The 57,671-nt window shown below is 26.7% G+C and carries 41 protein-coding genes, 1 tRNA gene, 3 rRNA genes and 1 other RNA gene (2 of these 46 running past the window's edge); 12 read left to right on the top strand and 34 right to left on the bottom strand.

Annotated features, from left to right (window positions below):
- The 5 genes from atpD to UUR8_RS00715 all read left to right on the top strand — a co-directional run.
- Window positions 1-462: the end of a F0F1 ATP synthase subunit beta gene (atpD, locus tag UUR8_RS00735; RefSeq protein WP_004025634.1), read on the top strand. It extends 933 nt beyond the left edge of the window; the window shows 462 of its 1,395 coding nt (coding positions 934-1,395); its start codon lies off the left edge, out of view; its stop codon occupies window positions 460-462.
- The gene (atpC, locus tag UUR8_RS00730) at window positions 462-872 is read left to right on the top strand and encodes an ATP synthase F1 subunit epsilon (protein ID WP_004025580.1); all 411 of its coding nucleotides are present in this window, start codon (window positions 462-464) and stop codon (window positions 870-872) included. Before atpD ends, atpC begins: the two co-directional genes overlap by 1 nt.
- A gap of 142 nt (window positions 873-1,014) precedes the next feature.
- Window positions 1,015-1,320: a hypothetical protein gene (locus tag UUR8_RS00725; protein WP_004025818.1), complete on the top strand. Its 306-nt coding sequence runs from the start codon at window positions 1,015-1,017 to the stop codon at window positions 1,318-1,320.
- A 124-nt stretch (window positions 1,321-1,444) separates the two neighbouring features.
- Window positions 1,445-4,720 carry a hypothetical protein gene (locus UUR8_RS00720; protein WP_004025985.1) on the top strand — a complete coding sequence of 1,092 codons (3,276 nt, stop codon included), beginning with the start codon at window positions 1,445-1,447 and terminating at the stop codon, window positions 4,718-4,720.
- 11 nt (window positions 4,721-4,731) lie between these two features.
- On the top strand, window positions 4,732-5,916 hold the full coding sequence (locus UUR8_RS00715; RefSeq protein WP_004025530.1) for a hypothetical protein: 1,185 nt from the start codon (window positions 4,732-4,734) through the stop codon (window positions 5,914-5,916).
- 7 nt (window positions 5,917-5,923) lie between these two features.
- On the opposite strand, the gene rlmB is transcribed toward UUR8_RS00715, so the two are convergent.
- The 7 genes from rlmB to UUR8_RS00680 form a co-directional block, all read right to left on the bottom strand.
- The gene (rlmB, locus tag UUR8_RS00710; protein WP_004025602.1) at window positions 5,924-6,643 is read right to left on the bottom strand and encodes a 23S rRNA (guanosine(2251)-2'-O)-methyltransferase RlmB; all 720 of its coding nucleotides are present in this window, start codon (window positions 6,641-6,643) and stop codon (window positions 5,924-5,926) included.
- A 1-nt stretch (window position 6,644) separates the two neighbouring features.
- A complete protein-coding gene (gene cysS, locus UUR8_RS00705) occupies window positions 6,645-7,955 on the bottom strand; it encodes a cysteine--tRNA ligase (RefSeq protein WP_004025653.1) in 1,311 nt (436 codons plus the stop codon).
- Between the two features lie 13 nt (window positions 7,956-7,968).
- Entirely contained in the window at window positions 7,969-8,664 is a 696-nt protein-coding gene (locus tag UUR8_RS00700; protein ID WP_004026110.1) for an MPN527 family putative ECF transporter permease subunit, read from the bottom strand.
- 236 nt (window positions 8,665-8,900) lie between these two features.
- Window positions 8,901-10,922, bottom strand: a complete 2,022-nt coding sequence (gene ligA, locus UUR8_RS00695; RefSeq protein WP_004026162.1) for an NAD-dependent DNA ligase LigA — start codon at window positions 10,920-10,922, stop codon at window positions 8,901-8,903.
- Between the two features lie 93 nt (window positions 10,923-11,015).
- Window positions 11,016-13,016 carry an excinuclease ABC subunit UvrB gene (gene uvrB / locus UUR8_RS00690; RefSeq protein WP_004025874.1) on the bottom strand — a complete coding sequence of 667 codons (2,001 nt, stop codon included), beginning with the start codon at window positions 13,014-13,016 and terminating at the stop codon, window positions 11,016-11,018.
- Window positions 13,017-13,018: 2 nt separating this feature from the next.
- Window positions 13,019-15,541, bottom strand: coding sequence for a preprotein translocase subunit SecA (secA, locus tag UUR8_RS00685; protein WP_004025889.1), 2,523 nt, complete (start codon window positions 15,539-15,541; stop codon window positions 13,019-13,021).
- Between the two features lie 16 nt (window positions 15,542-15,557).
- Window positions 15,558-16,460, bottom strand: coding sequence for an ABC transporter ATP-binding protein (locus UUR8_RS00680; protein ID WP_004025746.1), 903 nt, complete (start codon window positions 16,458-16,460; stop codon window positions 15,558-15,560).
- A 131-nt stretch (window positions 16,461-16,591) separates the two neighbouring features.
- Between UUR8_RS00680 and tyrS the strand changes: the two genes are divergently transcribed.
- From tyrS to upp, 3 genes are all read left to right on the top strand, one after another.
- On the top strand, window positions 16,592-17,839 hold the full coding sequence (gene tyrS, locus UUR8_RS00675) for a tyrosine--tRNA ligase (RefSeq protein ID WP_004025679.1): 1,248 nt from the start codon (window positions 16,592-16,594) through the stop codon (window positions 17,837-17,839).
- 23 nt (window positions 17,840-17,862) lie between these two features.
- Window positions 17,863-17,959: signal recognition particle sRNA small type (ffs, locus tag UUR8_RS03510), an RNA gene on the top strand.
- A 126-nt stretch (window positions 17,960-18,085) separates the two neighbouring features.
- Window positions 18,086-18,709, top strand: a complete 624-nt coding sequence (upp, locus tag UUR8_RS00670; RefSeq protein WP_004026150.1) for a uracil phosphoribosyltransferase — start codon at window positions 18,086-18,088, stop codon at window positions 18,707-18,709.
- Between the two features lie 61 nt (window positions 18,710-18,770).
- Here upp and UUR8_RS00665 read toward each other — a convergent pair.
- The 20 genes from UUR8_RS00665 to uvrA all read right to left on the bottom strand — a co-directional run bounded on the left by UUR8_RS00665 (window position 18,771) and on the right by uvrA (window position 44,849).
- A tRNA-Gly gene (locus UUR8_RS00665) sits at window positions 18,771-18,844 on the bottom strand.
- 58 nt (window positions 18,845-18,902) lie between these two features.
- Window positions 18,903-19,580: an HAD family hydrolase gene (locus tag UUR8_RS00660; RefSeq protein WP_004025504.1), complete on the bottom strand. Its 678-nt coding sequence runs from the start codon at window positions 19,578-19,580 to the stop codon at window positions 18,903-18,905.
- Between the two features lie 8 nt (window positions 19,581-19,588).
- Window positions 19,589-20,059 (bottom strand): dihydrofolate reductase, encoded by a 471-nt coding sequence (locus tag UUR8_RS00655; RefSeq protein ID WP_004025610.1) that lies wholly within the window; start codon window positions 20,057-20,059, stop codon window positions 19,589-19,591.
- 144 nt (window positions 20,060-20,203) lie between these two features.
- A 5S ribosomal RNA gene (gene rrf / locus UUR8_RS00650) occupies window positions 20,204-20,307 on the bottom strand.
- Window positions 20,308-20,370: 63 nt separating this feature from the next.
- Window positions 20,371-23,281: ribosomal RNA gene (locus UUR8_RS00645) — 23S ribosomal RNA — on the bottom strand.
- A gap of 292 nt (window positions 23,282-23,573) precedes the next feature.
- A 16S ribosomal RNA gene (locus UUR8_RS00640) occupies window positions 23,574-25,086 on the bottom strand.
- The 16S, 23S and 5S rRNA genes sit together here, the layout of an rRNA operon.
- Before the next feature lie 258 nt (window positions 25,087-25,344).
- Window positions 25,345-26,292, bottom strand: coding sequence for a pseudouridine synthase (locus UUR8_RS00635; RefSeq protein ID WP_004025865.1), 948 nt, complete (start codon window positions 26,290-26,292; stop codon window positions 25,345-25,347).
- 21 nt (window positions 26,293-26,313) lie between these two features.
- On the bottom strand, window positions 26,314-27,444 hold the full coding sequence (locus tag UUR8_RS00630; protein ID WP_004025949.1) for a 3'-5' exonuclease: 1,131 nt from the start codon (window positions 27,442-27,444) through the stop codon (window positions 26,314-26,316).
- Between the two features lie 64 nt (window positions 27,445-27,508).
- On the bottom strand, window positions 27,509-28,111 hold the full coding sequence (locus tag UUR8_RS00625) for a suppressor of fused domain protein (protein WP_004026041.1): 603 nt from the start codon (window positions 28,109-28,111) through the stop codon (window positions 27,509-27,511).
- 118 nt (window positions 28,112-28,229) lie between these two features.
- Window positions 28,230-30,266, bottom strand: coding sequence for a type 2 periplasmic-binding domain-containing protein (locus UUR8_RS00620; RefSeq protein WP_004026152.1), 2,037 nt, complete (start codon window positions 30,264-30,266; stop codon window positions 28,230-28,232).
- Window positions 30,267-30,269: 3 nt separating this feature from the next.
- Window positions 30,270-31,124, bottom strand: a complete 855-nt coding sequence (locus UUR8_RS00615) for an ABC transporter permease (protein WP_004026157.1) — start codon at window positions 31,122-31,124, stop codon at window positions 30,270-30,272.
- A complete protein-coding gene (locus UUR8_RS00610) occupies window positions 31,111-32,118 on the bottom strand; it encodes an ABC transporter permease (RefSeq protein WP_004025596.1) in 1,008 nt (335 codons plus the stop codon). Before UUR8_RS00610 ends, UUR8_RS00615 begins: the two co-directional genes overlap by 14 nt.
- Entirely contained in the window at window positions 32,102-33,661 is a 1,560-nt protein-coding gene (locus UUR8_RS00605) for an ABC transporter ATP-binding protein (RefSeq protein WP_004025708.1), read from the bottom strand. Before UUR8_RS00605 ends, UUR8_RS00610 begins: the two co-directional genes overlap by 17 nt.
- 243 nt (window positions 33,662-33,904) lie before the next feature.
- Complete coding sequence (locus tag UUR8_RS00600) at window positions 33,905-34,696, bottom strand: hypothetical protein (RefSeq protein WP_004025967.1); 792 nt, start codon at window positions 34,694-34,696, stop codon at window positions 33,905-33,907.
- Window positions 34,697-34,772: 76 nt separating this feature from the next.
- On the bottom strand, window positions 34,773-35,927 hold the full coding sequence (locus UUR8_RS00595) for a putative cysteine peptidase (protein WP_004025620.1): 1,155 nt from the start codon (window positions 35,925-35,927) through the stop codon (window positions 34,773-34,775).
- 237 nt (window positions 35,928-36,164) lie between these two features.
- Window positions 36,165-37,421: a serine--tRNA ligase gene (gene serS, locus UUR8_RS00590; RefSeq protein ID WP_004026098.1), complete on the bottom strand. Its 1,257-nt coding sequence runs from the start codon at window positions 37,419-37,421 to the stop codon at window positions 36,165-36,167.
- 110 nt (window positions 37,422-37,531) lie between these two features.
- Complete coding sequence (ftsH, locus tag UUR8_RS00585) at window positions 37,532-39,697, bottom strand: ATP-dependent zinc metalloprotease FtsH (RefSeq protein ID WP_004025813.1); 2,166 nt, start codon at window positions 39,695-39,697, stop codon at window positions 37,532-37,534.
- A 4-nt stretch (window positions 39,698-39,701) separates the two neighbouring features.
- Entirely contained in the window at window positions 39,702-40,283 is a 582-nt protein-coding gene (hpt, locus tag UUR8_RS00580) for a hypoxanthine phosphoribosyltransferase (RefSeq protein ID WP_004025524.1), read from the bottom strand.
- Window positions 40,284-40,348: 65 nt separating this feature from the next.
- The gene (locus UUR8_RS00575) at window positions 40,349-42,013 is read right to left on the bottom strand and encodes a hypothetical protein (protein WP_004025960.1); all 1,665 of its coding nucleotides are present in this window, start codon (window positions 42,011-42,013) and stop codon (window positions 40,349-40,351) included.
- A 4-nt stretch (window positions 42,014-42,017) separates the two neighbouring features.
- Window positions 42,018-44,849 carry an excinuclease ABC subunit UvrA gene (gene uvrA / locus UUR8_RS00570; protein ID WP_004025674.1) on the bottom strand — a complete coding sequence of 944 codons (2,832 nt, stop codon included), beginning with the start codon at window positions 44,847-44,849 and terminating at the stop codon, window positions 42,018-42,020.
- 224 nt (window positions 44,850-45,073) lie between these two features.
- Here uvrA and UUR8_RS00565 point away from each other — a divergent pair, with 224 nt between their 5' ends.
- From UUR8_RS00565 to UUR8_RS00555, 3 genes are all read left to right on the top strand, one after another.
- On the top strand, window positions 45,074-45,541 hold the full coding sequence (locus tag UUR8_RS00565; RefSeq protein ID WP_004025535.1) for a hypothetical protein: 468 nt from the start codon (window positions 45,074-45,076) through the stop codon (window positions 45,539-45,541).
- A gap of 137 nt (window positions 45,542-45,678) precedes the next feature.
- A complete protein-coding gene (locus tag UUR8_RS00560; RefSeq protein WP_004025619.1) occupies window positions 45,679-46,218 on the top strand; it encodes a type I restriction-modification system subunit M N-terminal domain-containing protein in 540 nt (179 codons plus the stop codon).
- On the top strand, window positions 46,202-46,447 hold the full coding sequence (locus UUR8_RS00555; RefSeq protein WP_230438539.1) for a restriction endonuclease subunit S: 246 nt from the start codon (window positions 46,202-46,204) through the stop codon (window positions 46,445-46,447). The genes UUR8_RS00560 and UUR8_RS00555 overlap by 17 nt, the downstream gene beginning before the upstream one ends.
- Window positions 46,448-46,510: 63 nt before the next feature.
- Here UUR8_RS00555 and UUR8_RS00550 read toward each other — a convergent pair whose 3' ends face one another.
- From UUR8_RS00550 to ffh, 4 genes are all read right to left on the bottom strand, one after another.
- On the bottom strand, window positions 46,511-49,675 hold the full coding sequence (locus tag UUR8_RS00550; protein ID WP_004025507.1) for a hypothetical protein: 3,165 nt from the start codon (window positions 49,673-49,675) through the stop codon (window positions 46,511-46,513).
- 118 nt (window positions 49,676-49,793) lie between these two features.
- Window positions 49,794-50,504, bottom strand: coding sequence for an ABC transporter ATP-binding protein (locus tag UUR8_RS00545; RefSeq protein WP_004026026.1), 711 nt, complete (start codon window positions 50,502-50,504; stop codon window positions 49,794-49,796).
- The gene (locus UUR8_RS00540) at window positions 50,504-52,294 is read right to left on the bottom strand and encodes an ABC transporter permease (protein WP_004025772.1); all 1,791 of its coding nucleotides are present in this window, start codon (window positions 52,292-52,294) and stop codon (window positions 50,504-50,506) included. Before UUR8_RS00540 ends, UUR8_RS00545 begins: the two co-directional genes overlap by 1 nt.
- Before the next feature lie 214 nt (window positions 52,295-52,508).
- A complete protein-coding gene (gene ffh / locus UUR8_RS00535; protein WP_004026164.1) occupies window positions 52,509-53,855 on the bottom strand; it encodes a signal recognition particle protein in 1,347 nt (448 codons plus the stop codon).
- 196 nt (window positions 53,856-54,051) lie between these two features.
- Between ffh and UUR8_RS00530 the strand changes: the two genes are divergently transcribed.
- Window positions 54,052-54,750 (top strand): coiled-coil domain-containing protein, encoded by a 699-nt coding sequence (locus tag UUR8_RS00530; RefSeq protein WP_004026045.1) that lies wholly within the window; start codon window positions 54,052-54,054, stop codon window positions 54,748-54,750.
- An 801-nt stretch (window positions 54,751-55,551) separates the two neighbouring features.
- On the opposite strand, the gene recR is transcribed toward UUR8_RS00530, so the two are convergent.
- The 3 genes in view from recR to dnaX are tightly spaced (at most 9 nt apart) and all read right to left on the bottom strand, a layout consistent with a single transcriptional unit that may run on beyond the window.
- Window positions 55,552-56,157: a recombination mediator RecR gene (gene recR, locus UUR8_RS00525; RefSeq protein WP_004025559.1), complete on the bottom strand. Its 606-nt coding sequence runs from the start codon at window positions 56,155-56,157 to the stop codon at window positions 55,552-55,554.
- Window positions 56,158-56,166: 9 nt separating this feature from the next.
- A complete protein-coding gene (locus tag UUR8_RS00520) occupies window positions 56,167-56,466 on the bottom strand; it encodes a YbaB/EbfC family nucleoid-associated protein (protein ID WP_004026195.1) in 300 nt (99 codons plus the stop codon).
- A 7-nt stretch (window positions 56,467-56,473) separates the two neighbouring features.
- Window positions 56,474-57,671: the 3' portion of a DNA polymerase III subunit gamma/tau gene (dnaX, locus tag UUR8_RS00515; protein ID WP_004025922.1), read on the bottom strand. It continues 614 nt past the right edge of the window; 1,198 of the gene's 1,812 nt are visible here — the last part of the coding sequence; the start codon falls outside the window, past its right edge; its stop codon occupies window positions 56,474-56,476.

Below are 57,671 nucleotides of genomic sequence, written 5' to 3'. Positions count from 1 at the left end.
CCTGCAACAACTTTCTCACACTTAGATGCTAAAGTTGTTTTGGATAGAGCTATTGCTTCGCTAGGACTATATCCAGCTATTTCTCCACTCCAATCAACAAGTCGTTTATTAGATCCATTGGTTGTAGGCGTAAAACACTATAGTGTTGCACGTCGTGTAATTGAAATTTTACAAAGATTTATGGAATTACAAGACATTATTGCAATTCTTGGAATGGATGAATTAAGTGAAGAAGATCGTCAATTAGTAATGCGTGCACGTAAAGTACGTAATTACTTGTCACAGCCAAGTCACGTTGCTGAAAAATTCTCTGGTCAACCGGGATTATCAGTTAAACTTGAAGATACTATTGAAGGATTTAGAAAAATTCTTGATGGTGAATGCGATGATATTCACGAACAACACTTCTTATATGTTGGTAAAATTGATGATGTTTTTGAAAAAGTAGCAAAAAGTAAATAATGGCAAATTTAACTAAACTAAAAATCGTTACACCCTATGCACAAAACTTAGAAAAAGACGTGTATAGCGTTGAATTGAAAACATCAGAAGGACGAATTGCGGTTTTACCCGATCATAATCCTTTGATGTCAATAATCGAAAATCACGTTGCTTATATCCGTGAGCTACCAAACGCACCACGCAAACCATTATTATTGTTAGATGGTATTGTTTATGTTGAAGAGCACCAAGTACGTGTTTTTAGTGACTATTTTAAGTTTTTGGATGAAATTAAAATTGATGAAATTAATTCTTTATTGAATAAATTAAAAAACGATTTAGCTAATGAAGAAGATGATAAGAAAAAACTTCAATTAAAATCCAAAATAAAATTAAACGAATCAATTTTAATCGCTTATAAAGATCGATAAAACAATAAAGGCAAGAGGAATTTTCTTCTTGTTTTTTTTATTTTTTTTAAAAAATAAATGGTCCTTTAAATAAATTAATTATGTTTTAAATTTATCTAGTTTAATCTATGTTAAAATAATTAAAAATAAATTAAGGAAAACTATGAAGATTATTGGGTCAGCTTTTTTAGGAATAGTTTTTTGCATTCTTTTGGCTTTTGCAATTATTTTTGGAATTGAAATTGATTATTATCATCAAGGTGATTATTTGAAATATCTTAATTTTTTAGATAAATTACACCAATATAATAAAATTGATAATTTATTTGAATACTCAAATCATTATGAGTCAGCATTAATTGGTGTAATTGTTTTAACAATTATTTGCTTTTTAATATTCATAACACCAATTATAATAATAGCAATAGCAAAAGTTAAAAAAAAGAAAGTAATTAACAAAAATATTTAAAAATAAAACGGTGTTAATTTTAACAAACATCGTTTTATTTTTATTTATTAATTATTTTTGAAAAATTTTATTCTTTTTAATATATAATTAAAATCCTTTAAAAAAATAAAATTATTGATATTATATGCAAAAAAAAATATTAAAAAACTTATCAGTAGGTATTGCATCAACAATAATTCTTGGTTCAATAACTATATCATTATCTAATTGTTCTCATAGCAATAAACAAAAGACATTTTCATCTTCTACAATTACAAATCAAGATACTAAAAATTTAGACATAGTAGCGAAAAATATTAAATTTAAATATGATATTTTTGAAAATGAAGATGAACAAACAATTAAAATTAATAAAATTAAAATTGTGGGTGATTTAGGAGAAACTAAAATAATAATTAAAAAAGTTATTATTGAACAAAAGTCAAATATTTTTCTTGTTCAATACCAGCTTAGTTTACATAACCAAACTAAAGAATATACACAAAAATTAGAAATCAATAAGAAGCAAAGTGTTATTGAAACAAAATACATTAATGATCAATTAAATAGTAAATATCAAGCAAATAATGATTACCGCCCTTTTGCACTAAAAGAATTATTGACTTCACCACAAAACATAAAAAAAACTAGCAATCTTTCTTTAATAACAATACAAAAAAATAATCAAGAATTTAATAATTATTTTAGTTTTATTCAAAATGAGCATAATTTTAAGCAATCACCCTTTAATCAAGTGACGCTCTTAACAAAACAAAATCAACTAACAGATCATTCCACTAACTTTAAATTTGAAAAAATTGAAATAGATAAGGAAAACCAAATTGCAACAGTTAGTTTTAGTCATGATTCTGATTCACAAACAATACAAAAAATACTAAATGCAACAAATAAACTGCTCTTAATTAAAAATTTTGATTGAACCAATCCTTTTAGCAAAATTATTTCGTATGAAAAATTTAATAATAATCAATTACGTTTTTCACTAAAAGATTTTCCTAAATCATTAACAAAATTTATCATTACTCATATTCAATATGATGATGTTGTAGAATCATTAGGACGTGATTTAAAAAACTTATTTTTATATAATCAAATTGAAGAAGAATTAAAATTAAAAAAACTTAACTTCTATCTGCAAGAAAATGAAGTATATGGATCAGCATTTTTTGATTTTAATGAACAAACCTTAGAATTATATAAAAACAAAATTTTTTTATTTGAGTTTACTTTAGACGAAAATTACAGCGAAGCTAGAAAAAATCAAAGTTTAATCGCAAAATATACTCCACCAATTCAGTATGTTCGTGTTCCTTTTAAATCATTATGAAAATTCAAAATTCCTCATTTATATAATGGATATTTATACAAATTAAACAAAATCAGCATTCGTGATAATAATAGTTTAGCACCTTTTGCTTTTGTTAAAATAAAAGAATTAAATACAAGTACTTTTTTTGCAAAAAATATAACATATAATGATCGTAAAATTATTGATTTGTATTACAATAATGATCGGCTTTTTTCAACAAAATATCAAACTTTAAAAAATAAAAACTTAACTTTAAATGATTTATATAAACTTTGAGCATCTGATCAAAATAATTTATATTTAGATTATTCATTGCGGAATTTTATTTCATTAGTTCAATATGAAAATACCTACTTATTTTATAAAAATAAAACAAACGAAGGTTTTTATGATTTTATAACTAAAAAAGCTAATTTTATGCTTGTTAATAATAATGAAATCAAAAATTTACATAAAACTACATTAAAAGATAGTCCAGACTTGATCTTTAAAAAAGATAAAGATAATTATTTTCAATTAACAAAAAAAATAAATAAAATTAAAAATCTAAACCTTATAAATGAAGAAAATTTAGTTTTTAATATTACCTTTGGTTTAGATTCAAATCTTATCAAAGAAACTAACCTATGAAAAAACCTTATGTTAAGATCTCAAATTTCATTAGCAGTTCCTTATAAAATTTTAAAAAATAAAAAAGTTATTGAAGATGCTGAATTTGTTTTAAACTATGGTATTGGAAATCAAGAATACGAATATGAACTTTACAAAAAAATTAAACAAGATTTTCGTTTTCAGATATCTTATATAAATGATGAATTAAAAATTAAAATTATTTCTAAAAATAACGTTAGTGTTTTCAATAATATTTGAGAGCATAATTCTTCAATAGATTCATCTTATTTTTTAACAAAGGCTAATTTTAATATTTATTATTTAAATAATACTACTGTAGATATAATGGAAGATAATGAATCTAATAATCAATATACGACAAGAATTTATAAAAATAATGAACAGAATTTTTTACCTATTAAAAATGCTCGTGATCGTGTAATTTCATTAAGTTTAATTCAAGATGGTACATGAAATGTTTTAGGAAAGGTTAAACCTAATGATGATAATGATTATCGTTATTATCTAATTAGTTGTGCTCATGTTTTAAATAGTACGCAAGCTTTTAAATCAATTAATAAGACAGGTAATAAAGATCTCTTTGAATCAGGTAATAGTTCCAATGGCGATTTTGATCCATTAGTCCCCCAGATTATTCATGAAAATGAAACACTAAATGATAAAAAAAATCCTTATTACAATGCACTTGAAAAAAATGGCAAACTTGAAGCTAATCCAAATCAATTTCAATTTTTAAATTTTCCTGAAAAAATTAGTATCGAATCGATCATTAATTTTGATCATCAAGTAAAAAATAAATTATCCCCTCATGTTAATGCTTTAGGTTTTTTTAATCCTAATGCAAGTTTAGATTTTTCATTAATTACCATTAATTTAAAACCTTTTTTTCAAAAATATGGTCAATTAGAAAATTCAACCGCTTTTAATAATTTAACAAAAGAGCAACAAAGTGTTATTAGACATATTATTAATTTTAAAAATCTAAAACCTTTAAAATTAAGTAATCAAACTAAGTATTTTGATGATAACCAAAATGTCAAATGATACTTGTCAACTTTCCCTAGAACAGAAACAATCAATGAATTTAATGCTGGTAAACTTCCACGCTATCGTGAATATGAAATTAATAAATATGATAAAATCCAAGAAAATATTGTTACTACTAATAATTACTTATCAACAGTAGGGACAACTAAAATTAGTGATCAATATTTTGATGTTGGCTCTGGTTCATCAGGATCAGTAGTTTATGATGAAAATGGTGATTTAGTCGGAATGATTTCTTTTGGTGCCCATGAAAATGCAAAATTTACAGCTGGAGGTATGATTGTTTTTGATTCACTAATTTCTGGATTTTTTGGAGATAAAAACAATTTCGCTAATCGTACATCTTTAATTCAACAAATCAAACAATTAGCTTATTTATATCCAGAAAAATATGAAGATATTTATAAATAGAAAGGTATCTTATGAAAAAAAATAAATATAAACTTCTTATTAAATCACTAGTTATTACATCTTTTTTAGTTACTACTTCAAGTGTTATTGTAGCTTGTACTAATAAAGAAAAAGAACAACATTTGACTAAATTAAAAAACTTATCCCAACATGCAAAACAAATATACAACGAAATTAAAACCAATAAATTATTTAAAAATGAAGCTTTTATTTTAAATGACCAAATTAATAAAGTTTTAAAAATTAATGAACAAAATAATTTAGATGTCATTACTAAAAATTATAATGATTTAAAAAAATTATTAGATGAAATTCAAGAGAAAATTTCTAAAGAAAAAGAAGAAGAAAAGCAACAAAACGCTAATCTTAATAAAGTGATTAACATTAAATTAGAAAATTTAAATCAAATAGTTAATCATAATTTATTAAAAGAAAATAAAGAATCATTTTTTAATCAAATTATTGATTTCACTCCAGTTATAACAGAAATTCAAACTATTATCAATCAAAATCAAAATCTTTTAGATTTGAAAAATGAAGAACTTGAATTAAAATTAAAAAATTTAAATCTTTTTATTAAAGAATTAGATCATAAATTTAAAAATATAATGGATCAATTATTTAATATTGAAGATTCATACATTAATAAGTTTCTAAAATTTATTAATGACCAGAACTTTATTAATGATAAAGAATATCAAAAAAGAAAAAAGTTTAATCCGCAAGAATATTTAGAATTAACAAAATCTATTGAAAGTAGTTTTAATAAATTAAAAAACATCACTGTCAATTCAGATCTAGACCAATACCTAAATTCACTTAATTTAATGTTATTATCTTTAACTAATGAAGCTAAAACTTTTTTCACTAAATTTGAAGATCAAATTAAAGAGTATTTTAAGTGAATTGTATATGGTAAAGATGATACACTAACAAAAACTTTTAATCGAATTGTTGAAGAACAAAAAAGAAATGAATTTATGGAACAAACAGCAAAAGCTCTATTAACTTTTCCCACGGAAATTAATCAAAAATTTAAAATGTTCGTTGATTTTTTTACATTAAAAAATGATAAAGACGAAACCGAATACCAAAAAATCTGAAAGTTAAAACACAACGAAGTTAATAAAGTCTGATTTGGTATTGCGGAGTGCTTCGGATCCGGAAAATGCACAGATAAAAGTAAACAATCATAAAAAATAATTAGGGTTTTATTTTAGTGCGATAATGTGCCAAGATAATGCCTGTTGCTACACCAACATTTAAAGATTGCACATCACCAAACATATCAATTCGTATGCTTTGATCTGCATTTTTTAAAATTAATGGACTCACACCTTTATTTTCATTGCCTACAATAAAAACAGTTTTATTAGCATAATCAACTTTTTCATATGGTTGTGATTTTAATAAACTTGTCGCATAAACTCAAAAACCTTCATCTTGAAGGTTTTTTATTGTATTTGATAAATTATTGACTTCGATCATATAAATATAATTAATTGCACCCATACTTGTTTTAATTACTAAATCATTAATGCTTGCTTGGTGATGCTTTTTATAAATAATAGCATCCACACCAAAAGCATTAGCAGTTCTAATAATTGCTCCAAAATTGCGAGGATCTTCAATTTCATCAAGTATTAAAACTAAAGCATTTTTTTTATCTTTTATTAATTTTAAAAAAGATTCTAAACCCGTTTTTTGAAAGTTTTTTTTGACTAGTTTAAATGCAATATTTTGATGGTTTAAAGAATGATCAAATTGTTTAAATCATGCTTCATTAACAATTTCATAAGTAATTTTATTTTTATTAATTAAATTAATTAACTCATAATTTTTTGATAATAAATACACTTTTGAAATTGATTGTTTGTTACCAATTGCATCTAATAATGCTTTTTTGCCAAAATTATAATTCATTTTATAAAATTCCTATATTAATTAATTGTTTTCTTAATTCATCAGCTTTAACATAATCTTTTTTATCAACGTAATTTTTTCAAGTATTTAATAATGCTAAATTCTCATCATTATGCAAATCAACAAAATTAATACCCAATATATCTAACATATATAATAATTGAGTTAAATTCAGTTTTAATTCATTCATATCTTTATTTTTTTTAATTAAAATATTTATTTTTTTAACACTAATATGAATTAGATCAACAATACCTACAAAATCTAAATCATCATTAATGCGTTCATCAAAAAGCCTAAAATGATCAATTTGTGTTAATGATTTTAGTTGATGGTTGAAGTATAAATAGTTTTTTGCGTTATAAATAGCATTTTTAATTTTAAGAATTTCTTTTTCGTTCTGCTTCATGATTTCATGTGAAAATTTAATTGGTTGTTTATAATCTGCTTGATAAAAAAACCAACGCACAACTTGATAATCATATTCAGCTAATAAATCTTTTACTAAAATAAAATTATTTAAAGATTTTGACATTTTCTCATTATTAATATTTACTAATCCAAAATGCATTCATACTTTTGCTAAATTTTTATTATATAAAACTTGATTTTGAGCATTTTCATTTTCATGGTGGGGAAATTTTAAATCAATTCCACCACCATGAATACTAACTTGTTCACCAATATAAGTGTTGATCAAACATGAGCATTCAGAATGCCAACCTGGGCGACCGATTCCTCAAGGTGTATTTCACATAATACCTTTATTTGTTTTCTTTCATAAAATAAAATCATTAGGATTGTGTTTATTAGCTGCGCTTTCAATACGCATACCAACAATATCATTTTCTAAATCACGTTTCGATAATTGTCCGTAATTTAAAGCTTTTTTTGTATCAAAATAAACATCATCACCAATAAAATAACCTGCTTGTTTATCAATCAATTTTTGGATATAATCAATAATTTTATCCATATGTGTTGATACTTTAGGATTAATCATTTCTAGTGTATTTAAAGCTTTTTTAATTTTTAAATATTCATTAAAATAATATTCACTAACCTCTAATTCTTTTAGGTTATTAGCTAGAGCATAATTAATGATTTTGTCATCAATATCAGTAATATTTAAAACATATTTAGTTTTGATATTATGTTTTTTTAAAAAACGATATAACACGTCCATAGTAATTAAAGGCCGAGCATTGCCAATATGGATATGATTATAAACGGTTGGTCCACAATTATAAATTGAAATTAATTCATCATTAATTTCTACTAATTGATTAGAATAAGAATCATATAATTTCATAAATTATTCCTTGTTAATATGTAATGATCGTTTTTTTATCTGCAAAAATTTTTAATATAGTTAATGATATAAAACTAATAATGATGTTTTTAATTAAATTAAAACTTGTATATAAAGCAATAATTCCTAATCAATATGATTTAATATTTAACAAAAATAAAGTTGGGTGCTTTTCATAAATTTTTTGTACTTCTAAAAAATTCAGTGTTGGGGTAATTTTAAAAGTGTATCAATAAAGTGGAGTATAAAGAATACCGTTCATAATCACATTAAAAACAGTTGTTAAGAATGAACTTAATACTAAGACTCATAAATTAAGATAAAATTTTGGTCTTTTTGGAATAAATAACTTTTTAAAAAGAATAACCATACTAACAAAAAATAAGTTATTTAAACTTAAAACCATTGTTCCGATCCATGAAGGACTTCCGTGTAATAAATTAGCTAAACTTAATAAAATTGTAACTAAATATACAAAGCGATATTTAACTTTATAAATTAAATAAACAAGTGTGAATAAAGAAAAATCAAAAGCCAAAAAATTAAAACGAATAAAGTGACTTAAATATGCAATCAAAATTCCTAGACCTAACATTACTGCACTTAGTGTGTAATCTTTAATAATTTTAGATGTTGAATAATATATACTATGTTTTTTTTTATAATTTCTTTTAAAAATTGTTTTTCCTTTTGTTATATTTATCTTCAATAATTTTTACACCAATACCTTTACTATCTTTAATTAAAGCATTAATTTAACTTTAATATAATGGATTACAATTATTTTAATAGTTTTATCTTTCTTAATTATAAAATATATACATTTTAAATTTTATTTTAAGAGCATATTTATTACAAAATTATTATTTTCTATATCATAGAATACATTACAATAATTTTAATTTAGCAACAAAAACAATTCTAAATTATTAATATTTGATTAATTTAAAAATTATTATCCTTTTTTCAAAATTCATTTTCAATAATTTTGACACCTAATAATTTAGCTTTTTCTAATTTCGTACCCGCTTCAATGCCAGCTAAAACATAATCTGTTTTTTTAGAAACACTGTTTTTAACTTTTGCATGATAATATTTCTCTAAAATAGTTTTAATTTCATCACGACTAATACTAAATGAACCAGTAATAACAAAAGTTTTATTTTTATATTCATCAATTATATTGATGTTATCATCATAAATAAAATCATCAATATATTCCATATTTACACCAACTTGTTGTAATTGATTAACTAAAGAAACATTATGATCATCATTAAACCAATTAATTAATGACAAAGCAGCTTTTTCACCACATGCATCAACATTAGTTAATTCACCAAAATTAGCATGCATTAAAGTGGTCATTGTTTTAAATTGTTTAGCTAATTTTTTAGCTAAATTTGGACCAACATGACGAATACCAAAAGCTGTTAATAAAAATTCTAAAGAACGTGTTTTTGAATTATTAATACTATTAATTAAATTACTAAAACTTTTGTCTTTAATTTTAAAATCACTAGCTAAAATAAATTCTTTGTGTTTTTGTAAATAGTATAAATCTGCAACATTTTTAATTAAATTTGCATCATAAAATTTATTAATGATCGCATCACTCATTCCTTCAATATTCATACAATTACGAGAAACAAAATAAACAATTTTTTCAATGTTTATTTTTTTACATCCATAAATGTTTAAACAACGTTGATCAACTTCATCATTTTCACGCACTAAAACTGATTGGCATGAAGGACAATTTGTAATTGATTCATAAGGAACACTATTTGCTAAACGTTTTGATAAATCAACACCATCAACATAAGGAATTACATCCCCAGCTTTATAAATTTTAATTTCATCATTAATTCGAATATCTTTTTCTTTAATGAAATCAAAATTATGTAAAGTAGCATATTCAACTATACTACCATCTAATAAGATTGGTTTAATTTTAGCAACATATGAAATTTTTCCTGTACGTCCAACATCATTAATAATTTCTAATAATTGTGAACTAACAACATTAGCTGGAAATTTATAAGCAATTGCTCATTTAGGAAATTTAGAAGTATAACCAATTTCATCATAAACTTCTAAATTATTAATTTTAATAACAATACCATCTATCATATATGAAAGATCATTACGCACTTTAGTATAACGATCAATTTGGTTAATAACTTCATCAATTGTATCAACTTTAACAATTAAATCACTAACTTTAAATTTATTATCTTTTAAAAATTGAATACTTTCATAATGCGTTTTTATTCCTAATTCTTGTGCATTGACTAAATAGTACATAAAAGCACTTAGTTTACGTTCTGCAACAATTGAATTATCTAAACTTCTTAGTGTTCCAGCGGCAGCATTTCTTGGATTAGCAAATTTTTTATCACTTTCTTCTAAATTATCATTCATTTCATAAAAATCATGAAATGCCATATAAACTTCACCACGAACTTCAATTTCATAGTCTTTATATTTTTGATCAATATAGTGTGGAATATCTTTAATCGTTAAAATATTAGAAGTGACGTCTTCGCCATTAACACCATCACCTCTTGTGATTGCTTGGTGTAATTTAGCATTTTTATAAATAATCGAAATACTTAAACCATCAATTTTAGGCTCAACTACATATCCCTTTAGATCAACACTAGCATTTTGATTATCTTGATCAAATTTTCTTAAATCATTAGCATCAAAAGCATTTGAAAGCGATAACATTGGTCTTTTATGCTTTACTTTATTAAATTTTTCAGAAACAAAACCACCAACACGAACACTTGGTGAATTGTTGGTTTTAAATTGGGGATAAGCATTTTCTAATTCAATCAACTCACGCATTGCTTGATCATAAACATGATCTGGCACACTTGGATCATCTAAAACATAATATTCATAATTTCATTGATCAAGTTTTTGTTTTAATTCATTAATTTTAGCTTTTATTCTATCCATACGTAAAATTAACCTTTTTTTTAAAATCTTTAGTATAAATTTTAATTAAAAAAACTAATATTTAAATAAACAAAGTTGTTATGAATCTAATTGTTATTTACTTTTTATGCTTTGTTTAATGGCTTCTAATTCGACAATCATATCACGATATTGAGCAGCAATTTCATATTCACGTTTTTTTGCAGCTTCTTCCATTTTCTTTTTTAATTCTTTAATTTTTTGATCATATTCATTTTTCGAGGCTTTTGCAGCATATAACTCTGCATTTTGTTTATAGTCATGACCACTTAAATCTTTGTGAATTGGCTTAATAATTGTTTTAGGAACAATGTTATGTTTTAAATTAAAATCTAATTGAATTTCACGACGTCGTTTTGTTTCATCAATCGCAACCTGCATAGCTTGTGTGATTGTATCAGCATACATAATTACTTTACCATCAGCATTACGAGCTGCTCGTCCAATAATTTGAATTAAAGATTTATCACTTCTAAAAAACCCAGGTTTATCTGCATCAAAAATAAAAACACGAGCTACTTCTGGAACATCTAAACCTTCTCTTAAAAGATTAATACCAACAATGCAATCATAAATTCCTTTTCTTAATTTATTAATAATAGCACTACGTTCTAATGTTTTTAATTCATTATGTAAATAAGCTGCTTTAACTTTTGTATTATTTAAATAATTTGTTAAATCTTCAGCCATTCTAATTGTCATAACAGTAATAAATGCGCGTTGATTATTGTTTTTTAAAAGCATTAATTCATTAATTAAATCATCAATTTGATGTTCTGTTTTTCTAATTTCAACAATAGGGTCTAATAGTCCTGTAGGTCGAACAATTTGGCTAACTATATGGTTATTTGATAATGCGATTTCTTCATCATTTGGTGTAGCTGAAACATAAATCACTTTAGAAATTTTTTCATTAAATTCATCATAATTTAAAGGACGATTATCTAAAGCGCTTGGTAATCGAAATCCATATTCAACTAAAGTTTGTTTACGGCTTCGATCTGTATTATACATACCTTTTACTTGTGGTAGTGAAATATGTGATTCATCAACAATTAATAATCAATCTTGGTTGTTGTATCCAAAAAAATCAAAAATTGTTCAAGGCGTTTGAAAAGGTTCGCGATGTTCAAGATGACGATAATAATTTTCAACACCACTACAAAAACCAAATTCAACAATGCCTTCAATATCTTGTTTAGTTCGTTGTTCAATTCGTTGAGCTTCAATTAATTGATTATTTTTTAAAAAGAATTTTACACGTTCATTAAGTTCTTTTTTAATATTATCAATCGCTATTGACAAACGTGAATCATCAAAAATATATTCACTTGCACTTCGTAAAATAAATCTTTGTTCTTTTGAAATAACATTATTAGTAATGGGATCACAAAGATCTATTGCTTCAACTTCATTACCAAACATCGAAACTCTTATTTTAAATTTATCACTATAACCTGGCATTATTTCTATTAAATCACCACGAATTCGAAATGTCCCAGGTAATAGATCATGATCTTTTCGTTCGTAACCTAATTGCACTAATTTATATTTAATTTGTTCAAAATCAATTGATTCGCCAACGTGTAAATATAAATTTTTTTTAGTAAATTCTACAGGCGAAACAGAAGCATAAATACAAGCGACAGAGGCAACAACAATTACATCGTTTCTCGTAGCTAATGAATTAATCGTTGATAAACGCATCATCTCAATTTCAGCATTTGTTACTGAATCTTTTTCAATGTATGTATCAGTTATTGGCTTATAAGCTTCTGGTTGATAATAATCAAAGTACGAAACAAAATATTCGACTTTATTATGAGGAAACATTTCTTTAAGTTCAGCAAATAGCTGAGCAGCTAAAGTTTTATTATGTGCAAGAACTAAAGTTTTTAATTGTGTTTTTGCAATTACATTAGCAACACTAAATGTTTTTCCAGTTCCTGTTGCTCCTAATAATACTTGTCGATTAATTCCTTGATTAATATTGTTAACCATTTCATCAATTGCTTTTTGTTGATCACCAGCTGGTTTATAACTACTTACTAGTTCAAGTTTTTTAAAATCATCCATCTTTAATCATTATTTTCGTTTTTAGTGTTTTGATCATTTAATTCATCGATATTAACTAATGAATCTTCAATTTCTTGTTCGCTTATTAAAGAGTGATCAGTATTTTCAAAATCAATTACATTATCGTTATCAATAATTTCATTATCATTAATAATAAATTCATTGTTTACTTCATCATATTCTTGATGAACATAATTTATTTTACCGATTGAACAAACTGTTTTTCATGCGACATCATGCTTTAATTTTTCAAATAATTTATCTGAATCTTCAACATAAATATTTAAAGGAGCTTTTTGCTCATAAGCACGTAGATTAACACCTTCACGAATTTTAGAAATAACATCTAAATGTTTAGTTCATTCTTCATCAATATTACTAATCATAATCTCTGATAAAATTTGATTAAAAATTCCTGGTGTCATTAATTGTTCTTTTTGTTCAAAGAAACTAATGCAATCATTTTTTAATTTAGTTTTAATTTCATCTAAATCAAGACCATAATACTCATCATGATTTAGATAGTTATCATAAAAAATATTTTGTGTTGCTAAATCAATTAGTTTTTTAACATCAATAATATCTTCGTTTGGTTCATTGTGAGATTGATAAATAATATCATCAATTACACTATCTAACATTCGATATAAAATATCCTTATTATCAGATGAAACAAGAATTTTATCACGTTGTTTATAAATTAATTCACGTTGGTTACTTAAAACATGATCATAATCAATTAAATTTTTTCTTGTGTCATAGTTTAATGATTCAACTTTTTTTTGCGTATTGTTTAATAATCGTGTAAAGAATTTTGTTGAAATAACATCTTCACTTAATTTATCATCGGCCTTTGCTAAATTGTCAGTGGCAAAACGACTAAATAAAGTATCTTCCATTGAAATGAAAAAACGTGATTCACCAATATCTCCTTGTCGTCCAGCACGACCTCTTAACTGGTTATCAATTCTTCGTGAATCACTTCGCTCTGTTCCAATAACACATAATCCGCCAGCTTCTAATGATTCTGGAGATAATTTAATATCAGTTCCTCGTCCTGCCATATTTGTCGCAATTGTCACTGCTTTATACTCACCAGCTCGTGCAACAATCTCAGCCTCACGCGCATGGTTTTTAGCATTTAAAACTTCATGAGGAATATTGACTCGTTCTAATAATTGGTGTAAAATTTCTGAATCTTCAACACTAGCAGTTCCAATTAAAATTGGTTGACCATTTTCATGACGACGAATAACATCAGCAATTACATATTTTCATTTTGTTCTTTTATTATCAAAAACATAATCAGGATGGTCAATTCTTCTAATTGGTTTATTAGTTGGAATTGTAACAACAACCATATTATAAATATTTAAAAATTCTTCAACTTCAGTAATAGCAGTTCCTGAAACAGCAGCTAATTTTTTGTATAAACGAAATAATGATTGGTAAGTAATTGTGGCAACTGTTAAATTTTCAGGTTCAATTTTGATTTGTTCTTTAGCTTGGATTGCTTGTTGTAAGCCAGCACTATAACTTCTTCCTTCCATAATTCGACCAGTTGATTGATCAACTAAAGCAATTACATCTTCACCTTCATCATCTTTTTTAACAATGTATTCACGACCATTAAAAAAAGTAAAGTTTGCTCTTAAAGCATTTGTAACTTTATGAATGATATCTGAATTTTCAAAGTTGTAATAGTTTTTAGTATTAAAAAACTTTTGGGCTTTTTCAACACCACTTTCAGTTAATGCTACTGATTGTGATTCTGGATCTAAAGTAAAATCTTGTGGATATAAAGTTTTTACAAAACGATCTGCTTTAACATAATTTCCAATTTCTTCTTGTGGTTCGCCTGAAATAATTAATGGCGTTCGAGCTTCATCAATTAAAACTGAGTCACCCTCATCAACAATAGCAAATCATAAACCACGTTGAACTTTACTATTGTAGTTAGTAACCATGTTATCACGTAAATAATCAAATCCTAATTCTGAATTCGTTGTGTATGTTATATCACAATTATAATTATTACGTTTTTCATATTCATTCATATTTGCTGTAATTTGACCAACAGACATATTTAAAAAATTTAAAGCAGGTGTAGCAAATTCAGCACCAACTTTAACTAAATATTCATTAACAGTCACCATATGAACACCTTTTTTATAAAGGGCATTTAAGTAAGCAACTAAAACTAAGGTTAATGTTTTACCTTCACCCGTCATCATTTCAGCAAAGTCGCCAAAATAAACGATGATTGCACCAATAAGTTGAACTTTAAAAGCTCTTTTATTATGAACTCGATAAATAACTTCACGAATGATGCATAATGATTCAACTAATCTATCATCTAATGGATTATTGTTGGCTAAATATTCAATAATATCATCAGATTTATTAATTAGTTCTTGATCACTAAAATGTGTATATTCATCTTCTTTTTTCAAAACTTCTTCAGCAATTAATCTAGCATGATTTAAAATCCGATTTTGGGGTGATATTTTTGATATTAAATTCATTTAAATACAAATCCTCTTATTGTTCATCTCATTTTAGTTCATCAACTGATTTTGGATGGTCATTACGAATTAATTCATTAATGTTTCCATCTTTAACCTTAATAACTAAAGTTCCAAGTTCAGCAAAAATTGGGTTATGGGTAACAATAATTACTGTTGTTTTTAATTCTTGGTTAACTTTTACAAATTCTTTTAAAATAATTTTTGACATTGTTTCATCAACAGCACCGGTTGGTTCATCACCAAATAAAATAATGGGATTTTTAGCTAAAGCACGTGCAATTGACACCCGTTGTTGTTGTCCGCCAGATAATTCATGAGGGAATTTTTTTGCATATTCTAACATGCCCACTGCTTTTAATGCATCTTGGGGTTTAATACGACGCTTTTTATCAACTTGTAAATCTGCACCAATTTCAACATTTTCTTCTACAGATAATGTTGGTAATAATCCATATTGTTGGAAAACAAAGCCGATGTACTCTTTACGAAAATCAGTTAATTTATTTTGACTCATATTAATTAATTGTTTACCACAAACACGCACGTCGCCATCTGTTGCTCGATCAAGACCTGACATAATATTCATTAATGTAGTTTTACCAGAACCTGATGGTCCTAAAATGATGACAAATTCGCCTTTACGAATGTCTAAATTAACACCTTTAAGTGTTTCGTTAATTAAATATCCATTTGTAAAAATCTTTTTAACATCACGAAGTTCAATAATATTGTTTGGATCACGTGATGACATATCAATATCGCCTTTGTGATTCTTGTTTAATTTTTCAACTTCTTTGATGCGTTTTTTTAGTTCTTTACGTTCGTCTTTTGATAAATCTTTTATATTAATTTTTTTATTTTCGTTTTCATTAGATACTGAATTAATATCATTATCTTTTTCTTTTTTAATTTTCATAAAGCCATCCTTTATTTAAGTAAAGCTATTTAACATTTAATTATAAGGCAAATCAATAACTTAATTTAAAGATATTAGTATTAAAATATATATTATAGATTAAGTAATTATTAAGGATAATAAATAAATTTATGCATAATTTAATTAAGGATTTAAAAGCGAGAAATTTAATTAACAATATAACTAATGAAGAGAAATTAAAAAAAGCCTTAGCAGAAAACAAGGGGATTTATGTTGGCTTTGATCCCTCAGCTGATAGTTTACACTTAGGAAACTACATTATGATTATGTTGTTAAAACGTTTTCGTTTACATAACATTAAAACATTCGCACTAGTTGGTGGTGCTACAGGGATGATTGGTGATCCAAGTGGCAAATCAGCCGAACGTAACTTATTAGATAAAACAATTTTAGAACACAATATTACAAAAATAAAATATCAACTTGAAAAATTTACTAATTCTCAAGTTATTAATAATTATGACTTTTATAAAAACATGACTTTCTTAGATTTCTTACGTGATGTAGGTAAACTAATTAATATTAATTATTTACTAGAAAAAGAAATTATTAGCTCACGTTTAGATGTAGGTATTTCATATACAGAATTTAGTTATAACTTGCTACAAGGTTATGATTTTTTACAATTATATAAAAATGATAATATTGCCATTCAAGCTGGTGGTAGTGATCAATGAGGTAATATTACAACTGGAATCGAAATAATTCGTAAAAGTTTAGGTGATGATAATATTGCTTGTGGTTTAACAATTAATCTATTAACAAATTCTGAAGGTAAAAAATTTGGTAAAAGCGAAAAAGGTGCTATTTATTTAGATGAAAATAAATCAAGTGTTTATGAAATGTACCAATTCTTAATTAATCAAACAGATGCTGATGTAGAAAAATTATTAAATTTCTTAACATTAATTGATGTTGATGAAATAAATAAAATAATGCAAGCACATAAAGAAAATCCAGCTTTAAGAATCGCTCAAAAAGCATTAGCTCAAGCGGTTGTAGTTGATGTACATGGACAACAAAAATATGAACAAGCATTACATATTAGTCAAGTATTGTTTAATGGAAATATTAATGAATTAAATCAAGAAGAATTTAATATTGCTATTAAAAGTTTACCAACAACAAAATTAGATAAAGATGAAATTAAAATAATTGATTTATTAAATTTAGCTAATATTTCATCAAGTAATCGTGTTGCACGTGATTTTTTAAGTACAGGGTCAATTTTAGTTAATGATATTAAAGTAAATGATGAAAACTTTTTAGTTAAAAAACAAGATGCTATTAATCAGGAATTTAGTATTATTAAAAAAGGTAAGCGAAATTATTTCTTAATTGTATGAAACAAAGATTAAAACTAAGTCATTTTTGTTTATAATATATATGTCATTACAATATTAAGTGGCGAACCTTGTCAGGCCAGAGATGGAGCAGCAATAGCATAATCTTTTTATGTGTGATGACACTATTAAATTTAATAAAAGCTAGCGAAATGCTAGTTTTTTTCATTTTATTAAGTTATTTATAATAATAAAATTTATAATTAAGAACAAGTATTAAAAACTATATATACAAGTTAAGTGATTTAAGGAGTTATAAATATGCACAAAATTATTAATCATCCATTAATTAAAGATAAGTTGACGCGTATGCGAAAAGTTTCAACAGTTTCTACTGTTTTCCGTACAAATTTAGAAGAGCTAACGCAATTAATGGTTTACGAAGCAACAAAGGATTTAGAATTAAACGAAATTGAGATTGAAACACCTGTTGTTAAAAATGCAAAAGGTTATAAATTAAAAAATAAAATTTGTTTAATCCCTATTTTAAGAGCTGGTATTGGAATGGTTGATGGTGTTAAAAGTTTAATCCCAACAGCAACAATTGGTCATATTGGTTTATATCGTAATGAAGAAACACTAAAACCAGTAGAATATTTTAAAAAATTCCCTAAAAACATTTCAGAATCAGATGTTATTATCTTAGATCCAATGTTAGCAACAGGAGGGAGTGTTGTTGAAGCTGTTAATATTATTAAAAAATACAACCCTAAATCCATTAAATTTGTGTGCATTGTTGCAGCTCCAGAAGGGCTTGAATATGTTCAAAAAATTCATCCAGATGTTGATGTATATATCGCAGCATTAGATGATAAACTAAATGAAAATGGTTATATCACTCCTGGTTTAGGTGATGCAGGAGATCGAATCTTTGGTACTAAATAATTTATTATAATATAATAAAGAAAAAAGCAATCCATAATTGGATTGCTTTTTATTTAATAAATGGAGCAGATGACGAGAATCGAACTCGCGTCTCGACCTTGGCAAGGTTGCGTTCTACCATTGAACTACATCTGCAAGTATTACCTATATATTATATAATAAACTAATACTTTTTTACATCGTTTTTTATTTGTTAACGTAAAAATTGACTAATTTCTGTTTCTAATTCATCAATCGTTTGAACAACAAGTGGTTTTAAATTAGCAATTGTTTCTTTATGCTTTTGATATTCTGGTTCTCAATTAACTAAAAGAAAATGACATTTAACATTTAAAGCTGCTTTTAAATCAGCTAAACTATCACCAATTAATAAAGTGTTTTTATGATCAACATTACAATTATTCATAAGCCTTAATAAACCACTAGGATGTGGTTTCATTTGATCAACATCTTCCGCCCCATAAATATAATCAAAATAATGATGTAAATTATAATAATCAACCATTGTTGTTAACAAAGTTGATTTTTTATTTGATAAAATCGCCAACTTAACATTGTCAATTGATCTTATTTTTTTAATTAATTCTAAAATTCCATCAAAAAAATAACTATGAATCATAAAAAGTGAAGATTCATATATTTCATAATATTTAGCAATCATTGTTTCAATTTCAATATCTAAAAGATCGTGTTTAGCATATTTTCTAAAAATATTTGCCATAGAAAGATTACCTAATAGATCATTCATTTCTTTTAAACTAGGCACATGATGATTATAAAATTCTAGAACACCAATAATTGACAAACTCATTGTTGTGTGAGTATGCATGATTGTGCCATCGAAATCAAAAACAATTAGTTTTTTAGTCATAGATATTTTTATTTATCTTTCTTACTTGAATAATAATTAACAACAAAATTATCGTAAACATCTTTTTTATCTAAATTAAAGTTATTATAATCAACTTTCATATACAAATCACAATCATAATAATCATTTAATACTGAAACGATTAAAGCATCAGCATGATTTAAGAAAATATCAAACAATTCTTTACCACCAATAATGAAAATATCTTCTTTTTTTGCATCATTCAATAATTGTTGAAAATCATTAGTTACAAAATATGATTGATCTTCTGGAGTTTGCATAATTGATGAAAAAATAATGTTAGTACGATTACTTAATGGTTTTTGTTCTAATGAATCAAAAGTACTTTTTCCCATTACAATTTTATGGTTTTTTGTTGTTTTATAAAAATGTTCTAATTCTTCTTTTACATATCATGGAAGTTTATTGTTTTTGGATATACCACCATTTAACGTTTGACATCAAATTAACTTTAGCATATTAAATAAAATCCTTAATCTTAAATGATCGCCATATTTTCATTATATACTAATTTAGTTAAATTAGATAAACATATCGCCAAAAACATTATTATTAAAGGATAAAAAAAACTAACCTTATCAACTAAGGCTAGTCCTAATTTTGCGTAGCGATGACCTATTTTACTTGCGCTATTTTCGGCTCTAGAGTGCTTGACTTCTGTGTTCGGGATGGGAACAGGTATTTCCACTCTGATATGATCACTACACAATTATGATCGATGTCTGAAAACTAAATATTATCAACTATTTTCTAAAAATTAACTAAGAACTTATATAAGTCCTCGAATTATTAGTATCGGTTAGCTAAACACGTCACCGTGCGTACACATCCGACCTATCAACGTTATAGTCTTTAACGATTCTTACTTCATTTAAGAAAGGGAAGATTAATCTTGAAGTTAGTTTCACACTTAGATGCTTTCAGCGTTTCTCTATTCCACACGTTGCTACCCTGCAGTGCCGCTGGCGCGACAACAGGATCACAAGAGGTGTGTCCATTCCGGTCCTCTCGTACTAGGAACAGCTCTTCTCAATCTTCCTACGGGCATGACAGATAGGGACCAACCTGTCTCACGACGGTTTGAACCCAACTCACGTATCTCTTTAATCGGCGAACAGCCGAACCCTTGGAACCTGCTTCAGCTCCAGGATGAGATGAGTCGACATCGAGGTGCCAAACAGTGCCGTCGATATGAACTCTTGGGCACTATCAGCCTGTTATCCCCAGAGTAGCTTTTATCCGTTGAGCGATGGCCATTCCATTCTGAGCCACCGGATCACTATGACCTAGTTTCCTACCTGTTCGACTTGTAAGTCTCACAGTCAAGCACCCTTATACCATTACACTCTATACACGATTTCCAACCGTGCTGAGGGTACCGTTGCGCGCCTCCGTTACCTTTTGGGAGGCGACCGCCCCAGTCAAACTGCCCACCTAACACTGTCCCCCAGCCAGATTCATGGCTGCAGGTTAGAGAAATCTTATCACAAGGGTAGTATTCCAACGATGACTCCATATACCCTAGCGAGTATACTTCAAAGTCTCCTACCTATGCTCTACAAGTAATAAAATTTCCCAATATTAAGCTACAGTAAAGCTTCATGGGGTCTTTCCGTCCAATCACGCCAAGAGGGCGTCTTCACCCTCACCAGGATTTCACCGAGTCTACAGTTGAGACAGTCAAGAGATGGTTACACCATTCAAGCGGGACGGAATTTACCCGACAAGGAATTTCGCTACCTTAGGACCGTTATAGTTACGGCCGCCATTCACTGGGGCTTCAGTCAAAAGCTTCGCTTACGCTAACATTCTTCTTTAACCTTACAGCATTGGGCAGGTGTCACCCCATATACATCGTCTTACGACTTAGCATAGAGCTGTGTTTTTGTTAAACAGTCCCCCCTCGCTATTCACTGCGGCTCACCTTTTACAGCGAGCACCCCTTATTGCTAACGTACGGGGTTAATTTGCAGAGTTCCTTAACTGTAGTTAACTCGCTAACCTTAGGATATTCTCCTTGACCACGTGTGTTCGTTCTCGGTACGGGCTACTAATTGTTTAACGCTAGAAGCTTTTCTTGGAAGCATGATATATATGTCTTCGCTACTACCCGAAGGGGTCGCTCGTACTCATAACTTAGTCTTAATAGTAAGCGGATTTGCCAACTTACTAACCTTGCTATTTAAACCGGAATCCAATAACCGGCACATAATAACCTTCTCCGTCACTCCATCACACAATTCGTAGGTACAGGAATATTAACCTGTTTCCCATCGACTACGCTTTTCAGCCTCGCCTTAGGATCCGACTTACCCTGGGAGGACGACCCTTGCCCAGGAACCCTTAGTCAATCGGTTTGAGAGATTCTCACTCTCATTCGTTACTCACGCCAGCATTCTTACTTGTATAAAGTCCAGTAGTCTTCACAGTCTACCTTCGCCCCATATACAACACTCGTCTACCGCTACATATACAATATGTAACCCATAACTTCGGTTATATGCTTAGCCCCGTTACATCTTCCGCGCAGAGTCTCTCGACAAGTGAGCTGTTACGCACTCTTTAAACGGTGGCTGCTTCTAAGCCAACATCCTTGCTGTTTATGAAACTCAACATCGTTTTCCACTTAGCATATATTAGGGACCTTAGTTAATGATCTGGGCTGTTTCCCTCGCGACAATGAAGCTTATCCCCCACTGTCTGACTGCTAGAATAGGTAATATGGTATTCAGAGTTTGATTCTATTCAGTACACCGAGGTGGCGCCATCATAGATTCAGTGCTTTACCCCCATATTCCCAATAATCTAACGCTATTCCTAAAAATATTTCGACGAGAACGAGCTATCACGGAGTTCGATTGGAATTTCACCACTATCCACAGGTCATCCCCTGTCGTTTCAACGAAAGTGGGTTCGGTCCTCCAGTGAATGTTACTTCACCTTCAACCTGCCCATGGATAGATCACCCCGTTTCGCGTCTATTGCAACATACTAAAGCGCCCTATTAAGACTCGGTTTCCCTACGGCTCCATTTCTACAATTTAACCTCGCATGCTACAATAACTCGCTGGCTCATACTTCAAAAGGCACGCTATCACACATTAATGTGCTCTAACACCTTGTAAGCTTATGGTTTCAGGTTCTATTTCACTCCCATCTCTGGGTTCTTTTCACCGTTCCCTCACGGTACTATGCTCTATCGGTGACAAACTAGTATTTAGGCTTACCCAATGGTCTGGGTGGATTCAGACAGGATTTCACGTGTCCCGCCCTACTCAGGATACTACTAGGTAAAAAATCAATTTCGTATACGGGATTATCACCCTCTGTGATTTGGCTTCCCAACCAATTCTACTATCAATTTTTAGTCCATATTGTAGTCCTACAACCCCGAATCGAAATTCGGTTTGGCCTCTTCCCCTTTCGCTCGCCGCTACACAGGGAATCACTTCGTTTTCTTTTCCTCTGGCTACTGAGATGTTTCACTTCACCAGGTATCGCTCTGTTAAATTATGAATTCATTTATACAGTAATCTAATTCTCATTAGACTGAGTTTCCTCATTCGGAGATCAACGGATTAAAGCCTCTTATCAGCTACCCGTCGCTTATCGCAGATTAGCACGTCCTTCATCGCCTGTTTGTCCCAAGGCATTCACCATAAGCTCTTAGTAACTTATTATAAATCCTTAAAGTTGTTTGTTTATGATTGTTAACTATATTAATTAATATAGTTTCTGTTCACTGACAACTTAATGTCAATGATTAGAAAGATTTGTTGATAATTATTCAGTTTTCAAAGATCGATCATCCATAATATATAAAATATTATGGGAGAGAATAAACTCTCAAAACTAAATAGAATCCGACCATATGAACTTTTGAAATATTTTTTAAAAAAGTGGCTAATATTCACATGGATTTTTATAAAAATGTACACTTATTAGTACGTAAATTAAAAATTTACTCCGAAGAAAGGAGGTGATCCATCCCCACGTTCTCGTAGGGATACCTTGTTACGACTTAACTCCAGTCACCGATCCTACCCTAGACGCATACCTCCAAAAGGTTAGCTTTGCGGTTTTAGATATTACCAGCTCCCATAGTTTGACGGGCGGTGTGTACAAGACCCGAGAACGTATTCACCGCGACATGTCTGATTCGCGATTACTAGTGATTCCAACTTCAAGAGGGCGAATTGCAGCCCTCTATCCGAACTGAGACTAACTTTTTCTGTTTCGCTTCATCTTACGATTTTGCAGCAGTTTGTATTAGCCATTGTAGCACGTTTGCAGCCCTAGATATAAGGGGCATGATGATTTGACGTCATCCCCACCTTCCTCTACCTTGCGGTAGCAGTATCGCTAGAAAAGCAACTAACGAAAGGGGTTGCGCTCGTTGCGGGACTTAACCCAACATCTCACGACACGAGCTGACGACAACCATGCACCACCTGTCATATTGTTAACCTCAACTATATTTCTATAGCGTCGCAATAGATGTCAAACCTAGGTAAGGTTCTACGTGTATTGTCAAATTAAGCAACATGCTCCACCACTTGTGCGGGTCCCCGTCAATTCCGTTTGAGTTTCATTCTTGCGAATGTACTACCCAGGCACATCATTTAATGCGTTAGCTACAACACCGACTCGTTCGAGCCGACATTTAATGATGATCGTTTACGGTGTGGACTACTAGGGTATCTAATCCTATTTGCTCCCCACACTTTCGAGCCTAAGCGTCAGTGATAGTCCAAGTTGGCGCCTTCGCCACCGGTGTTCTTCCATATATCTACGCATTTTACCGCTCCACATGGAGTTCCCCAACTCCCTACTACACTCTAGGTTTACAGTTTTTGATACAGCTAGACGTTAAGCATCTAGATTTAATACCAAACTTACAAACCCGCCTGCGCTCGTTTTACGCCCAGTAAATCCGGATAACGCTTGCATCCTATGTATTACCGCGGCTGCTGGCACATAGTTAGCCGATACTTATTCAAATGGTACAGTCAAACTAAAATCATTTCCTATCTTAGCGTTTCTTCCCATATAAAAGAACTTTACAATCTATAAGACCTTCATCGTTCACGCGGCATTGCTTCATAAGGCTTTCGCCCATTGTGAAAAATTCCCTACTGCTGCCTCCCGTAGGAGTATGGGCCGTGTCTCAGTCCCATTGTGGCTGTTCTACCTCTCAGTACAGCTACGCGTCATTGACTTGGTGAGCCATTACCTCACCAACTATCTGATACGTCGCACCCCCATCCAAAAGCGTCGCAAACGCGACTTTCTACATCTTCTCATGCGATATTGATGTTATTATTCGGTATTAGCTAATCTTTCGACTAGTTATCCCCAACTTAAGGGTAGGTTGGATACGTGTTACTCACCCGTTCACCACTAAGCCTAAAAGGCTTCGTTCGATTTGCATGTATTAGGCATGCCGCCAGCGTTAATCCTGAGCCAGGATCAAACTCTTTAAAATTGACGGATTCTATTTAGTTTTCAAAGATCATTCTTATTGCATTTAACACATTAAAACGCTTAAACACAATACATTAAAGTATAAACAAATTTATTTAAAATGTCAAGAAATATTTTATTTTTTTAAATTGTTTAACTCGCTTCTTAAAAGCACCAAAAAATTATATTAAAAATTACACAAAAAGTCAAGATATTTATTTTAAATAATATTAAATTATTTTTGAGTATTTTAGGCCTTATATATAATATAGATAAACTTTTACTTTAAAAATCAAACACGATCTAATTTAAATTCCTTATTTTCTAGATAATTTAATTCTTCGCATTGGTATTTTCGTACATTAATAAATTTAATTTTGTATGAAACTAAACATTGATATTCATAATTTTGATTTTTATCAATATCTTTAGTAATATATTTTTGTTCACCAACAATCGGTGCATGTAAAAAGTTTAAAACAGCACGGATTTGATGTGTTCGTCCTGTTAATAATTCAATATCATAAACAAAATACTTTTTGTAGTTACCAATATATTGATATTTAGTGATTGCTGTTTTATTAACTTTTGTTTTAAAATTTTGCACAATCATCGTATTATCATTTGCTTTGTACATGTAATTGTAAACAATATCATTATTTTTAGGTAATCGATTATAAGTTAGGCATTTATAAACTCTATTAACATCATTATTTTTAAACATTTCAGCGATAATTCTTAAAGCGTTAGCTGTTTTAGCTGCAACAATTAATCCACTTGTGTTTAAATCTAAACGATGGCACAAACTTGGTACAAAAGCACTTTCATCAAATGGATGATATTCATTTTTTTTAACTAAATATTTTTTAATACGGTTTTGTAAAGTATCGTTTTTATGATTATCATCTTCGTGCACAATTAAACCAATTGGTTTATGAACAACCAAAATATTTGAATCTTCATAAATAATTTCTAACTCATCTTTAGCTTTAGCAAAATCTAAATCAATCTTTTTTTCTAAAAAATTTTCTTTAGCATAAATACTAACAACATCATTTTCTTTCAATAAGTAATTGTGTTCAGCTTTTTTATGATTAACTTTAATATCTTTTGTCCGAATTAATTTATAAATCGCAATTCTGGATAAATTTGGAAAGTTTTTTAGTAAAAAACGATCTAAACGTTGATTAGCATCATTAATTTTTATTTTAATTTCTTTTAAATTCATGCTTAATTTAAATCCTTAAATTTAATTATTATTTTCATTTTCTTGGGATGATATATCACTAAAAGCTTTTAAATATTCTTGTACAAAAGGATGAATAGCTTCATTCTTAGAGAGCGTTTCACAAATTACTTGTGCTTTGATAACAAAATTTTCAGGTTTAATTTCTTTTTTAAGATTCAAACTTAAAACTTTGATAATTTTTCTTTTATTAGTGTGTGTTTTATAGAACTTTAAAAATTTTTCACTTTGTTTTATACCTAATTTTTTCATACTAAAAACAGCACTTTTACTTAAATATTCAAAAAAAGTATTGGCTAGTTGAACTTTTGGAGAACTATGTTCATCAATTGCTGATGAAATTGTTTGTAATTCTAAACTACTATCATAAATTGGCTTTGAATAAAAATGGTGATTTTTTTTATAAACAACAAAATTTAAATCAAATTTATCAGTAAAATCAAATTCTTTAATGTACATTACATACTTTACTTCTTTTTTAATAATGCCTTTATTTTTTTCTTGTTCATTAGTAATAAAATATGAAGAATTAATAATTTTTGGTAAAAATTGATAATAACTATACATTTCATATAATTCTTCATTTGTTTTATAACGAATATGTAGAAAAATTTCTTTTAGTATAAAAGCATCATATAAGGCATTATGTAATTTAAAAAAATCAATTTTAATACCACTTAAAATCCCTAATGAAAATAGACTAGGCACAGCGTTAGTATGTAATTTCTTCTCAAAAAATTTATAAATATCAAAATAAATAATTTTTTCAAGATCAAATTCATAGTGCGAAAATAATTGGTGCATTTTTTTAATATCAAAATCAGTAAAAGTAACAACAATAGCGTTTTTAACAAAGTTATAAATTTCTTTAGCTCATTTTTGATCTAATTTAGGCATTTGTTCAATATTATTAAAATTTTTATTGAAGTTTAATAATGTTTTAATGCGTGAATTAATTTCTTGATCAGGATTAAATTTTTTATTGAAGCGACGAATTTTATTTTTTTTAATATTTAAACGATAGCCACTAAATTGAATAATGCGTTGGTCGCCTTTATTATCTGTGGCTTCAATATCAACAAATACTAAATCTTTATCTTCACTTATTTCACTAATACTATCATATGTTCTCATCGCTATCTCTCTTACTCTTATTGATTGATATTCGTTAAAAATACCAAGTTTTTGGCTTGGTATTTTATTTAACAAACGATTTACGATTTAAATCAACAATTCTTGATTTACCATCATCAAAAAATTTACTTAAAGCACGAATGCCATTTGTTTTTGCATAAAATAATTCTTCATCGTCAATAATTAAAATTTGGTAAAAACTTACAAAAAAATCATCGTTAATCTTACACTCTAAAGAATTTTCACTATATCATGATAAATCTAAAAAACCGGCGATTTTGTTTGATTTATTAAAATATGAAGGATTAACGAAAGTTTGTAGCCATTTTAGTGTTAAATGATTTGAATAAGAATATTTAACAATATTTATTAAAAAATGGACAGGTCACATGTTTTCATATTTACTAAAATCTCAATCAATTGGTAATTCTAAAAAAATTTCAGCACGTTCTTGCGTTTTCTCAATATGATTATGTGATTTAAAAGCGCCTAATCCAAAAGTCATTAAGATTTGTAGATCATCTTTTTTAATAACTAAAATATCATATTCAATTGGAACACGTATATGTTCGTCGGATAAAAATATAATATGATCTACTTGACCATATTCTCTTAAAATGTAATTGTAAATAATTTGTTTTTCTTTGGCGGTATATTTATAATTCATAATTGCCTCATTACAAAATGCTTACCTAATAATTATATAATAAATGACTATAAAAGAATGTATATCAAAATATATTAAAAGATGAAAAAATTCTAGTAAAACACTAGAATTTTTCGTTTTAAATTTTCTCGCGGAAAGCTAGGTATGCTAATTTTAGATTAGAAATTGATAAATCGTTTGTAGGAAATTCTAAAGTATCAGTATTTAATTGAACATCAAAAATTTTTCTTAAGATTTGATTTAAAGCAGCACGTTCTTGCACTTCTTCATTAATATTAGCAAAAATAGCTTCAAATTTTAATAAAAGATAATGAACAAAATTACGTTGATCAACTTTAAGATCTAAATTTTTTAAATATTCATAAATTAAATCTTTAATTGGTTTTTGTTGATATAAATCATTAATAATTGTATCTTTAAAAACAAATCGATTGTTTTCTTGATAAGTATTATAAATATAATTAATGATTTCATTTAATAATGCAATATATTTATGTTTGCGTTGACGTTCTTTTTTTGTTTTATATTTAGGATCTATTTCAAAAATTTCAATCATTTTTTCTTGTAATAAATCACTTTCAAATCCAGTTTTTCCATACAAACCTTCATTTGGTTCCAAAACATAATTAGCAATTGGTTTTATTGTTGGTGAGTATTGTACATAATCAAAATTACGCATTGGTGTATACAAATAACCACTGTCTTCTAAAACATTACCTACTTCACTTTGATCTTCAGTGCTATTTTCATAATCTGCAATTGCTTTTGGTGTTTTATTACGATGAATATTTAAACCATAATCTAAAATTTTAGATTCGCCATCACTATTTTTTTTATTAAGTCCAGCAAAACATAATTCATGTAAATATTCATAAGCAGCTTGTTCGTTTTCATTAGTAATCGTACTATTAATCGTAAAACCATCTAAAACACTCATAGTATTTTTAGGTCGCACAACATGAAAGTTTTCTGATGTTGGTTTCATATTAGCATACTTTGAATCTGCTTCAGTTGTATACTCGCCCCCATTAGCTGCAAAAGCAATATCACCACTATAAGCAATTGCACCAGCAACACTAGCCATGGCTAAATCGTTTAGTACATCATTAGAATTAGCTTTTAAATGCATTGAATTAGGATGAGTGTTTTTAAACATATTACTAATATTATTTAATTTATTTTCAATATAACGCACACTACTACTATCTGGTAAAAACACGTTTGTTTTTAATTCTTTTTGTTTGTCTGCTAATTGTTTTTGTAAACGTTTTAGTTCTTTAGCATCTTCTTCTTTAATTTCTTGATCAATATTAGGATCATTTAAAATCTTTAGAATTCGATCAATACTATTGTTAATTCCAACAATTTCATGATTAATAGCTTTAATAACTTCGTTTTTATTATCACCTTCTAATTCCATAATTTTAGCAAGATCATAAATTGTTCTTGCATCATCAATAGCAACAATTTTTGTTTTATTTTTACCAATTGAAATTGGTGTTTTTTCATCAGCTCCAACGCCTAAATCAGCTTCTTGCTCGTATAAAAAACGATTGGGAGTGCCATCTTTACGTGTTAGTTCTTTAAAAATATCACTTCAATAAACATCTTTTTTACTATCATCTAAACTAGGAATTTTTTTACCACGATAAGCAAAAATTAAATCTTGGTAAAAATAAGGAATCATATATTCTAATAATTGATCATTTTTACCATCATTATCAATATCGCCTAAATATGAAGAATAAGCATTTGAAATAGCTCATACTTCTTTTGTAAAAATTTTCTGTAAACCATCAATTGAAGTAATTGTTTGATTATTTTCATCTTTTAAATCAAATTTTGATCAATTAATCTTCTTAATTAACTTATTTTTTGCTAACTTTGCTACTTCGTATGCTGAAGCAACTTGTACATCTAAAATTTTTGATTTAATTAATGAACCTAGAATTTCATTATTATCATAAAAACTATATGATAGATTGTTTTTACGAAATCGTTTTGCTTGTTCGTTAGCAACATCTGGGTCCATATAAGAATCAAAATTACCAACTACAAGTTTTGATTTTTGACTACAAGCTGTAATTATAGGTATAAAGACTAACAAACTTGTTGCTCCAGCAAAAATTTTTGCTAATTTTTTATTAATTTTCATAGTTTAAACCTGCTTGTTTCAAATTTTTAATTTGCGCGTATTAGTTTGTTTATTAATTAATTTTAACTTAATAATTTTATTTGCACTAATTAATGCAGCAATTAAAATTGTTAATAAGACCATCAAAGCTCCAAAACAAACTGCTCATGCTTTAATTCCTTTAGCCATTGAATACATTTCTGTTCCAATCGTATTAACTTTACCACCAACTAGTTTAGTAATAATAAAATCATCAAAAGACATAGCAAAAACAATAATTGTTGCTGAAATAATTGAAGGCAATAAATAAGGCAAGATGATTTTAAAAAATGTGGCAATTTTTGTATAACCTAAATCATAACTAGCAAGAATTAGATTCTTTTTCATTTTTAACATTCTTGGATAAATAATCATAATTGCATAGGGTGTACAATAAGAAATATGCGCTAATATAATGGTACTAAAACCAAAACTAAAACCAATTGGAATAAACGTTGCTGCAAATAATAAAGCTAATGAAATCCCACTAATAACATCAGGGATCATCATATTTGTTTGCGCAGATGCGGTCATTAATTTTTTATAAAATGCTTTAGCATGTCAAACTCCAAAACATGTCATTGTCGCAATAATTGTAGAAATTGGCACCGCAATAATTGAAACAATAATAGTATTAACTAATGCATCAGTAAATTGATTAGTTGTTAATGTCAAATAGTTTGATCCATCATTTCAATCAAAAGCTGATGTAATATTTCCTTTAATTGAAGGAGTAGTAAATGATAGTAAAACAATGATAATTAAAGGAATATAAATAATTGCTAAAACAATTCAAATATAAGAATTTCGTAATCAAGATAATCAATTAATATTGTTCATCATTTTTTACTCCTTTCTTTGAATTTTTACGTTTGTAAAAAATCAATTGTACGATCTTTGGTACGACAACGATAATAAGATAAATTCCTAATAAAATTAAACTAATTACTAAAGTAATTGTTGATGAACGTGATAGTTGAACTCCACTAGAAATTCCATCTTGACCTTGAGAAAAAATTTCTCCACCAATTAATCCACCAGCATTATCGTTATTTAAGAAGTTTGAAACGACAACCGATGTAAATGCGGCTAAATAAACAATCCAAACTCCTGAAATTAAAGCATTTTTAGTGTAAGGAATTACAATATGAAAGAAAGTATAAAAAAATCCTCTTCCTAAATCATAACTAGCATTAACTAAGTTTTTAGGCATTGTTGATAATGAAGTATAAATTGGTAAAATCATCAATGGCAAGTTAATATAAACTAAACCTAAAATAGTAAAGATATGACCATGTGTACTATTAATTTCGCCATTTATCACATCAAAAAAAGTTTTAATACCAATTAGTTTTACTAACATGCTCATTCAAATTGGCGAAGTGATTAATGCAATGGCAATTGCTTTTAAAAATTTTGATTTGCCAATACTTAAAAAATAAGCAAAAGGATAACCAATAATTAAGCAAAAAATTGTAGCAACAGCAGCAATTCATAATGAATTAAAAATTTTCATACCAATTGTTGGTGTAATTACTGATCAATTATCAACAATATTTGTAGTTGCCCCAGTTGAGTCAGTATTATTAACAAAAGATTTAACAATAATACTTACTAATGGTATTACTAATAAAAAAATTGTTACTAAAAAATAAGGGATAGCTAAGCTTAGTGCCTTATTCATTTTTAATTTATCAAAAAAAGTTTGCTTATAGTGTTTACGATTATTTTTTTTGATTGTTTTAGTTTCTTTTGAACTAATTGTTATTTCGTTTGTTTTATTAATGTTTAATGGTTTAGATGATTGAAAATGAAAATTAAATTGCTTGTTCATTACTTAAACAATCCTTTTTAATTACATGTACATCAATATCATCTCAGTCTAAACCGATTTCATCGCCTTCATTAACTTTATTAACACCTTCAACATTGATAATCATGTCGTTATATTTACACTTAATATCTCACATTAAGCCTTTGTATAAAACTGATTCAACTCTAGCATTAATTGAACCTTCATCTTTTTTAACAACATCAAAATCTTCTGGACGAATCATAATGTAGCATGCTTCATTTTCATCAAAACCATCAATAACATCAGTTTTTGAAGCAATACCATCAAATTCTACTTCGCCTTTAGCAATATAATGACCCTCAAAAATATTAGTTTTACCAATAAAATTAGCTACTCATAATGAGCTTGGCGAATCATAAATATCACTTGGTTTACCAACTTGTTCAATTTGTCCATTTGACATAACCACAACTTTATCTGATAAACTTAAAGCTTCTTCTTGATCATGAGTTACTAAAATAAAAGTAATTCCTAAATTTTTATGAAGTTTTTTTAATTCGTCTTGTAATTGTTTTCGCACTTTAGCATCTAATGCACTTAGTGGTTCATCTAATAAAATAATTTCAGGTTGGATCACTAGTGAACGAGCTAGTGCAACACGTTGTTGCATACCACCTGATAAATCGCTTGGATATGAGTCTTTACGTGCACTTAATCCAACTAAATCAATTACACGATTCGCTTCTTTTTCAACTTCTTCTTTAGTTAATAATCGTGTAATGTTTTTATTTTCAAATTGTTCTTTTTTTAATTGTGGATAAGTTGCTCAATATGATTCTCAATAATCAAGATCATTATATTTATAAGTGATCTTATCATATCTTTTATCTAATCCACTTTTTTCTTTATATGCTTTTTTTAAATTATAAATTTCTTTATCAATTGGATCGTTTAAATTTAGTTTTTCACGACTAAATCAATTTTTAAAATAATTTAAAAAATCCGATTTTCCATTTTTGTTAATACCTTGTTTTTGATAAAGTTCATCAAGTGTTCCAAGATATTGGTTTTTTCGCATTTCTTTAATTTCAAAAATGTTCTTATTTTTTTGGTATTTAAGATCCATTTTCTTAATTTCAGCCAATAACCCGCGTCTTTGTTTTTTTAATTCTTTGATTTTTTCATTTGCTTTTTTAAGTGCTGAATTATAAACTTTATCAGCTTGCAAATAAATACTTTGATCAACATTATCTTTTGGTTTACGCATTAATTTTAAACCATATTTTATGTTTTGTTTAACGGTCATATTAGGGAATAGCGCATAGTCTTGAAAAACCGTTGATGTTGGTCTTAGTCGAATTGGCATATCCTTAATATCAATTCCATTATATAAAATTTTTCCATTAGTTGGTTGTTCAAATCCAGCAATAATTTTTAACATTGTTGTTTTACCACAACCACTTGGTCCTAATAGGGTGACAAATTCACCTTTTTTTATTTTTAAATCAAATTTGTTTACAGCAGCAAATCCATCATCATAGATCTTTGTAATGTCTCTAAGATGTAGGAGTGTTTTTTCCATATGCATCCTCCATAAATAAAAAAATAAAACATGAGTAAACTCATGGTATTTCAAAATTGAAAACAAATAAAATATAACACAAAAAACACTAATAAAATTATTAAAAATAATTATTTTAATTCAATTTGATTTTAAAGTGAAAAAGCGCCTTATTTTTATGCTTTTTTGTATGAAAAAATAAGTCAAATTTTAATGATAAAAAATAAAGAAAAACTCCTTGAAATAAGGAGTTTGATTTATTCTTTAATTATTTAAATTGAATAGTAATTTTAATTGAGGTTTGGTTTTATTAAAATTTTTATTATCGATAGGAAATCATTTAATTTTTGATAATAAAATTGTTAATGTAACAAATGAAATAAAATAAGGAATGTAATTGATGAAATCAACATTATAAATTAATTCTCATATTTCTAATCCTTTAAAATCACCTAATCATTGAAAGTTGGCATTAATTAATTCTGGAAAAATACTTCCAGTAATTAATGTTACTCAAAACAAGGCTGTTAAATTACCAATTAAAGTTATTGCCATACCAATTAGAACTAAAGCTAAACTAATAGCTAAATAACTAATTAAGGTAATAATTGCTGTTTTTTTATTATTAATAAAATGAGCAACAAAAATTGTTAATAAAAGATAAAAAGTCATTCTTAAACAATAAATATAAGCAAATTCGCCCATTTGCATTGATGTAATTTGATCAATAATTAATTCTTCAGTTCGTCGATCAAAATGATAGTAATTTTGATTTGCATAAACAATTGAAATATTAATAATTAACGTAATTAATAACATTGCAATAATCATTGAAATTATTGATGCAATAATAGATTTTTTATTTTCTAAATATTGATCATAATGTTGAAATTGATTTATTGATTTACGAAACCAATAAATATTTCATATCGCAATTAATGATATAGTAATCAATAATAAATGGTTAATAATTGAAAATCGTCAACAAAAAGCATTTGCTAAACATGTTGCATGTCATACAGATGCATCATTATTAATTCTTGTAATAATAGCCATTGCAATTAAATATAAGCAAAAACAAAATACTAATATTAACGATGGTAAAAACCTTTTAAAAGAAAAATTAATTAAATTAAATTTTACGTTGGTTTTCATATATTTTTGTCATCTCATTTCCTGTAAAATATTCATTATTATAATGAAAAACTTTTCTAAAATTTGTTGGGAAATTTTTAGGTTTTGTTTTCAATGTATAAAATAATTTTAATGGAGATGCAGATTCTGAAAGTTTTCAATAATTAAGAAGCGTTATTGATCTTCTACCACCTCAAAGTCAATTAATCAACAACATTTCGCTTTTTTCATCATATCCATATACAACAAATGAATGCATTGTTTTTGTCGTTGTTACAATAACTGGATTATTGTTTTTAATATGTTCGATTGTTTTTCAATAATATGCTCCAATTTTGTAATCAGATTCAAAAATAAAGCTTCCCATTTTCCCTACCATAAATCTAGTAACAGGGAGATAATATGAACTAATTTCTCATAAATTTAATTTTTCATTGTTTAATTTCCATAGTTTATAAGGTAAAGATTCTTTTGGATTTTTTAATCCATAATTTCTAAAAACAGGTGAACTTTCAAAAATATCACTTTCACCTTTACTTAGTTCAAAATATTTATTAAATTCTTCATCTGTAAATATAGTTGAAGATGTAAATAATTCGTTGTATAGTAATAAATTAGATAAAGCTATATATTCGCACATACCTACAGATTCTCCTGGTCTAAAATCTCTTGTTTGTATGTAACCAATTTTTTCAATTGTATTTCTACTAGCTCATCACCAAGCATTTTTTATAACATTACTAATATTAGGTATAGATTCAAATGTATCCTTATTAAGATCTATTTTAAATGATTCTTTATCTTGTAAATTTGGGTCTTTAATATCTTCACCAAAAACATAAATAGACTTATTAATAATATCTTTTTTATGATAACTTTGTGTTATTTGTATTATCTTTTTTAAATTTAAATCATAAATTATGAATCTTTTTTCAAATTGAATATAAATATATTTATTTCCTTCTTCATCCTTAATGTATGTATAAAATTTATATTTTTGTTTTTCATTATATAATCGATTTAAAAGTTCATTGCTTTTTTCTAAAGCTATTTCAAAATTTTTATCATGAATACTATTCATACTAAAAGCTAAGGAAGCAATAGGAATTAAGCTAATTGCGCTTGATAATAGAATAATTTTCTTAAACTTCATAATGCGTCAACCTCTTTTTAAAAAAATTAAAGAAATTTAAAATACATTATTAATTTTAATTCGCAACATTTATAATGTTGTTGTTCATATTGTTTAAAATATTATTTTAAAAAAAAAAAAAAAATCAAGAAATTGTTTTTTATCATTTATTTATAAAAAAGGTATAAAATTTCAAGTAGTATTTATTAAAAAATAAGAAGCTAACCTTAAAAATAAAGTTAACTTCTTTTTTGTTTATTAATAGATGTATTTTTCTAATGCTTTAGGAATGGTAATGCTACCATCTTCTTGTTGATAATTTTCAACAACTGCTGCTCATAATCGATCAATTGCTAATGATGATCCATTTAACGTATGAACTAATTCTGTTGGAGCATCAACAGTTTCTTTATAACGAATTTTTGCTCGTCGTGCTTGGAAATTAGTACAATTTGAACAACTTGAAATTTCTTTATAAGCATTATACGATGGTAACCAAACTTCTAAATCATAAGTTTTAGCTGAACTAAAACCTAAATCACCTGTACATAACGCAATTCTTCTATAAGGTAATTCTAAAGCTTCTAAAATACTTTCAGCTTGTCTTGTCATTGATTCTAATTCTTTAAAACTATCTTCTGGTTTACATAGTTTTACTAATTCTACCTTATGGAATTGATGTTGACGAATTACGCCTCTAACATCACGTCCTGCAGATCCTGCTTCGCTACGAAAACAAGGAGTTAAAGCTGTATAGTATAAAGGTAAGTCACTAGCTTTTAAAATTTCATTACGATGTAAATTTGTTAATTGAACTTCTGCAGTTGGTGATAGATAATAATTTGAATTTTCTAATTTAAATAAATCATCTACAAATTTTGGTAAATTTCCAGAGCCAATTAAAGATTCTTGATTAACAATAACAGGAGCTCAAATTTCATTAAAACCAGCTTTTACATTCATATCTAAACAAAATTGTTGTAAAGCACGATATAAACGTGCGCCAAAATTAGTATAAATAATAAAACGACTACCAGTAATTTTTGTTGATTTATCAAAATCAATTAATTTATTTTTTGCTGCTAAATCTCAATGCGCAAGAGGTGAAAAATCAAATTTTCTAGGTTCAAAAACTTTTTTAATTTCTACGTTATCATTTTCATCATTACCAATTGGCACTGAATCATCTGGCATATTAGGAATTACTAATAATAATTTATTTAGTTCATCTTGTTTGTTTGATAATGTTAACGAAATATCTTGTAATTCACTTTTAATACTATTAACTAAATCTAGTGTTTGTTGTAATTTAGGATCTTTGTTTTTAGCTAAAATACCAATTTCTTTTGATAATTGATTTTTTTTAGCATTAAGATTTTGTTCTTGTTGCATTAAATTTCGTACCAAAACATCTAAACCAAAAATTTGATCAAATAAATCGCTTGATACTTTTTTATTTAGCATTTTTTCTTTGGTAACTACAATATCTTTTCGTATTAAATTAATATCAAACATATAAACTCTTCCTCTTTAAGTTTGTTTAATAACTCATATAAACATATATTTTAATAAAATAAAATGCTATTTAACCAAACAAAAAGGTTGGCAAGCATTTTATTTAATAATTAGTTAGATTTTTGATCTTTTTCTTTATCTTTTGTTGATTCTTTATCATCAACAACTTTTGCTTCTTCGACACTACTATTTGCTTGTTTTTGAGAAGCTTCACGCTTGTTTTTATTAGCAATTACCTCCGGTGGTAATTGTTTGTATTGGTGGATATAATCGATTTGTGGTTTTAAAATTGTTTCTAATTCTAATAATGTTTGAACGATTAATTCTAATTCTTCACGATATTCATTAATCATTTCTTTAACAATTTTGTATTCACGTTGAATAATTTTTTCAATTTCAATATCAATTGCTAATGCTGTTTGTTCTGAATAATTATTTCGATAAGGATTATCAACGCCTTCAGTAGCAATATATTGCGTTAAACCAACATCTGTCATTCCAAAAGAAGCAACCATTGCTCTTACAATGTTTGTAATTTTATAAAAGTCATTTGCAGCCCCTGTTGTAATTTCATTAGGTCCATAAATTAATTCTTCTGCAGCACGACCACCTAATGCAGTACGTACACGGCTAATTAATTCAGTTTTGTTTTGTAAAATATTTTCATTTCTTTCAGGTGTTTGTAATGTATAACCAGCAGCTCGACCACGAGCAACAATAGTAATTTTTTGAACAACATCAGCACCTGGCGAATATAAACCAATTAATGCGTGTCCAGCTTCATGGTATGAAACTTGTTCACGTTCACGTTCAGAAATAACTTTATTAGGACGTGAAGGTCCTGCAATAACACGATCAATCGCTTCATCTAAATGATTCATATGAATTGATGTTGCTTTATCTCTAACTGATAATAAGGCAGCTTCGTTTAAAACGTTTTCTAATTGCGCACCACTAAATCCAGCAGTACGACGTGCAATATCTTCTAAACTAACTTTTGCAGATAAGTTTTTATTACGTGAGTGAATTCTTAAGATTTGTTCACGTTCTAAAATATCTGGTAAATTAACACTAATTTGTCGATCAAAACGACCAGGACGTAAAATCGCATCATCTAATGTGTCTAATCTATTTGTTGCAGCCATAACAATAACACCACTTGAAGTATCAAAACCATCTAATTCTGATAACAATTGGTTAATTGTTTGATCTTGCACAGCTGTTAGTGAATTACCACGTTTTTTAGCAACTGAATCAATTTCATCAATAAAAATAATAGCAGGAGCGCTTTTACGTGCTTTTTCAAATAATTCTCTTACACGACGTGCACCAACACCAACGAAAGTATCTTCGAAAGATGAACCAGTTGTTTGAAAGAATGGTACATTAGCTTCACCAGCAACGGCTTTCGCAATTAATGTTTTACCAGTCCCTGGAGGTCCATATAACATTACACCTTTGGGAATTCTTGCACCAGCAGCAACATATTTTTTAGGTTCTTTTAAGAAGTCAACTATTTCAATTAATTCTTCTTTAACTTCAGCAATTCCAGCTACATCACTAAAACGAACGCTAGATTTAGTTAATTTGGCATTTCCTTTATTAGTTCCTAATAATGAATCGCTTTGTGCTTTAGAAACACGTAAAATAATGTATAAGAAAATTGCAAAGAAAATAATTGAAATTAATGGTGAAATAATAACTTGTGCATTAAAACCTGATGATGGAATCCCAGCATTTTGAGCAATAATAGATGTTAATCAATTTCATTGATTATTAGTAGCTCCAGAAATTGGTGTATAAATACTTGTTTCACCAATTTTGAACTTTTCAACGCCTTCACGCACAATATTAAATGAAATTCTTGATAAACCTAAACTTGATGCATTAGAAATTATTTGAAAATTAGTGTTGTTTAAAATATTAACACGTGCAGCAAGCAATTGATCTTCATCAATTGTATAACGTGTTATTTGATTACTATTAGGTCTAACAGTGTTTAAGTGTAAAACTCGTTTATCATTAACAATCTCAGTTTGAGCACTTTTAACAATTACACTATCATATTCTTTACGAACAGAGAAATAAATAATCACACCAATAATTGTTCCTATAATTAATAGAACAATTAATCAAAAAATGATTCTTCGATTTCGTTTTTTACGTGCTTCTGGTGATTGTTTACGAGGTTGAGTTAAATCGTCTTTTTTAAGACTATTATCTTCTGATTCGATTTTTGAAGTAAATAAATTTAATATTTTTTTAAAAAAATGCATTTAATTACTCTCCATCCCCTTCATTTTTATTATTTAAATCTTCTTGGTAAACTTCTTCTTTTAAAACACCAATGTATGGTAAATTACGCATAATTTCTTTGTAATCTAAACCAAAACCAACAATAAACACTAATGGGATGTCACAACATGCAAAATCAGCTTGCAAGTCTACTAGTCGACCATCTTTTTTGTCAACTAGTGTAACTAATTTAATTGAACGAGCCCCACGAATTTTTAATAAATCGTAAACTTTTTTAATTGTACGACCAGTATCTACAATATCTTCTACTAAAATTAAATCTTGATCTTTTACTTCAAATTTAAGATCTGTAATAATTTCTGGTTCTGTTTGTGCGCTAGTTCCACCTTTAAAACTACTAATTGCTAAAAAGTCTAATTTCATATCCACTTTAATTTTTGGTAGCAATTTACCAATAAATGGAATACACCCTTTCAAAATACCAATCATGATTGGTTCTTTGCCTTCATATTCTTTATTGATTCAATTAGCTGCTTCAGTGATTTTTTGATCAATTTGTTCTTCAGTGATCAAAACCTCTTTTATTCTTGGATCAATATCTTTCATTTTTGTACCATCATTTCTTATTTTTTGATTTTTAATCTTACTATTATACCATTAAGTAATTATGATTATTTAAAGTAATTGGTCATAAAATAGTTAACTTTGAACTCTTTTATTAAAATATCAGCTTTGTTACTTATTTTTAATTTTCCATTTTTATAAGCTTTGTCAACATAAGCTTTTAAAGTGATTGAACGATCTTTATTTTTAATCATTTCAACATGGATTTTTGTGTTTTCTAAATCAACATCTTCAAACATTACAAGTGCCAATTCACTTAGATCATTATATGTAAGTTTATTAAAATCTAATTTATTGACTAATGTTTGAAGTTTTTGTTTTTGCTCTTTTTTTGATTCATCAAAATTTAATTCTAATTTAGCATCTGTGTTTTTATTAACATCATATACATGTTGATAATGAAATTTAAAATTAATTGGAGAAACATAAGTTTCATTAGTTTTATTGTTAATATGTAATACACTTAATTCCACTGTTTGTTTTTCTTTATCAATTTTAGTAATTTTATATTGACGACTAAAATTGTTAAAATCTTGTTCTGGATTAATAAAATATGTTTTAAAATAACGATCAAGATCATCAATTGTAATTTCAGATAAAGATTTTTTAAAATATAAGAAAGTGCCTAATTCTTTAATTTTGTTTGGATCATTTAATATTCCAATTTCTGAATTATTTTTATAGATAATTTGATTGTTTTGACGATCGTATTCGTCAGCTTCTTGTTGATTAATTGTTGCTAAAGTAATTGGTTTAAATTTTTCATTTTCTTTAAAAACTTTAACTTTAAAAATTCTTGCAATATTTGGATTATTAGGATTAATTAAATTTTTAGCATTAGTATCGTCGTGTTTTTTAATTGATACTAATTCATACTCACCTGGAGCAAACTCGCTATAATCAATTAGTGAATCTAAAATATATTTCTTTTCTTTAGAGTAGGTTAGCTCAATGTTTTTTGTATATGTTTGGTTAGTATTTTTGTTTTTAAAAACAATATCAAAACAAACTTTTTCATCATTACTTGGTCATTGAAATAAATTTGTAAAATTCATGTATTTACTTTTTTGTTTTTTAAATCCATAAATTGAACCATCAAGATATAAATCTTTAATTTTTAAATTAGGATTAGCAATACGATAAACTGAACGTAAAATACCATTTTGCATATCATAATCACTAATTTCACTAACTAAATATCATAGTTGTTGATAAAAGTCCTCTGATAAAAATCCTTTTTGTTGCATTTTTTGAACATATTGAATAAATTGTAAAAAATATGCTCCTTTAGCATCAGTGCTAGTTAATTTTAAATTTGCTAATGCATAGTAAGTTAGAATTGTTTTTTGTGATAAAAAATAATCTTTTAAGTCTTGAACTCATGTTATTGGAATCTCATTTTGTTTTAAATCATAAACAGATTTATCACCAATTTTAAAAAGTGGTGATTTTAAAGTGTTTTCGTTTTTTTCAAAAGGGATCTTGAATGTTGATGTAATTTTAATATTTGGAAGTGTGCGTTTTTGTTCAATTTTTGTTTTAAATTCATCAAAAAATGCTTGGTCAACTTTTTCAATAACTTTATTAGGTTTTGTTTGTGAATTTGATTGTGATTTTTGTTTGCTACATGCTGTAATAGCAAAAACTGTACATAGCGAAGTTAAAGTAATTCCTGCCATTAAAAGCGTTAATTTTTTTGTCTTATGTTTCATAAATTTAGTTCTTTTTTAAATAATTTTCTAAATATTGAGCAGTATAAGATATGTCCTTTTTAATTAATAATTGCTCTGGAGTACCAGTAGCTATAATTTTACCACCATTGTTGCCACCTTCTGGTCCAACATCAATAATATAATCAGCAACTTTAATTAAATCAAGGTTGTGTTCAATTACTAAAACAGTATCTCCACCATCAACAATCTTATTTAAAATTTTAATTAATTTTGCTACATCATCAATATGTAAACCTGTGGTTGGTTCATCTAAAACAAATAATGTTTTTCCTGTTGGTTTACGTTGTAAAAACTTAGCTAATTTTATTCGTTGCGCCTCGCCTCCTGATAATGAAGTTGATGAGGCGCCTAATTCTAAATATCCTAAACCTACATCAAGCAATAATTGTAATTTACGATGAATGCTTGGATAATTTTCAAAAAATACTAAAGCTTCATCGATTGGCATTTTTAGTACATCATAAATTGATTTACCTTTAAATTTAACTTGAAGTGTTTCATCGTTATAACGTTTTCCATGGCATTCTTCACAACTTATATAAACATCTGGTAAAAAGTGCATTTCAATTCGAATTGTACCATCACCTCAACAACGTTCACAACGCCCTCCTTTAATATTAAAAGAGAAACGGCTTTTAGTATATCCACGTGCTTTAGCTTCGATTGTATTTTCAAATACTGTTCTAATATCATCAAATACTCCAACATAAGTAGCTGGATTTGATCTTGTAGTTCTACCAATTGCATCTTGATTAACTACAACAATTTTATCTACATTAGATGCTCCAATTAAATCTTTATACTCCCCTGGAATTACAAAGGGATTAAAGTTAGTATATTCAATTGCTTTCACTAATGTTTCTAAAATTAGTGATGATTTACCAGATCCTGAAACACCTGTAACACAAATAAATTTACCTAAAGGAATTGTTAAATCAACATTTTTTAAATTATTATGTTTTGCACCTTTTAAAATAATTTTATGACCATTACCACTTCTTCGTGTTTTAGGAACTAAAATATCTTTTTGTTTTGATAAATATTGCCCTGTTAGTGAATTAGGATTTTGCATCACTTCTTGCGGTGTTCCAGCTGCTATTACATAACCACCATTAACTCCAGCTTGTGGACCAATATCAATTAAATAATCAGCTGCTAGCATTGTTTCTTCGTCATGTTCAACAACTATAACTGTATTACCTAAATCACGCATTTCTTTTAGTGTTTTAATTAATTTATCATTATCACGTTGGTGTAATCCAATCGATGGTTCATCAAGGACATATAAAATACCTGTTAGTTTAGAGCCAATTTGGGTTGCCAAACGAATTCGTTGTGCCTCTCCCCCTGATAAACTAGATGCAGGGCGTGCTAAAGTTAAATATTCTAAACCTACATTTTTTAAAAATCCTAAACGATCTAAAACTTCTTTTAAAATTGGATTAGCAATTTTTGCTTGTGCTTCACTTAATTGTAAATGTAATAAAAAATCAATTCCTTCATTAATATTTTTTTCAATAAAATCAATAATATTGATTTCATTAATTAAAATCGATAAAGCTTGTGGTGATAACTTTTTACCCTTACATGATTTGCAAATTTTTTCACTCATGTATTTGTTGTAATGTTCACGTGCCATCTCGCTAGATGTTTCTTGATAACGACGATTAACTAATTCTAAAACTCCTTCAACATAATCGATTGATGAATAGTTTTTATTATTCGCAGAAGTTATATCAATTTCAATTGCTTCATCTGATCCATATAGTAATAAATCTATTTCTTTACGATCCAATTCTTTTAAAGGTTTTGTTTTATCAATTTTATAGTGTTTAATAATTGAATTAAAACGTTGTCAATCAAGATTAGTTGTATTAACAGTGTTTTTAAAATAATCTAATCCACCTTCATTAATTGATAAATTTGGATTAGGGATCATTTTACGTTCATCAGGAACATAATTATATCCTAATCCTTTACATTGTTCGCATGCACCAATTGGTGAATTAAATGAGAATAATGTTGGTTCAATTTCTTTAATTTTAAAACCACAAACTCGACAAACATCATTTTGCGTAAAATAATGAATATTATCATCAACTTTAAAAGCAATTTCTCCTCCACTATAATTTAAAGCAAATTCAATAGCATCTAGTGCTCGTGTTTTTGTTTGGTGATCAATATTTAAAACTAAACGATCAACAATAATTGCTATATCTGTTTTTTTGTTATCTAAAAATTGAGGTAAATTTTCATCTAATTGATAAACTTCATTATTAACTAAAACTCTTAAATAACCTTGGCTTCTTAAATTATTTAAAACTTCATTAATTTTATAACCTTTTTTAATTTCGATTGGCGCTAGAATTTGTACTTTGCTTCTAGGTGGTAAACTAAATAAGAAATCAGCAATTTGTTTTGGAGTTTGTGATTTAATTTGCCCATGTCCATTAGGACAAAATGGCGTTCCTACACGCGCAAATAAAACTCGTAAATAATCATAAATTTCTGTAATTGTACCTACAATTGATCTTGGGTTTTGGTTAGTTGATTTTTGATCAACAGCAATGGTTGGTGATAAACCTTCAATGCTTTCAACATCAGCTTTATCATTTCCACCTAAAAACTGACGTGCATAGCTTGAAAGTGATTCAAAATAACGACGTTTACCTTCAGCAAAAATCGTATCAAAAGCAAGAGAAGATTTACCAGATCCTGAAACACCTGTAATAACAACTAATTTATTTTTAGGAATTTCTAAATCAATATTTTTTAAATTATTTTCTTTAGCACCTTTGATGATAATTTTATCCATATTTACACCTAATAATTACGAGTTTAATAATGAAATTTCATTTTATTTATATAATTTTAAATGATAACAATTTAATATATAATATAAAAAACATATAGAATTTAAATACCTTTGGTTATTTATTAAAAATAATCTGCCTTAAATCTTCAATATAAGAATGGAATATTTGGTATAAAATAATAAGGTAAAACCTAAATAATGTTTAACAATTAAGGAGTATATTTATGGCTAAATACATTAAAACAGGTGTTTCTTACATCAATTTAGACAATGCACGTACAATCAATGTTCTTCCAGAAGATATTGATTCATATTTAGAACTTGGTGGGGATGAAGCATACCAAACAAGTGATTTAGGATCAGAACTATACATTAACTATGCAGATTTTGAATCAACAAATATTTTATTTGATCTTAAAAAAGAAGAATTACAAGCAAAAATTGATGCTTTCTTAGTTTCAAATGACACAATATTAGATTTATCAGAAGTTTTCTTAGATGTTCATTTTAGTGAAGATGATGATTATGAAGAAGATTGTTGTTGTGAAGATGAATGTTGTGGCGATGAAGAAAATGAAGTTTGTTGTAATTCAGAAACAAAATCATTAGAAGTTGAAGAAGAATGCTGTGGTGGAACTAAAGATGATTGCTGTGGCGGCCATGAACACGAACACCACCATCACCAACATTAATTAAAAAGTATTTAATTAAATAAAAGAGAGATTACTAAGTTAATTAGGAGTCTCTTTTTTGTTTTTAAATGTTTTAGTATGTATTTTATATATAATAAAATTAAAATTATTAATAAACTTAAATAAAGGGCGTAAAAATGGATAATAAGAAAGAAATTGAACGTAATAATTTACACTCAACGATTTGAAAAATTGCTGAAGAACTTCGAGGAGCAATTGATGGATGAGATTTTAAACAATATGTTTTAGGAATATTATTTTATCGATATATATCAGAAAATTTCACTAAGTATATCAACGATGGTGAACGCGAATCTGGTGATCCTAATTTCAACTTTGAAACACTTAATGATAATGTAGTAAATGAAGAGAATCGAACAGATTTAATTAAAGAAAAGGGTTTTTATATTAAGCCATCATTTTTATTTACTAATGTCGTTAAAAATGCTGAAAATGATGAAAATTTAAATGAAACCTTGGAAACTATTTTTAAAAGTATTGAAGAATCATCTATTGGTTATGATTCTGAAAAAAATTTAAAAGGATTGTTTAACAATATTGATGTTAACAATAATCGTTTAGGAAGTACTACACAAGAAAGAAATAAAAGACTAGCAAGAATTTTAATTAGAATTAAACACAAAATATTTGAGTTTTATTTTGAGAAAAACTGCTAGAAAATATGTAAATCAAGCGTCAGGAAATCCAAAATTAATGAGTAATGTCATGCAAGAGATTGTTGTTCCTATTCCACCCCTTGCAATCCAAAACAAAATTGTTGAAGTTTTAGATAAATTAGAAGCATATACTGAAAACATTAATGTGGGATTGCCTCTTGAAATAAAACAACGCAAAAAACAATATGAATACTATCGCAATAAATTATTAGATTTTAAAGAATATTAAAATAATGTTTTGTTATTTAAAAACAAAACATTAAATAAAACATTTACAAAATAATAATCTAAACTAAACAACAAAAGTATAAGAGTTAACTAATTTAGGATGATTAGGATCGCTTAAATCTAACGTTGGTTTAGTAAAGTGTAATGTAATAACTACTTTTTTTAAAATATTTAAATTATATTTAATTTCATCATTATTATTTAAAGCATTTGTTTGGTCACTATCATTAGTGTTTAAACCAAAATTAAATGCGACTGCACTTAAATAAACGTCTTTTTTTAAATCAACTTTTTTACCAAATTCAAGTAATTTATAATCAATTAGTTCTTGAAGTGTTAAATTGATTTGATCATAAGCACTAGTTGCAATAACTTTTCTTCCTAATTTATCTTGATATAATTCTTGACCGTCTGTTTTAATAGTTTTAATCTTAGCTAAAATCAAATTACGAATTGTTTGATTATTTACTTTATTTTCTAAGTTATTAGAGAAATGTTTAAAATCAAAACCTTCATAATATGTGTTTGTATCATAGTGTTTTAAATACTTATTTAAATTGTCCTTAATTAAATATTTAACGTTTTTATCGTTTGCAACTTTTTTATCACCTTCAAAGGTTTCATAGATTGCTAATGGATTAGTAAATACCCATTTCTTATAAAATAATCAACTTAATAATTGGGCAATATATTTATTTGGCAATAAACGATCATTTCTTGATGAAATTTCTTCAATAATTGCTTTCATTGAATTTGGCATATGAGTTTGTACTGTGTGTGTTGGGTAAAAAGAATAACCAATTTTGTATTTATCATGATCGCTACGATCTTGAAAAACTAAAGGAGTTAATTCTTGTGGCTCATTAATACTAATTGTATGATCAACATAATCATCTTTTGCTAAAACAACTTTATAAGGAAATTCTTTTTTAATTTGATCTCATAATGAACCAATATTAATAAAACTTGGTGCTTTTTGAGGTAATAAATCAAATAAAGGTTTAATATCAAATTCTGCGTTAGCTAAAACTTTATAACGATATTTAATATTTAGTTTTTTAATTAATAAGTTATTTTGATCATATTCAAGCTCTTTGCTTGTAATTTCAGGCTTACTAATACCATATTTAAAATATGATTTTAAATCATTAATTGAAGCATCATTCGATGTAATTTTTGGATATAAAATAGCATCTAAAAGTTTTTTGATGTTTTCTTTATTTCAATTAGTATTTTGTATTAGTAATTCATCAATAATTTTATAAACAATTTCAGGAATTGCTACTTGGAATTTTTTTAATAGACTAAAAATTGATTCTACACCCTTACGATAATCAAGTTCATTAGTTTTATTTAATGAGATTAAGTCTAAAACTTTAATTTTTGATAAGAAATAATTTGTACTAATTATTTGTTGATTTTTAGGATCATATTGATTTTCATGAGGCACTAAATTGTCTACAATCTTTTTAACTTCAACAATTAAGTCATATAAACCATAATTTTGATCACCTATTTTAAAATTAATATTACTTGGTAAATCATCTTGTTTTAAATTTAAAAAGAATGAAAATAATTCATCTAAACCATCGATAAATCCATAGTTTTTAGGATCTTTTTTGGAACGCGCTTCAATTAAAGAGATTAATTCTAATAATTTATTAATAATTGGTTTATAAGTTTTAATTTCAGCTAATGAAATACTATCAAGCAAGGTTTTAATTTGGCCAATTTCAGCAATTAAATTATTTTTAAAATCCATTGATTCAATCTTTGATCAAATTGTGTTTTTAACTGATTGATCAATACTTGCATTTTTGTAAATAATTTCTTTTAAAATTGGTTTAAAACCATCAATAACAACTCCTAATGATTGATTTGATGTAATTAAAGCAATTAAATTAGTTAAATTATTGTGTTGGGTAATATTATAAGTTAGATTTTTAAAATCTTGCGTTGATTGTAAAAACAATTCTTTTAAATCTAAATCATTAGCAACACCTTTTAGTATATTAAAAATACTACTAATAGAATCAATTGCTACATCATAACCACTAGCAAAAGCATATTCAATATCTTTTAAGATTTGTTGTTGATTTAATTTTTTTAATTCATTTTTAATTTTTTGATCTAGACTAAAAATGTCTTGTTCATATGAAGCTTGTGTAATTTCATTATTTAATGTATATGAACGTGTACCAAAACTAAATTTTTCATTATTATCATTAGCAAAATAAAATTCTTTTGCTAAGTTTTCTTCAGCATTTTGATCACCACGTTTAGCATTACTTTTAACTTTTGTAACTTGTTTTTCAACACGAATATTATCAAAGTAATAACGCATTTTATATGTGTTTTTAATTGATGTTGTTTGTGCACTATAAATATCATGTTCTAAACGATCAGTGTGACTAAAACTTAAACTAATTGGCGAATTTTGAATATTAATAAAATATTTTTCGCTTGTATTTGAAGCAATCCCTGAAGGTTTTTTATAGAATGGATCATTAATCAAAACGTTAGCGCTATTTTGATTTGTTAGCGCATATCAAAAACTAATATTAACTCTTAAATGTTTGTTTTTTTTAAAAAGAGTAACATTATTTTTAGTATCTTCTTGTGTTAGTGGTTCAAAAATAACTTGATTTGGAGCAATTTTTTGTTTTTGATTATTTCCTAAATCTTTTCAAACTTCAACTTGTGGTTCGCTTGATGAAAAAACAAGTGAAGGCTTCATATTATCTTTGCGAATATCATTAATAAAATCATAAAGATCATTTTTTAAAGTATTAGGTGTTAGTTTTAAAAACCAATCTGCAAAATAAGGATCGTTAATATCAATTGCTTTATTTAAGTTTTTATATTTTGATGCTTTATTAATTCAAACATATTCATAAAAACTTTTTGTTTGTTGATCGTGTTGTTTTTTAACACTATCGTATTGTTTTAAATAATCTTCTCAAAGAATTGGTTTTTGTTCATAATTATTATTTCTTAAGATTTGTTGATTTAAATTAACATCACTACTTGGAACTTTAATTATGTAATCATTAATATCAAAACCTGTGATCGCATCATTGGTTGTTGAACCATTATAAATAAAACCAGCATTAACTACTTTATTATTTGTATTGGCACACGCAGTTGCTGTTACTACACTAGCACTACCTATTACTAATGAAGCACATATTAAAGATCATTTGCGTTTTGAATTTCATTTTTTTATCATATTTATTAATTCCTTAGTTTTGAATTAATTTAATTGTATTCATATAATTATAAAGAATTTAATATCTATATAAAAATTAAAATTCCTTACTCTTTTTTTACAAAAGCAAGGAATTTTCTTATTTATTCTTTAAAACATTTTCGTAATAAATTTTCTCTAATTCATCATATTTATGGCCACTATATACTAGTTTGCCTTTATTAATTAAAGTTAAACTATCAACGTAAGAATCCATTTCTTTTAAGATGTGTGAACAAATAAAAATGGTTTTATTTTGTTCGTGTAATTCTTTTAAAATAGTATTAAATTCATGACGAGCTGATGGATCTAAGTTTGCTGTTGGTTCATCTAGAATAATTAATTCTGGATCATGTAATAAAGCTTGAATTAAAATTACTTTCTTTTTTTGACCAGATGAGAAATTAATTGGTTTTTTGTTTTTTAAATCACTAATATGAAATTTTTCTAAAAAGTAATCGATACGTTCAATCGCTTGTTTTTTATTTAAATTTGATAAACGAGCAAATGAATATAAATATTGAAAGGTTGTTAATTCACTAGGAAATAAAGCGATTTCTGGAACATAGCCAATTTTTTCATGGCTTTTAGGAGTTTTATTATCAAAACCAGCTATTAGAATTGATCCTTTATAGTTTGTATATGCATTAATAATTGATTTAATGGTTGTTGTTTTACCTGATCCATTTTCACCAATAAAAGCATGAATTTCACCACGTTTTACATTAAAACTTAAATCGAAAACACCTTGGTTTGATTTTTTATAAATTTTTGTTAAATTTTTAACTTCTAAAATAAATTGATTATTCATTAACGATAATCCTTTCTTTTATATCCATAGTATGTACCAATTAACAAACTAAAGATTAATACTAATCAAATTACACAATAAACTTCTTTATAAACAATTTGTTGTTCTCTTTTAATACTATAGTTTTGTGTTACATAATCAAATAAGTAATTTCCACCTTGTTCTAAACTATATTTATAACGAATCTTTTTATCTTTTTTTGATTGATCTATAGCATCATTGGTTTCTTGGGGTAAGATTTGATTAACTAAATAATTTTTAAAACCACCAATTAAATAATTTTTGTTATTTAAATTTATTTTAAATTGAGTTTGATATTGTAAATGGTTTTTTTGATCAAACAATAAGGTATTTAATAGATCTGTATAATTAGAACTAAAGTATAGATAATAAATTAAACTAATTGCTAAATATATTTGTCGTTCAGTTTTTGATTTAATCAATAATTTATTTACATCTTTTTTAAACAATTCAGTATTTTCATCAATTTGCTTATTAAAATCAAATTTTTGAACACTATTTGAAATTAAATCTAATATTTGTTTTTGACTTGCTTTTTTATCAAGTGTTTTAAATAAGTTATTTGCATACTCATTAAATAATTTTGTATTTAAAACTTCTTTAATAATTGTTCATTTAATTGAACCAACAATATCATCAGCACTTAGTTGTGTGTAACTATTTTTTTGATATTCAATAGTTTGATTTTTTCAATCTTCAATGGCGTAGATTACTTCTTGATTTAAATTATTATTAATTAAGTTTTGTGAATCATTTTTTAATAAACTTGGAACTAAAAAACCTTTATCATTGTTAATATTAAAACTTGGTAGTGAATCACTATTTTTTTCTAATCGATAATTAAATTGTTTTGAGGCTAAATTATTAGCATATAAAACTTTATGGTTTTCTTGGTTTTTAATAAAATCACTAAATGGTTCATAATCGCTTTTATTAAAAGCATCAACTAATTGATAAATAGGAAAAATTCAACTACTTACTTGTCAAAAAGTTGCTAAATTCCTTGTCTTTAAATAAGCATCTAAAACTTCTAGATTTTGACTCTGTTTAAATTCATGATTTGCAAAACCTGTATTAATTAAATAGTATTGATCTAAATTATTATTTAAATAAAAAGGTTCAATATTATTTGTTGGTTTTTGTTTTAATGAGCTTAAAAAAGCTTTTGATTGTAATTGACTAACAATATTAGAAACAATCCCAACAGCAAGTAAGGGAACAAAACTAACAAGTGGAATTAAAACACTAATTTTTGCATTTAATTTTAATGCTAATAAACTTGTTAGTAAACCAAAAACTAAATAACAAATGAAGGGACTAATATAACTTAAAAGTCAATAATAATTAACATCTTTAGCGAAATTAAAACTAATTAAATAGAAAATTAATAATCCTAAAAAACTAATTAAACTCCAAACAACACCTGTTAAAATGAAAAAAAAGATTTTTGATCAAACAATGTTTTTACGACTAATTGGTTTAGAAATTACTAAAATATCAATTCCATCTTCACTAAAATCTTTAAAAACATTTAAGGCTTTTAGTGAAGCAAAAATTGTTGTCATTAATAAATTAAAAATTATCATTACATAAGAAATTATTAAAAATTGGGATTTTTGATTAACAACACAACCAACAATAATTCCAACAATTAACGTAATCAAAAAAGTAATAATAGGTAGAATGTATGTTGTTTTTTTTACAATAATATGACGAGTTAAAAAACCGACATAAGCAAAACTACTATTAAAATTCATCTTTTTATTCATCTTTTTTAAATTTTCCCGTCTTTAAATATTGTTAATAATTTTATTGAAAAGATAAATTTAATGTTGGTTTTATCGTATTTTTTTATTTTGATTGTTTTATTTTTAAAAAATATATGGAATAAGAAAAAGTCATTAAACAGTCATTTGAGTTTTTTTATTCCTTTAATTACACTTTATTGATTTTTGTAAATAAAAAAATGGTGCGAGACCATTTTTAACCAAATATACCACCAGATTTGCTAAAAGGATTTTTACCTTTTTGTAACATTTTTCCAAGTTCTGCCATTTTATCACGCGAAACTTCTCATTGTTTTAATAATTTATTTAATTCATCAGGCGAACGTCCCGAACCTTTTAGAACACGCATACGTCTTGATGGTTCTTTTTTAAATACTCTTGGATCTCGACGTTCTTTTAAAGTCATACTTGATAATAAAATTGTTCATATCTTCATTTTATTTTCAGCATCATCAATTTGATTTTCAGAAATACTATTTAAACCTGGAATCATTTTTGCAATTCCTGAAAAACTACCTAATTTACTAATTTGACTCATTTGACGCATCAAATCTTCTAAATCCATTTTTCCTGCCATCATTCGTTGCATTGAACCACGAACTTGTTTTTCGTCAATAACATCAGCTGCTTTTTCAGCTAAAGTCATAATATCTCCAAGTCCTAAAATTCGATCAGCCATTCGTTCTGGATAAAAACTATCAATTGATCCTATTTTTTCACCAGTCCCTGTAAATTTAATTGGCACATTTAATAATGATGTTAATGATAAAACAGCTCCAGCACGTGCATCTGAATCTAATTTAGTAACAATAATTCCTGTTAGTTTTAATCAATTATTAAATTCAGTTGCAACATTAATAATGTCTTGACCTGCCATAGCGTCAACAACTAAAAATACTTCGTCAGGATTTAATGTTTTTTTAACATTTACTAACTCTTGCATTAACTCTTCATTTGTTTGTAAACGCCCAGCTGTATCCACAATTACTAAATTGTTTTCATTTTCATCAGCTTTATGTAAAGCGTTTTTTACAGTTAAATCAGGACGTTGTGTTCCCTCTTCTCAAAAATCTACACGAACTTGTTTTGCTAATGTTCGTAATTGATCAATCGCTGCTGGTCGATAAATATCTGCTGCAACCAATAATGGTTTTTTGTTGTATTTGTTTCTAAAATAATTAGCTAATTTACCAGCAGTTGTTGTCTTACCAGAACCTTGTAAACCGACCATCATAATTTTTAATTGGGATTTTGCTGTATTAACTGGTTTATTTTCTTTACCTAAAATTTCAACTAATTCATCTTTAATTACTTTTAAAACAACATCTGCGGGTTTTTGATTTTGTTCAACGTATAATCCAATAGTTTTTTCTTTAATGTTTTTTATAAATTTTTTAACAACTAATAAATTAACGTCAGCATCCAATAGTGCGATTCTTATTTCACTCAATAATTCTTTAATATCTTCTTCAGCAATTGTCGCATTTTTTAATTTCTTTGACATTTGCTTACTTACAATATTACCTATCATCGCTTTAAACATTAATTACCTCTTTATATTTTAAAAATGATCATACTAATCTTTAATTATATTATTTAATACCCATGTTATCTAATAAGATTGTTAAAAAAACTAAATTAGTTGATTGTTTTGTGTTTTTTATCAAATGTTTTTTTTTTTTTTTTACAACAAATAAAATAGTTTGGTAAATTTACACAAATACAAAATAGGATATTTTATGAAAAAATCAAATAAAATAATCACTTTTTTAAGTGTGAGTTTAATTGGTGCAGGATTAGTTATTGCTTTACCAATTGCTTTATCTTATAAATACAAAAACAAAAAAGAACCTAAAATTGAAAACGAAATTAATCAAAATAAAGTATTGCCTAATAATAGCGTTGATGAATTAAATAAAATAGTTAATGAACTAAAACAAAATGATAAAAATAAAAACACTAAAATTCTTGAAATTGAACAAAAAATAGCTGAATTAGATAAAAAAATAGATAATAATAACAAATCAATTAAAGAAATTCAATTACAAAATATTAATTTATCAAAAGAATTAACAACACAATTGCAATCACAATTAAAACAAATTCAAAATATTGAAGCTTTAACGAAAACTATTAGTGAAGAAAATAAAAAGCAATCAAGTGACATTGATAAATTAAAAACATCTGTTAAAGCAGTAACCCAATATTTTGACAAAATCATTAAACAAATAGGTCAACAATTAAACACTGTTATTCAATATTTAGATAAAAATGTTAATCCTAAAATTGCAAGCTTTGAACAAGTTGAAAGATTAGTTAAAGAATTTAATGATAGCTGATCAAGTAAAGTTGGCCGAGAAGATTTCAATAGCTTACATAAGTTATTAGAAGAATTGCAATCAAAAATTACAGAATTAGAACAAAAAAGTTCAAAATAAACAATAAAAATGTGTGTAAAGTCTGGTCCTTTCGTAATGGAAAGGGCTAGACTTTTTTAATCTATAATTAAGAGTTCGCAAAAATTTGTTTAAAACAAAAATTTTATTGATTTATTACTTGTTGTTTTTAAGTTTTTAATATCCATTTTTAGAACTTCCAAAATACCATCAGTTTTTTATAATTTCCAATATTTTTCTCTTCTTTTAAAAGGATCCAAGATTTTTTGAGTATCATTATTGAATTTCATTTTTAGTATCATTTGGAGTATCATAATTTAATTTTTTTAAAACAACAAAGAAAGCAGATTAGGTCGAATTGGTGAGACATTATAAGGATCAATATTTTGGGCAAAATTCCCACATACATACTACAAAGAGAATATATTTTTAATCTATCGCCATACATATCAATATGAATTTCACTACCAATTACTAAATAATAACTATGAATGAGTGTATTCACTAAAGTTTCTTGAACAACTCTTTCAGAATAGCCAATTTGATATATTGGTCTTTTTTCACGTTTTTTGAATTTCTTTTTACAAAATACCTATTGATGTATTTAAAAGAAATAATATATTACCTTTAATTCAGCATCATCTAAGGCTTAGATTGAACCATTTGTTTTGGTTTTAGCATTTCAACGATTAGAAAAATCGTGATTGATAAACATGATATCCATCAGCAAAATGAGCACCTACTATAGTTAATTTGTATTATAAAATAAAAGATTTTAGTTTTTTCATAACAAAAAATCTACTTAAGTATTTATCCTTAAAAGTAGATTTATAATTATTTTAATTAAATTCTAATTTTTCGTTTATTAGCAATAGATTGTTTTAAAGTTTCATCATCTGCATAATCAATGCTTGAATTTAAAGGGATGCCAAAACCAATACGATAAATTTGGATATCTTTAATATCTTCAAGCATTTTTACAATGTAATCAGCCGTAACTTCTCCATCATGAGTATAACTTGTTGCAATAATTATTTCTTTAAAACTACCATTTAAAACACGTTCTTTAATTATTTTAATATTTGTATGTTCAATAACAACGTTTTTTCTTAAAGAAACTTCACCATTTGTAATGTGATATAAACCATTATAAATATTTGCTGATTCAATTCTTTCTAAATCTTCATTTGTAGTAACAATCATTAACTTAGTAAAGTCACGATAATCATTTGAACAAATATCACATTCATCTTTATTCCCAAAATTACTACAATACTTGCATTTTATAATATTTGTTTTTGCATCTTTAATTCTTTTAATAAAATCATCAATATATTTTTGATCTTGTTGTAATAAAAAAAATGCTCATTTCTTAGCATTTTTTGTTCCTACACCAGGTAATGATTTTAGTGCGTCAACAAGCATTTCAAATTCAACTGGTTTGCTCATAATTGATTTCTAAAAAAATCCTGTTCCTTTGGGAATTGTAGAATTCATAATTGCATCACGTTCTTTGCATGTTTTAGAAATTGCTTCATTAACTGCTGCACGTAAAATATCTTGTAATGTTTCTTTATCTTCAGGATCTACTATTTCTGTTTTTACTTCGATTGATTCAATAGTTAAATTACCCTTAATTTTAATTAATACATATCCTTTGTAATCAAAATCAAATACTTTTTCTTCAAATTCTTTTTGTTTTTTACTTAAAGTATTTTGCATTTTTTTTAGTTCTTGTGCAAGTTTTTGAAAATCCATTTAAAATTTACTCCTCATCTTCTATTTCGCTTAATAATGCTATTTGTTCTTGTTTTCGTTGTTCTTCTTGTTTTAATAACATTTTAATGTCATCAATTAAAACATCTTTAATTATATTAGTTTTTAAATCCTGTTTACTAATATTAACGATATTTGCTGCTTGTTTTTTGCTAATTGCAATAACTAATTTCGTAGAATTAAATTTCTTAATAAACTCTTTAATAAATTCAAAAGAACGTGTTACTTTATTAATACGATTAATTAATCCTAAAAATTCTACCCCTAAAACTAATGCATTAGGCGAGCATCAAAGCACTAAATCAGCTTGTTTAATAATATCAATGTAGCTATTTTCAACAATTGCTTCATTTTTAAAATCTTTAAATTTTTGACTCATTTCTTTTGATAATTTAAGATCTTTGTTAAAAAAAGCTTGTTTAGCTAATTCATAATTATCTAATACTTCATCAGATTTATTAATTGGTTGATTAATCTTAGTTGGTTCATCAATTAATTTTTCTTCGTATTTAATATTTGTTTCTTGTTCATTATTATCACTATTTTTTTTATGATGAAAAATTTGAGTTTGATATAAATTATTAAAATTAATAACATCTTTATTTTCATTAACTTTATTTACTTCTTTAGAAATAGAAGTAGTTTTTGCTATTGGTGGTGATGGTGGTAATGTGTTTTTATCTTTTTCAATAGCAATTAGTGGTATTGTTTTTTTAGTTTCTAATTTATCATTATTAACATTAACTATTTTATATAAATAAATTTCGAATTCAAAAACTTGGTTTACTGAATTTTTTAGATGACTATATAAAGAAATAAAATTATTTAGTAAATGATTAGCGTTGAAATTAATTGATAATATTTTCTTTAATTCATCAATTGATATTTTTTTAAGATTAGTTTCATCATTTGTTTTTTGATAAACTAAATAATCAATTAGAATGTTTATTATTTGCGCACAAAAAGCTTCTAAATTAATACCATAATCATATAATTCATAAATAAATTTACGTAATTCTAAAAGATCATTTTTTTGAATTAATTCAATTAAATTAATTACTTTAGAATTATCAACTAAACCAAAAGTTTTATTTATTAAATCAATGTCTATAACTTTTTGGTTTGTTACTAATTGATCTAAAATACTTAAGCAATCACGACCAGCGCCATCGGCTAATTGAATTAAT

The sequence above is a fragment of the Ureaplasma urealyticum serovar 8 str. ATCC 27618 genome (assembly GCF_000169535.1).
Classification (GTDB): Bacteria; Bacillota_I; Bacilli_A; order Mycoplasmatales; family Mycoplasmoidaceae; genus Ureaplasma; species Ureaplasma urealyticum.
Note: the sequence above shows the minus strand (reverse complement) of the source record. Positions and strands in the feature narration are given on the sequence as shown.